Genomic DNA, 57671 nt, shown 5'->3' on the forward strand with positions numbered 1-57671 from the left:
GGACGCCTGTGACGGGCGTGAGGTGTTCGCCGGCGTCCTGCTCGCCGAGGTGCACTTCGCCCCCGGCTCGCGGCGTGCGGCAGGCGCACTGCACTGGCACGGCGTCGTCGCTGCGGCCCAGCTCCCGTGCGGTCTCGACCCGGCGACCATCACCCGCTCCACCGCACAGATCCACTTCGTCTAGGCAGGGAAACGACACACCCATGCTGGACACCCTGCTACGCGACATCGACGCGACGGACATCAACGCCTTCGCGCGCACCATCACCACACCGGACGACTTCGAGCTAACCCGGACGGTGATGCCCGAACGACGCCTGAACTCCGTCAAGTTCAGAATCAAGAGCAGCAAGCGGCGCGTGAACGCGGCCAAGTTCAGGTCCTACGACGCGCAGACCGCCGTGGCCCGCCGCCAGGCCGAGCGCATCATCACCGAGGGCATGCTGCCGCCGTTGGGCCAGAAGCTGATCGTCGGCGAGCTGGAACAGATCCTCCTGGACACAGCGCGCGGTGCGGACGCGTCGGAGTTCGTGGAGCTGCTCTACGACGACGTCGAGCGGCACGTCGAGTCGATCCACAACCGTATGGAACTGGCCGCCGGCGACCTCCTCGTCGACGGCGTCTTCACCCTCAACGGGGAGAACGGCCTGAACCTGGAGGCGGACTTCGGCGTGCCGTCCGCCAACAAGCCGACGGCGGCCAAGCCCTGGTCTGATCCGACCAGCGATCCGATTGCGGACGAGCTGCGCTGGATCGAGTACCTGAGAGCGATCGGCGCCCCGCTCCCGGCTCGCGTCATCACGTCGTACAAGGCCCGCGCGGTACTGGCGGCGAACGACGCCTACCGGGCGGCGTACTACGGCAGCGTCAATGGCTCTACGACGCCCACGGCGGTCCTCGCGCCGAACGAGGTCGAGGTCGTCCGCGCCCGCTACAACCTGCCTCCGATCACGGTGTACGACGTCCAGATCTCGGTGGACGACACGTACCAGCGCGTCATCCCGGAGGACCGGTGGATCCTGATCCCGCCGAACCCCGAATCCTGGGCCGAGACGCAGTATGGCGTTACGGCCGAGTCCCTTGTCCTCACCAGCGGCTCCAACCCCGCGCTGCTCCGCGAGGACGCCCCGGGCATCGTCATCACGAGCGGCCACCAGGACGACCCGGTCCAGGTGTGGACGAAGGGTGCCGCGGTCGCGATGCCGGTGTTGTACGTACCGGACATCCACGTCACGGCGAAGGTGCTCTGACGTGGCCCAGAGAGAAGGGACATCGCCCGGCGCCGCCAGCCGCCGTCTCGCCGAGACAGTCTTCGTGACCGACCCGACCACCCATGACACCGTCGTCCTCAAGGCTGGGTCGGAGGTCCAAGACCCGGCCTTGGCTGCGCAGATCACCCACCCCGACGCTTGGGAGCCGGTTCCTTCGGCACCGCGGAGCGCTCGTCGGGCCCGTTCGACTGACTGACGTAGGCGGGCGGGGTGTACGGGCACTCCACTCGCCGGCCTCACACCGAAAGGCGCTCCCGTGCGACTGACCGACAACGACTACGCGTATCTACGATCAGAGTTGGGGCCGACGGACCGCGACAACCTGGATGCGCGCTACCAGCGGCTCGGCTCTCTCCAGGCCGTCGCCGCAGAGGTGTTGCGTGAGCGGAAAGCCGCCCTCGTCTCCGACCCTCTGTCCGTCACGGTCCAAGGGGTCGCCACAGTCAACAACGCCGAGAATGTCCGAGCACTTGAACGTCAGATCATGGCGCTTGAGGAACTCACAGTGGACGACAGCGCAAGCGCATACGCAGTCCTAGTGCCTCTACGGCGGAGCGGGAACCGCTGAACGCCCTCCTGAGCTCCCTGATCAAGGTCCTACGGTGCGGCGAGTTCGGCTGTGATGAACTTAGGTTCGTTAGCCGAGAGTTGCAGGGGGAGAAATGGCAGCCGAGGAGTCAGGTCAGGCAACGTTCGTTCCGAGGAGCGTCAGCGAGGACGCACGCAGGATGTGGAGGGCGTCGTCCATCTGGATATTTCTTGCCGCGGCCGTATGGGTCTGGTTCGCCTACCTGATGCTCGGCGGCTATGGCCCCGAGGACACGTCGACATCCGGAAGCGATTTCGTTTGCCAAGGCCCCTTGATCGACCCGTTGCCCGGCAACAACGTATGCCACAGTGAGCTGCGCCAATGGCCGGTGCTGCTTGGCATCCTGGCGCTGGCAGTCATCACTTCGGTCGCCGCCGCGGCGTCGTCGGTGTACGCCATGGTCCTCTCCCGCCTGGGGCGCAGCGGTGCGCCCAGCACGCCCTCACAGAGCTGAGCCTAGGCGTCACTCATCGGTGAAACGCCGCAGCCGGGCCAGGAATCCGTCGATGTCGGCCAGCTCGGGTGCACTGGGGCCACGCAACGACATCGTCGCCTGCCGCAGTTCCTCGGCCGCCTTCACGGCTTCGGGGAAGCGCTCGCCTGCTGCAAACAGGCGCGTGAGGGCGGAGAGGGAGTCGAGGTAGCGGGCGACAGCCTCGACATTCGTGGTGTCGGGCTTCTTCGCGACGTACGCGCGGAACTCGTCGATGGCTGCGGTCGTTTCGCCAAGCGACATGCGGCATTGGGCTGTGTAGTAGCGGCACAGCAGGGCCTGGTCGTCCTCGGTTCCATACCTCGACGCGTAGCCTGTGCCAGCTTCCTCGAAATGGCCGGCGGCTTCGCTGTAGGCGCCGGCCAGGAACCTCACCTGGGCCAGGGAGAAGATGAGGTCGTCGCGCAGGAGTTCCTCGGCGCGGCCGATCGCGGTCGAGAGAAGGTCAGCCGCCTGTGTGAGCTTGCCGTCCTGGGCCAACTGCGCGGCAACGTCGGCGACTTCGTCCGCCTCCTGTTCCGTCAACTCGTCCGCAGACGGCTGGGCCGCTACCCCTGCCTCGACCGGCACGACCATGGTGGGCGTGTAGCCGACCGGCGAGACCCGCTTGGGCGGGCCGCTGAAGGGGCGGCGGAACGGCTGTCGGGGGTCGAACTCCGCACGGATGCTGTGGTCGGCGTCCTGCTGGTAGACCCAGGGCAGCAGTGCGTCATAGACCTGTGAAGCGTCCAGGCGGCGTTCCGGCTCCTTGTCCAGCATCCCGAGGAGCAGCGTCTCCAGTTCTGTGGGGACGTCGGGGCGCATGGTGCGGATGGGGGGCGGCATGCTGCGCACGTGATGCCAGGCATGGGAGTGCTCGGTGTCAGCACTGAACGGAGGGCGGCCGGTGAGGAGTTCGTACATAACGCAGGCCAGGGCGTAGATGTCGGACGCCGGACCGACCTGGTTCGCCAGGCTCTGCTCGGGAGACATGTACGGCGGTGTGCCGATGGTCATGCCTTCTTGTGTCAGGCGGGGATGCCCGCCCGCGCCGCGCAGTGCCGCGACACCGAAATCGAGAACCTTGACGACGCCGTCGGTGCTGATCATGACGTTGGCGGGCTTGATATCCCGATGGACAACGTCGTTGCGGTGCACCTCATCCAGTACCGAGGCAATCTGCACCCCCGCCGCGGCTGCCCAGGAGATGCCGAGGGGTGCGTAGTCGTAATCGGTTTGATCGATGAACGTCTGCACCTCGCGACCGCGCAGCAGCTGCATCACCACGAACAGCTGGTGCGTCGTCTCGTCTATGCCGGTGTCGTAGATGGCCGGGATGCCGAGGTGTTCCAGGGCGGCGGTGGTGCGGACTTCGCGGAGGAACCGGTCGCGGCGGTTGGCCATCATCTCGACTGCGACGAGGCCGGGGATGCCGGGCAGGCCGCGGGTGTCGGTGAGCATCATTTTGACCGCGACGCGGCGGTCCAGGCGCTCGTCGTAGGCGTGCCAGACCTCGCCCATGCCGCCGGCGCCGATCGGGTGGCCCAGCCGGTACCGCCCCGCGATCACTCGGGACGGTCGACCGGCTTCCTCGGTCGACGCATTGTGCACCACTGCAGCAATCCCCCTCTGTCACGGTGCTTTGCCTGCACCGGAGTTCGAGTTGAAGCGTCTTCTCGTTGCAGATTACGTATCAGTCTTCGGCACGGTTCCCGCTTCGCCGGATTTGATCTCTGCCGCCCGTTCGGCCGTGGCGCGGCGTTCCGCTTCCCGTCGGGCGGGACGGCGGATGAGTCCGTATGCCTGCTGGGTGGCGACCTGCTTGAAGATCTTGTTGATCAGCGGGTCGTCGTAGTACCGCACGAGCAGGGCATCGTTGGACTGAGCCTGGTCGATGACGATGCGGTCCATGTCCCGGTCGACCTCCCGGCGGAAGGTCTCTTCGTCGTTGTGGAGGCCGATGCGCTGCAGTTCCGGATCCTCGGAGACCGCGACCACAAGTTGGCCGAGAAGGATCTGGTCGGTCGTGGACAGTCCGATGCCGTACTCGTCGTTGACCGACTCGATGACCTCGGCGAGGGACTTCTCATCGGCCTCCGGCCCGGCGCCGGCGGGCTGGGGAACCAGGCCGGGCAGTAGCTGGGCGCCCTCTGCCTTGAGCCTGAGTTCGGGGGTGCCGGTCTTGCGGACGTTCATGTGGCTGGGGGTGATCTCCCCTATGTCCGCACTCGCCGAGCCGGCCGGGAGCTTGAGGCGGCGCACGAGGAAGCGTCCGTACTGGTAGAGGCGCTCCAGGTCCTCGTTCTCGAAACCGATAACGTGGGAGATCCAGCCGTACGCCTTGACGTACGAATCGAGAGCCCGTCGGAACTCCTGCGCGGCGTCGGGCTCGGTTTCGACGAGCTTGTTGAACTCGTCCACGGCAGGCTGGGTGTAGCGGTGCAGCTTGGAGTGTGCCTTGCGGATGGCCACATCGGTGGCGGTGCCATCCTTGAAGGCTGCGAAGTACGCAGTGATGAAGGCATCCATATCCGCGGGGGTCAACAACCGGTAGGCCATCACCTCGTCGTGCCGGGTGAACAGGAAGTCCGGGTCCAGTTCCTTGGCGAGTGACGCCTCGTAGTAGTCCTGGAATGCCTTCCTGATGACTTCCGGCTCCTTGTTGGCGAAGTCCAGCACGAACAAGTCCTCGGCGGACTTGAGAGGGTGCGTGCGGTTGAGCCGCGACAGCGTCTGTACCGCGGCAAGCCCGGACAACAGCTTGTCGACGTACATCGTCGTCAGCAGCGGCTGGTCGAAACCGGTTTGATACTTCTCCGCCACGACGAGGATGCGGTACTCGGGTCGGGGCACGGACGGCGGCTTGGGGTCGTCCAGGCGGGTGTAGGCGAAGGCCTCGGGGAGCTTGCCCTCCGGGAAGCCATTCAGCTTCGACTCGGTGTACTCGATGTCGTCCAGGGTGAGCGTGCCGGAGAAGGCCACCAGGGTTCCGCAGTCGGTGTATCCGTGCTGCTCTACGTAGGCACGGATCGCTTGGTAGAGGCGGACCGCGTGCTCACGACTGGGGGTGACGACCATGGCACGGGCCCGTCCGCCGAGCCGCCTGGCACTGTGGGACCGGAAGTGCTCCACGATGATCTTCGCTCGTGACTCCAGCGACGCTTCGGACATCAGCGCTGCACGCACCAGCTTGGCCTTGGCCTTACGCCGGTCTACCTGCCGCTCGGCCTCGTCGGCGGCGGCCTTCTGAAGCTTGAAGTAAGTGCCGTACGTGATGTAGGTGCCGAGTACGTCGAGGATGAAGCCCTCGGCGATAGCCTGCCGCATCGAGTAGACGTGGAACGGCTCCATGTCCTCGCTGTCACGCGACTTGGTGCCGAACAACTTGATCGTCTTGTCTTTCGGAGTCGCGGTGAACGCGAAGAAGGAGAGGTTCGGCTGCTTACCGCGGGCGAGCGCGGTAGCGGTCAGCGGGTCACCGTCCTCATCGACTGTGCCCTCGCCGAGTTTGCCCAGCATCCTTTTGAGCGCGTCGGTTCCCTTGCCGCCTTGCGAGGAGTGAGCTTCGTCGATGACGATCGCGTAGCGACGCTCGCGGCCGAGCCCGGAGGTCTTGTCCAGGATGAACGGGAACTTCTGCAGCGTGGTGATCACGACACGTGCCGTCGTTCCTGTCAGCGCCTCGGCCAGCTGCTTGGAGTCGTCGTCTACGCGCAGCACGACTCCCGGCGTATGGTCGAACTGGTAGATGGTGTCCTGGAGCTGCTTGTCCAGTACCCGCCGGTCGGTGATGACCACGACCTTGTCGAAGACCGGCTCATTGGGCCCGAGATTCTTGGCCTGGGCCGCGGTCGGATCGAGCTTGGCGGGGTCCTCGGGGGTGTGCAGCGAGGCCAGGCGGTGGGCGAGCCAGGCGATGGTGTTCGACTTACCCGAGCCGGCGGAGTGCTGGATCAGGTAGTTCTCGCCTGCGCCGTGCTTGGCCGCGTGCGTTGTCATCTTCCGTACGGCGTGCCACTGGTGGAAGCGGGGGAAGATGAGGGGCTGGTTGTGGGCGGCGCCGGGGCGGTAGCGCGGGGCCTTGCCGGCCTTTGCCGCCTCGTCCTCCACGTGCAGGTAGCGGTGCAGGAGGTCGAGCCAGTTGTCTCGCTGCATCACCTGCTCGAAGAGGTACGAGACCTTGTACTCCTCATCGGCGCGAGGAGGCGGATTGCCTGCGCCACCCAGGTAGCCTGCGTCGCCGGTGCCCTTGTTGAAGGGCAGGAAGCGGGTTTTGGGGCCGGCGAGGCGTGTGGTCAGGAAGACGAGATCCGGATCCACAGCGAAGTGCACGAGGCTGCGGCGGGCGAAGAACAGGTCGTTCGGGTCGCGGTCGGTCCGGTACTGCCTCTTGGCATCTTCGACCGTCTGCTTGGTGAGCGGGTTCTTCAACTCGGCTGAGGCAATAGGCAGTCCGTTCACGAAGAACGCGAGGTCCAAGGACTTGGCTGGTTCGGCGGCGGAGTAGCGGAACTGCCTCACTACGGTCAGCCGGTTGGCGTTGTACTCGTCGAGTGCACCGGCGGCGAGGGTGTGAGCGGGCCGGAAGTACGCCAGACGGAGTTTGACGTTGCGCTGGATCACTCCATGACGCAACACGTCGAGGAGCCCGCGCTCGTCTATCTGCTTGGCCACGTGCTTGGCGAAGCGCTGGATCGCGGACGCTTCTTCCTCGCCGTACGCGTCCATCAGCTGTTTCCAGGTGCCGAGCTGACAGCCCCTGAGGAATTGCTTCAACTCAGAGACTTCGATTCCGAGTTCGTGGTCGTAGTCACGCGCAGAGCCCTGCGCCCACTCACTGCGGACCAAGGCCGCCTCGACGGAGGTTTCGAAAGCGCCCTCGGAGTGGGCCTCGTGCGCGCGGGGCGGGTTGGTGGGCATGCAGGCTCCGTACGTGGTCGGCGGCGGCTGGGAGTTATGCCGGGGTGCTTTGGCAGGCTGTGGTCACGTCGAGTTGCCCTGTTATGGCTGCGGTGATTAGCGCCTGGCGGCGCTCGGCGAGGAGGGAGAGCTGTCGGTCAACAGCCGCGCGGAGTCTGGCCGTACGCTCGACACCTCGCTCGACCTCAACAAGGAGGGCCCGCTGCTGAGAACTGGTAGACACAGGGATCGGCCACTCCCTGATGTCTTCGCCGCGGATTTTGACCATGGACTGCGATGATCCACGTGCCGCTGATTCGATAAGCAGCCGCACCCGACTACTAAGTGCCACTTGGGCGACGAAGGACGCGTCCATTTCCGGAACGAGCCCAACTCGGTAGATGAGATCAGGCAGCAACAGCCTCTGCGATCTGTCGGTGACGACAGCCACATCGCCCACCAGGTTCGGTGTATTCGCACGCGTCACGAGAAGGTCACCAGGGCGCACTTCATAGGCCCGGGTGGGCACGACATCCTGGGGGAGTCGCTTGTTCTCTCGATGATCGAATCGCCCCTGCCTAACGGCACTCAGCTTGAGAACAGCCCACTTATCCGCCCCCTCTCGCGGCACAGCCTCGCACTGAGGGCTCGCTCCCTGCTCAATCTTGGTTACGAAGCGTCGTAGTGGAAGCTCCCCGCATGACTCTGCAAGGTCGTGAACCAGGCCGTCGCGGAGGGCACGCTCTCGTTCGTCGAGCTTATTGCGCACGGAAAGCTGCAGAGTGACCAGTTTGTCGATGCGGGCCGTCTCGCAGTCGAGGTAATCGGCGACTCGGGCCTGCTCCTCGTGCGTGAGATCAGGGACTCGCAAGTGCCCAACCTGGTCGAAATTCAACCCTTCCCGGTTCCCCCCCACTTGCATCAACGAGATTTGATACTGAACAGGACTTGCAGAAAGAGCGTAGGCAAGGAATCGGGAGTTGACTCCGCCTGCGGGGCGGATGATGCAGACGTGCTGATTCACGTTCGCTTCGCTAATTTCAGCCGGCACATGGGTTGCGCGCCCGATAGATGCCCCAGTGATATTGAGGAGGACATCATGCGCGCGGACTCTGGTACCAAGCATTTCAAGATGCGTTGCCCGGTCAATGAACGCAACATCATCGAGGCGTAGACCGTCGAAGTGGATGTTCTGGCTACGCAGGAACGTGACACCGCTGTCCACATATGACGTAGCGCCACCTGACGGCGTCTTCCCGCTCCCGATCTTGGAGGCTAGACGCCACAAAGGAACGGTCTGAGTGCTTTCGTTCATCGTCCCGCTACCTCACCCAACAGCGCTTGGATCTCCGCTTCCAAAGCCTTGAGTTCTGCGTCGATCTCAGAAAGCGACCTCGGGGGCTTGTATACGTAGAAGTGGCGAGTGAATGGGATCTCGTACCCTACGCGATGGCGCACAGTCTCCTTAGTGGCGGGGTCTTTGAAATCTGCAATCCACGCATCCTTGACGTGTTCCTTCACCTCCCGCGCGAAGTAAGCGTCGATATCCTCGCGCAATGGCACGTTCTCGGCGTCCCGCAAGTCCGGGTCGTGTTCGACCTGCCCCTTCTTGACGTACTGAATCTCGCTCTGCGGGTCCGGCACGCCGACCGCATCGCGCATCGCCTTGTCGAAAGGCTTGCTCTTCGGCCAAGTGATACCCGCGTGGTCCATCGCCCTCCCCAGAGCGATCCAAGCCTCAGACTTGGTCCCCCACGAGCTACCCAACAGCGGCTTGAGCGCCTTCGCCAGCTTCTCCGGCCCGCCCTCGCCGAGCTCCTTCTCTACCGCCTTGGCCACGCGCAGTACGTCCAAGGCATCCTCGGTGACCTCAAAGCGTAGCTTCAGGGGTCGGTCCACAGTGATGCGCTGGTAGCCGAAGGCGTCCGCGTCGAAGATCTTGACCTTGTCCGGCACAGAGTGCTGCGATCCGTCACCGGAACGCGCGAGGCGGTACGCCTCCCCGTACCAGGCGCAGATCTCCATGCGACGGTCCTCGGCGATCTCCTTGCGCTTGTTGCTCAGCGACTTGCGCATCTTGGACCACTGGTCCCGTGCATCGATGAGCATGATCCGGTTCTTGAGGTTCTTCGGCTTTCGGTTGGTGACAATCCAGAAGTACGTCGAGATACCGGTGTTGTAGAAGAGCTGATCCGGGAGCGCGACGACCGCTTCGAGGTAGTCGTTCTCGATGATCCAGCGCCGAATCTCAGACTCCCCGGAGCCCGCGCCACCGGTGAAGAGCGGGGAGCCGTTAAAGACAATGGCGATGCGGCTGCCGCCGATCTCCTTGCCGTCAGCGTCCTTCTTGAGTCGCCGCATCTTGTCGATCATGTGCTGCAGGAAGAGGAACGAGCCGTCGTTGATCCGGGGCAGGCCGGCGCCGAAGCGGCCGTCGAAGCCGCGGTCGTCGTGCTCCTGCTTGACCTGCTTCTCGACCTTCTTCCACTCCACGCCGAAGGGCGGGTTGGCGAGCATGTACTCGAACTGCTCGTCCTCGTGGCCGTCCTGGGTGAAGGAGTTGCCGAAGTGGATGTTGGAGGCGGTCTGGCCCTTGAGGAGCATGTCGGAGCGGCAGATCGCGTATGACTCAGCGTTGAGCTCCTGTCCGAAGACGTTGACGCGCGCGGCAGGGTTCAGGGCCTTGATGTGCTCCTCGGCGGCCGAGAGCATGCCGCCGGTGCCGCAGGCCGGGTCGAGGATGTCGATCACGGGGGACGCACCGTTTAGGCGGTCGCCGTCCGGTGCCAGGAGCAGCTCGACCATCAGCTCGATGACCTCGCGCGGAGTGAAGTGCTCACCGGCGGTCTCGTTCGAGGCGTCCGCGAATTTGCGGATCAGCTCCTCGAAGACGTAGCCCATGTTGTGGTTGTCCACGGCTTCAAGGCTCAGGTCGATCTCAGCGAACTTCTGGACAACGAGGTAGAGCAGTCCGGCCTTGGCCAGGCGATCGATCTGCAGGTGGAAGGCGTAGTGGTCGAGGATCTCGGTGGCTTCTGAGGAGAAGCCACCGATGAAGTCCTTCAGGTTCTTCTCGACCTTCTCTGTGTCCTGGTCGGCACCGATGGTGGCGAAGGTCTGCTTCGAGAGGTTGTAGAAGCCGCGGCCTGCCGTGGCGCGGAGGACTGCGTCCTTGTTCTGCCCGGCAAAGGAGTCGTCGCGCGCCCACACAGCCTCGCGGGTGTCCTTCATCACGCAGTCCATGCGGCGCAGCAGTGTCATCGGCAGGATGACCTTGCCGTACTCGGAACGCTTGTAGTCACCGCGCAGGAGATCTGCCACCGACCAGATGAAGTCGGCCAACTCCTGATGCTTGTCGCTCACTCGTCACCCTCTACTGCTCGCCCATCGGCATGGACACTGTGCCGCCCGTCACATCGGCGCGACGGGCATGCCTAGCCAGCTTACGAAAGGAGGCCGCAGGCCCGTGGCCATGCAGCGAACTCTCGTCTGAGTACTCAGCCGCGTCAGGCGTGCCGACGGGACCGGAGCACGGCCATGGTGGCTGCTCCCCCGACGAGCGCTGCCCCGAGCCCCACGGCTATCCACACCCTGCCGTTTCCGTCCAGCGGACCAGAGCCCGTGGCAGGAGCCGCCTTCTTTCGATTCCGTTCGCCAGGAGTCGCCGTGGCAGAGGCGGGAGAGGATGGCTCGGCTATGGCCTTGGGAAAATCAGGGAGCGGGTACTTGTCCGCAGGACCTGGGTCACCGGGGTTCTTCAGCGCGACACGAGGGCGGACCGCGCCGTAGCCGACGTAGTCCGTTCGCTCCTTGCCGCTCTTGGCCCCGCCCGCCCGCCGTGTCGACCAGGACGCGGAGCACCTGGTTGTTTGTCCAGTCCGGGTGCTTGGACCAGATGAGTGCAGCAGACGCTGAAGCGATAGCTGCCGCACCGCTCGTGCCGTGCGACTCGCACAGGCCCGAATTGCCTGCGCACGCGTTGACCATTTCGTCCCCAGGCCCGGACAGGTCGACGTGACGCCCATGGGAAGACTCTTCCGTTGTGGAGATGTCCCGCCCGAGTGCCGCTACCCCGACGACGCCAGGTGTCGCACAGGCTATTCCACCGGACTCCCGTGTTCGCCCTCGTTCCCAGCAGAGGCGAAGATCAACTTACCCTTCGGCAGGGCGTACTCAACCACCGCGTCCGCCCCCGCAATGTCTGCGGGCCCGCCGATGGAGATGTTGATGACCTTGGCGTCGGAGTCGGCCGCGTAGCGGATCGCCTCCACCAGTGGCTTGTCGAACTTCGACCCCAGGCTGTCGAACGGGATACGCAAAGGCAGGATCTTGCTGCCCGGAGCGAGCCCGAAGGCACCGTCGCCACCCTGCCCAGCTCCGGTGCCGGCGATCAAACCGGCAATGCCGGTGCCGTGGCCCTCGTAGTCCGTGTGCTCGTCGCCTGGTTTGTGTGGTGCGAAGTCCTTGCGATCGAGGACCTGCCCCTGCAGCTCCATCGGGGTCTTCTCCACGCCGGTGTCGATCACGGCAACAGTGACGCCCTCACCTGTGCTCCCATACCACGTCACCGCAGATCCGGCGTCCACCCCAACTGCACCAGCGGCGCCCCCCGCTTCCGCGATACGAAGTGCCCCCGCCCCTGCGGCATCGGCTTCGCCCTCACGTTGCCGAGGATGTCGCCCTCGTTCGGGTCGCCTGACAACACCACTCCCTGAGCCCCGAGTTCCTTGATGCGTTGCATGAAGGACTCGTACATCGAGCGGGAGGCGCCTGCCGTGCTGCGGGCGATGATGAAGCGGATGCCGGTGTCGCGGGCGAAGGGGAGATGGTCGACAAGGGCGGAGAGCGGGTTGCCGGCCTGGGTGGAGACGAGTTCGTAGTCGTCGACCACGACGAAGAGCTGGGCGCCGGTCCACCAGCTGCGGTCGCGGAGCTGCTGTGGGGTGACGTCGTCCGGGGGCTGGCGTCGTTCCATCAGCTGGGCCAGAGCGTTCATGTGGGTCTGGAGTGAGCTTGCCGTCGGGGCGTACTCCAAGAGGTGGGTGGGCGGGACGACTTCGAGGAGGGAGCGGCGGTAGTCGCCGACCACGATCTTCGCCTCGTCCGGTGTGTAGCGCTCAGAGATCTTGTGGACGAGGTGGCGAAGCAGAGCTGTCTTGCCTGATTCGCTTTCGCCGAAGACGAGGAAGAACGGGTCGGTGTCGAAGTTGACGTAGACCGGGGCAAGGTTCGTCTCGTCCAGGCCGATCGCCAGGCCCTGGTCCGTCGACTCGGAGCCCTTGGGGAGATGGTCGGCCGGGACCTTGCGGGGCAGGAGGCGGACTGTGGGGGCGGCAGGCCCGGTCCAGGCTCCGCGGACGGTCTGGACGAAGCGGGCCGTGACCTCGGCGAGGTCCTCGCCCGTCTCCACCTGGTCAATGGTGGGTAGTGCCGTCATGAAGTGGAGGTGCTCCGGGGTCTGGCCGCGGCCGGGCATGCCGACGGGGACGTTGGCCGCGATTTTCCGGTTGAACTCGGAGTCCATGGTGTCGCCGAGGCGGAGTTCGAGGCGGCCGAGGAGCTGGTCCTTGATCGAGGCTCGGATCTCCATGTGGCGGGAGGCGGTGGCCACGATGTGGATGCCGTAGCCGAGGCCCCGGCCCGCGAGGTCGCCGACGACCTCTTCGAGGAGCTCGTAGTCGTTCTTGAAGGCTCCCCAGCCGTCGATGAGGAGGAAGACGTCGCCCCAGGGTTCACCGGGGAGTTCGCCTGCCGCGCGCTTGCGGCGGTACGTGGCGATCGAGTCGATGTTGTGGGCGCGGAAGAACTCCTCTCGGCGGTTGAGGATGCCGACGACCTCGGCGACGGTGCGGCGTACGCGTTCAGGGTCGAGGCGTGATGCGATGCCGCCGACGTGCGGGAGGTCGGCGAGGGCCGCCATGCCTCCGCCGCCGAAGTCGAGCCCGTAGAACTGGACTTCGTGCGGGCTGTGGGTGAGCGCGAAGGACGAGATGAGGGTGCGCAGCAGCGTGGACTTGCCGGACTGCGGGCCGCCGACGATCAGCATGTGGCCGGCTGCGCCGGAGAAGTTCTGCCAGAGGACTTCGCGTCGCTGCTCGAAGGGCTTGTCGATCAGGCCGAGGGGAACCGCGAGCTGGCCGGTGACCAGGGGGTCCGTGGTGGTGTGGCCGCGCGCCGGGTTCGTAGTGAGGGGTGGCAGCAGCTGGGCCAGTGTTGCGGACCGGCTCAGGGGCGGGAGCCAGACCTCGTGGGCCGGCGGGCCCTGGCCCTCGAGACGGCGCACGATGACGTCGAGGACTGTCTCGGTGAGGGCTCCCCCCTGTGCGGGGGCCGGGCGGGCATCAGCCGTACGGGGGTCGTGCGGGGCGTACGTCGCGGGCACCGGGGCTGCGGTGAAGATCGCGGAGCGGCGCTCGAGGAGTGCCTGCCCTTCGGCGACCGCCGGACCGCCGCTGCGGTAGGAGCCGGAGACGTACGCGGCCTTAAAGCGGACCATTTCCTCGGTGCCGAACTTCAGATAGCCGGAGCCGGGGACGGACGGCAGGTGGTACGCGTCGGGGACGCCGATGGCTGCGCGGGACTCGGCGGCGGAAAAGGTGCGCAGGCCGATGCGGTACGAGAGGTACGTGTCCAAGCCGCGGAGCTTGCCCTCTTCCAGGCGCTGCGAGGCGAGCAGCAGGTGCACGCCGAGGGACCGGCCGATGCGGCCGATCTGGATGAACATCTCGATGAAATCGGGCTTGGCGGTGAGGAGTTCGGAGAACTCGTCGATGACCAGGACCAGAGAGGCGAGCGGTTCCAGGGCCTGGCCTGCCGCGCGGGCCTTCTCGTAGTCGTGGAGGCTGGCGAAGTTACCGGCGGAGCGCAGGAGTTCCTGGCGGCGCTGGAGTTCGCCGCGAATTGCGTCGCCCATGCGGTCGACGAGGGTGAGGTCGTCGGCGAGGTTGGTGATCACGGCTGAGACGTGCGGGAGGTCCGTCATGCCCGCGAAGGTGGCGCCGCCCTTGAAGTCGGCGAGAACGAAGTTCAGGGTCTCGGAGGTATGCGTGACCGCCAGGCCCAGGACCAGGGTGCGGAGCAGCTCGGACTTGCCGGAACCGGTGGCGCCGACGCACAGGCCGTGCGGGCCCATGCCGTCCTGGGCGGCCTCCTTGAGGTCGAGCATGATCGGCTCGCCGTCCTCGCCGACACCGATGGGTACGCGGAGGCGTTCGGCGATGGAGCGGGGGCGCCAGGTGCGGGTGACGTCGACGGTGGCTGCGTCGCCGAGGTCGAGCATGTCGGTGAAGTCAAGGTTGGCAAGGAGGGGTTCGTCGTCGTCCCCGCCGATGCGGAGGGGCGCGAGTCGGCGGGCGAGTACGTCGGCCTCGACGAGGGACAGGCTGTCCGGCTCGCCCTCGTATACGACGTCTCCCTGTGTCTCCAGGCGCAGCTTTCCAGGGTGGACTACCGCGTTGAGGCCGCCGGGGGGCTCTTCGAGGTGGCCGTCGATCACTTCGATGACGGTGACGCCCTGCAGTCCTTCGGGGGCAGCGAGCAGGGAGGTGGTCGGCATCCTCGCGCCGTCGAGGACGAGGACGATGTGTGGCCGGTCGAGGATCGGCGGGGCTTCGCGGCTGAACCGCGGACGGCCTTCGAGCTGGTCGTAGAGGAGTTGCTCGACCTCTTCGACGTCATCGCCGAAGAGACGCTTGGTGCCCGCCCCGTCGAGCGATCCCTGCACCTGGGTGTGCGGAAGCCACTTCACCCACTCCCAGTCGGAGGCGGCCCCGGGCTCGGTCACCGCGGCGACAATCAGGTCTTCGGGCGAGTGCAGGGTGGCCAGTTGGGCGACGAGCGCTCTGGCAGTCGACTGGGCGCTCGCGCCGTCGCCGGAGATGGTCAGGTGGTAGAAGGCGCGCATGGACAGCGCCACCGGCAGGCGCTCGACAGCGCCGTGCACGGCGAGGAACTGCTGCATTGCGCCCGCGCTGAGCGGCTCCAGCTCGTCGACGGGGGCGGTCTCGGGGGCGATCAGCGGGGTGGCCAGCTGCTGCGGGCCGACTCCGATGCGGGCCTGTCCGAAGTCGCTGTCGCCTACGCGGCGTTCCCAGGTCCGGGTGCCCTCGGCGACGACCGACCAGAGCTGGTCGGGGTCGGGGTGGACATAGAGCTGGACGTTGCGCTGGGCCCGCTCCGTCCTGCGCACCGCGCGCCGCAACTGGGCCAGGTACTTGAGATAGTCGCGGCGGCCGTCAGCCATCTCCCCCTGGTTGCCCCGGCGATACCGGACGAACTGCGCGATCACCATGGCCACGGTCGAGAGCAGCATCAGCACACCCATGATGCGCATGAACGGGTGCGCACCCGGCATGAAGAAGAACACCACCGACGAGCCCATGCCCAGCATCGGCAGGAGCTGCAGCAGGACGCCTTCCTGTTGCCCACGCGGCAGTTCGGGCGGGCTCTGCAGCACGACCTCGTGCGTCGGCACTTCCGGCAGCGCCGCGCGCGGCGGCCGCTTGACGACGATCTGGCTCACCGGAAGATCAATCCCCCCATGCGGATGGTCCGAACGGAAGGTCACCTCGTGTGCCGGCGCCCCCGTGACGACAGCCCCCTCCGCACGAGAGCGATCGTACGGGTAACCGCCACAGCCGTGCCGGGTAGGGTTGCGCGCACCGCGCGTAACCAAGCACCGCACGCGCCACGGTTGTTAGGGGGATGAGCGAGTTGAGTACGACCACGGGGACGGGATTTCGAAGGGTCACGGTCGCGGCGACGGACAACCGCATCGACCTAGCGCTCGCCGAGGACATGCCGGTCGCCGAGATCTATCCGGAGCTGCTACGGCTGACCGGCCAGACCCAGGCGGCGGGCACACCGACCGGCTACCACCTGGTCCGGGCGGACGGCACACTGCTGGACCCCACCCTCACCCTGGCCGCGCAGCGCGTGGTCGACGGCGAGCGGCTCACGTTGCGTCCGATGGACCGCTCTCTGCCGCCAGCGGTCTTCGACTCCGTCTCCGATGCGGTGGCCTCGGCTGTCGGACGTGATCGGCGGCTGTGGAGCGACGGGCTGCTGCGGGGTGCATCGCTGCTCGGGTCTGTGCTGCTGCTGGTCCTGATGAGCTACCTGCTCTGGTCGGCGGACCCGGCCCGGCACGACATGAACGGGTTGCCGGGTGTGGTGGCGGGTGCGGCAGGTGTCCTGTTGACCGCTTTCGCAGGTGCTCGTGCACGTGCCTACGGGGACCGTGCAGGGTCGGTCGCCTTCGGGCTTGCCGCCTTGCCGATGCTGCTTCTTGCGGGCTCCGGGATTGTGGGGCCGGACGGGGGGGACGGGCCGGGGCGGTTGCAGTTCCTGCTCGGCTGCGTGTGCATGTTGGTGGCGTCCTCGGTGCTGCTGGCTCTGAGCCCTGGAGGCTCCGCACCCTTTGTCGGGGCTGTGTTCGTGACGGCGGCGGGCACGCTCGCGTCGTTCGTCGCGATCCTGACCGAGGCTTCGGCTACGGAGACGGCTTCGGTCTGCGTACCGATCGCTGTCGGCCTGATCGCCTTCCTGCCCGGTCTCTCGTCCCGCTTCGCACGGCTGCCGATCGGGTACATCGCACCGCGCAGCGCCGTCGACATGTTCGGGGCGGATCCGGACCCGGCGGATGCGCGCCAGGCTCAGCTGACCGCCGAGGTCCACCCCGTCGGTACTCCGGTAGACGCCGAGCAGGTCGCCCTGCGGGCCCGTCGCAGCCATGAGCTGCTGCTCGGCCTGGTCGGCGGCTGTGCGGTCGTGGTCGCTGTCGCGGCCGGTGTGCTCGGATTCTCCGACAGCGTGTGGGCACAGTTCCTGGCGCTCGCCGCCGGCCTGTCGATGCTGCTGCGGGCCCGGTTGTTCCGGTACACCGCACAGGTTGCCTCGGCCCTGCTCGCCGGGATCGCGTCGATCGGCCTGCTGCTGGCGGGGCTGGCGACGAACCCTCCGGCCGACCTGATGAACGAACTGCTGCGCTACGGCGACCGGACCGGCCTGGATATTCGGGCTATGTGGCTGTTCGCCTTGGGTGCAGCTGGAGTTGCCCTGTTCACGGCGATCGGGCTCATCGTGCCGAAGAAGGGCCTGACGCCGTTCTGGGGACGGTTCCTCGACCTTGCGGAGAGCGCGGTGCTGCTGTCGCTGCTTCCGCTGTGCCTGGCGACGTTGGAGCTGTTTGAGGCTGCTCGGTCGGTTACCAGCTGAGCGACCGCAGTACTGGCAACAGCAGCGCCTCACGCCGAGGCACCCTCTCACCTGCCCTGTGCACCATCACATGCAATCGGCAAGGTGCTCTCGCCGATTTTGGCCGCCTGCCGACCAATCAGAGCTTGCCGAAGACCACTCCGCGCCATGTCCAACCAGCCTTGAGGACCGCGCCTCGCAGGGGCTCCTTGAGCTCGGAGCTGTCGTAGCGAAACGTCTCTGTCCTCTCCACGTGACCATCGGATCCGCGTCCGATCGTCCAGTGTCGGGAAACCGTCTTGGTCGGTCCCCGGCCGTATTCGCGCGACATCGCGATTCTGGGGCTGCCCCCGACCCAGGTGACTTCCCTCTGCTCTTCGACGACACGGACTTCGTGGCCCCCCGAGACCAGGCGCATCCGGATCTGAACTGCGCGGCTCAGCTGGGTTCTGGCGAAGAAGGTGTGCCAGGCCGGCTCCGTCATGCGCCATTCCGCCACCAGGTCGACACCCTCTGGAGCGCCATCTCGCACGACGTACGGGACTTCCGGCCCGTTGAGGGCGAGCAGGGCAGCGTGAACTTCCTCAGCGGAACACGGAGTAACTCCACTAGTGGGGCGCTCCGTTCCGGTCAGCTTGTCGAAAAGGCCCATGCCTTCACCACCTCATGTCTCAGGTCTCCGGGCGAACGGTGCGTACGAACTCCTGGAAATCCCCCAGGACATTCTCGTACTGGGCAGCGGCGGCGGTCAGAGCAAGCCGGACCACCGCACGCTTTCCCGGATCATCGGCGTCCAGCATGGACAGATACACCTGAGCCTGGACTAGAGGACGGCGTGTGCCACCTGCGACGGTCGTGAAGGTCAGCGTCTGTGTCAGGCCAGGTGCATCAGCGGAATCGACCTCACTGCGGCCGTTCACCGTTACCTCCTCGGCGAGCTCGCGCATGCGCTGCACCGACTCGTCAGCGATCTCATGCAGCGCCATGGCATCCGATCGGTACTCGCCGTCAATGGTGATGTTGGCGGTGAATCCGTCGTCCGGCTCTGAGTACAGGGCAACGAACGCCACATCCGAGGCACCTACCTGGTCCGGGGACGCTGCCCACCAGCCCTCCGGCAGCCGAAACTCGATCGGCACTGGCAGTTCCGTGGACATGTCTCACTCTCCTTCCTGTGGCGGTCGGTCCATCAGAACAGACCGGTGACGCCGTCCCTGACAGCACCTGCTGCATCCCCTACGGCACCGGCCAAAGCACCTGCGGTGTCGGAAACCTTCTCTGGATCCACGGTGAACTCGAAGCCCGCGGCACCGCCGAGAACTGGAGAGAGGCCCACCTTGGCGCCCACATGAAACTTGCCGTCGTCCTCTTTCGCGACCTTCAACCCTGCCTCCGCACCGGGGCCGGCCCAGCCCTCGGCTGTCAGACCGGCGCCGATCCCGCCAGCCTCCACACCTCCAGCGACACTGGCTTTCGCCCCTGCGATTGCCTCCGCACCGACCTTGACCCCCTCCGGTCCAACCCCGGCGTTGACACCGGCCTCGGCGCCGGCGAACCCGGTCGCCCGACCGTAAGCACCAACATGCCCGGATTCGGCCCTGGCTTCAGCCAAAGCCCTCCCTCCGGCGGACACTTCGGCAGTTCCAGAGAGTCCGCCCTCGGTGATCCCAGCGCTTGCCGTGGCTCTCCCGCCCGCATAGGCATCGCCGATCCCTGAGAGTTTCACGTCTCCGCTGGACAGCGATCCTTCCGCGGTCGCGTGGCCTAGATCGGCGTACGCCTTGAGCATGCCCTGCTTGCCGTACTCAACGCCGGTGGCCGATGCTCCGGCATCGGGACCAGTCGCCGTAGCTTTGCCTTTGGAGTCCCAGCCGTCAGTCTGCGTCGTGGCCTCAGACTTATCCCGCTCTCGCGCATGGGCCTTTTCCTCAGCTTGGTATCGCCGGAAGTTCCCATGCGCTTCCGAGTTGAAGCCCATCACGGTGCCATCGGACAGGTTTCGGTCGGCGACGACAGTCTTCAGCCCCCTCGCGAGCGCTGCATCGGCCTCGCCCACTGCCTTAACGGCTTGTTTGATGGCCTTGTCCCACTCGCCGACCGCGTTCCGGATGCTCTCCGCGTAGCTGGGATCGTGCGCCACGGCCACCCTCGCGCTCTTGTCGAGGCGGTCATAGTCGTACGAGACGTTGCCCTGGTCAGTGACGCGCATGCCGTTCTGCACCGCCTCTTCACGCAGCGTCTTGACCCGATTTCGGAGGTCGGCAAGTTGCGTGTGTGCGTTGCGCAGCAACGACGCGAGGGCTTTCGCTTCCTTCTGGGCGGCGCGGTATTCGTTGAGCGTGGTGTCGAAGCGGAGCTTCGCTGCCTCTGCGCTCAAGCCGGACCAGACGGCTCCCTTCGCGACGCCGTAGACGTCTCGCTCGTACTGGTCCTCAAGCTTCTTGAACTTCCCAGCCAGCTCTTCCCACCGGTCAGCAGCCGCTGTGAGCTTGGCCGGTTCCGTCGACATGACTTCGTGGAACGATGGCATGTTTCCCCCGGGTGCAAACAGATCTCGTAAACGGTCAGAGGCCGTCGATTCCGGACTTCATCCTGGACAGCTGCTCAGCTGTGCCACCTTCGGTGGAATCGAAACGCGATGCCACCTCCCGTAGTTGGCTCTTCTCGTTGGTGAGCCGATGGACCAGCCCCTTGACCTGGCTCTCCCAGGATTCGAGGGCCTTCTTCAGGGCCTTGGACGTCTGCCACCCTTCGCCGTCCTTGGCTCCGAACTCCTTGGCCGCCGCGTTCATGGAGCTTTCGGCGTGCCGTCCGTCGCGGGCGGTCTCGGGTTCCAGGCGGGTCTCGATAGCCTTCGCAGCGGCCCTCTTGCGTGTAGGGCTCGCGGTCAAGTCCGATGTGCCGCCTGCCCCACCGGACGGATGTACCTGGTTCAGACGCGTATCTGCGGTTGCATCGGCTTTGCTCTGGTCCCAGTCCTCCATGGCGACCGTCCCCCTACATCCCGGTTGAAAAGCCTTTGCCTTGCGGCACTTTACGTGTGATGGCTACGTCGCCGCCGAGCGTCCCTAGCGGTAATGGCCGCTCCGGCAACCACCGTGATGAGTACAACGGCGGCGCCAATGCCGTACGTGGCGTAGCGCTTATCGCGTTCTTGAGGTGTTTCGCCTATGGCCAGGTCAGTGACCTCAGGTGCCTCGGCGGGCGGGGGGCCTGGGTCCGCGCTCGGGGAGTTGATCGGGGCCTCGTCCTCGGTAAGCGCCCGGACCGGGTCGACTACGCCCCAACCTACGTAGTCATCACGGCCGTTGATGCTGCGCTCGGCGGTCTGCTGGATCTGCGCGATGACCTGTTCCGCTGTCCAGGTCGGATGCTCGGCCCGTAGGAGCGCGGCGACGCCGGAGACGTACGGGGCCGAGAAGCTCGTGCCGTTGTCTGAGCACTGGCCTCCACGGGGGACGGTGGAGACGATGTCGACGCCTGGTGCGGCGACGCCGACGAAGTCACCGGGCTGGGAGAAGGCGGCGCGCTCGTTGTTGCGGTCGGAGGCTGCGACTGCCAGGACGCCGTCGAAGGCCGCGGGGTAGGTCTTCTTCGCTCGGCCGTCGAGGCCGTCGTTGCCCGCGGAGGCGACGATCACGATGTCCTGGTCGAGTGCCTTGCGTACTGCCCGGGCCAGCGCCGAGTCAGGGCCAAGGGGCTTCTCGGTGTCCTGGGAGATGTTGATGACCTTGGCCTTCTCGGCGATGGCGTGGTCGATCGCCTTGGCCATGGTGTCTTCGTCGCCGCTGTTCTTCTCGTCGTTCTGGCGGATCGGGATGATGGTGGCTTCGGGGGCCAGGCCGACGAACCCGGTCCCCTTGCGGGGACGTGCGGCGATGATGCCGGCCACCTTGGTGCCGTGACCGACCTCGTCGAGGGTCCCGTCGGTCGCCTTTCCTCCCTTGAGGAAGTTCCTGCCCGCACCGGCGTCGACAGCCGACTTGAGCTGGACGTTGGAGTTGTCGACGCCGGTGTCGATCACCGCGACCCGGACTCCCTTGCCCTTGGTGGTGCGCCAGAGCTCGTCGAGCAGTACGCGCTGAAGGGCCCAAGGGACTCCCTCGTACTGCTTCTTCATCGGGAAGGTGCATTGGCCTGTGCCGCTGATGCCAGTGCGGATGTCGGTAGCGGTAGCGGTGGCGGTGGCGGTGGCGGTGGCGGTTTCGGCCGAGGCTGGTGGTGTGGGTGCCACCGTCGGCATGAGCACCCCTGTCAGCAGACACGTGAGCGCCGCCCGCCGTGCCAGTCGTGTACGTCGCGTCATCGCAGCGGCCCTCATGAACCCTGCGGCTGTCGCGCGCTGTTGGAGTCGAGGCGGGGCCCCTTGGCGAGGAATTCGGACCAGGCGTAGGGAATCAGGGCGGGGGTTACGGACTCGTAGCCGAGTCGGCGTTGAGCGTCGCTCGGTTCCGGGCGGCCGTCGTTCGGCTTCTGCTGGTCGCCCGTGCCGATGTCGGACCGGTCGGCGTCGCTGTCGCCGTTGGCCTGTACCGCGTACCGCAGTCCGGTGTCGGTGACCAGGAACAGTGAGCCGTTGGGCTTCGTCTGCCGTCCCCGGATCTGGGTGTAGAGAAGCCCCGAGCCCGGTGTCACGTACGAACTCGTCCCGCCCGCGGAGAGCTCGGCCGGATAGTCCGCGCCCGCCCAGGTCGACAGCGTCGTATCGCCGTCGTCGTCGACCTTGCGCAGGACGTTGCACACCGTGTCCCGGCCGCTGCCCGATCCGCCGGAGGCGGAGTTGACCTGGGCCGGCTTGTTCTTGGGCCAGTCGTACTGCGAAGCGAAGCTTCCGGGGTCGGGTGTGAAGGATTGGGCGTCGACGGTGGCGGCGCTGCCGCGCATGTTGAGCTTGTCGGTCTGCGGCGAGTTGATGAGCAGCCAGGCGGTGAAGTCGGACACCGGTTGCACCGTGCCCTGCAGTACGACGTAGTGCTGCGGGCCGTCGCCGGTCTGTGCCCTGAGCACCCTGCCGACCTGGTTCTCCTGGCCCGACAGCCCGCCGTCGATGTCGGCCGGGGCGCCAATGGTGCCGGGGATGCGCGGGAAGTCGACCGGGCTGCCCTCGTGAAGTGTCGCGAGCCATGCGTCGGTGACTGGCTGCGGCTTCTTGTTCAGGCCGACCAGGGCGCGTTCCAGCAAGTCGCCGGCCCGCCCGGCTACGAGATACTTCGTGCCGCTGGCGTCGACCAGGTAGCGCTTGCCGCGCTTGTCGTTGACGTACAGGATCTGGCCGCCACTGAGGCGGCTCTTGCCCTCGGTCTTCTTGAGGTCGCGGTCGGCGAAGACGAAGGCCGCCTGCTGGACCGGGTCGCCCTTGCCGCCGCCGGGCTGCTGGCACACGGCCCACCGCTTGGCCTTGCCGGCCTCATCTTCCGGGGGCAGCCGATCCGGTGCGTACGGGATGCCGAGGATGGGACCGAGGGGCGGCTTGCCCGCGTCCAGGATCTCGTCGTCGACCTGGACCACGCCGTACTCCTCGGGCTTGAGCAGCAGGCGCGCGGAGGCCAGGTTCGTGACCGGGTGCAGGAGTGTCTTCTTGTCCTTGCCTTTGCCGGTGGTCAGTACGACGTAGCGGGTCGTGGACTCCTTGCCGACGATGACCTTGGCGCCGGGCTCGTCCCACCCCTTGGGGACCCTCGGCTTGAACATCCCCCAGGCACCGAATCCAGCGAGGATCAGCGCACCGATGACCAGGCCCGGTACGACAGCGCGAAGGGGGCGTGGCGCGTTCTCCTCGGTGCCGTTCCCCGCTGGCTCCAGGAGCGACGACACGACCACCTTCTTCGCGAAGGTGTACGCACTGAGCTCGTCCCGCCGCGATGCCATGAATCCCGCTCCTCCCCCGCGGGGCCGCATCGGTCACGTCGGCCCCGGTACTGGGCACTTGCCCGCGCCTACTATGCCTTCCGGCCCGCCGGGTCGGTCAACGAGCCCCGTTCTCGGACAGGTCGTGTGGGCACCGGTTAGATATCGGCCAACTGGCCTGGCTGGTACGGATCTGAGTACGCCTACTCACGTGCGCGCGGGGATGCCCCGAGTACCCTCCGGACAGCCACCGTGGAGCGGTCGAGCAAGGGGGAGTTCAGTGTCGTTCGAAGCCGAGTGGGCTGCGGCGAAGCAGGATGCAGCCGGCATGAGCCTCGCAAGTGCCGGGGACGGCGGCGGATGGGCCGGCGGCGGCTCGGGAACCATCCGATCCGACAAGGCCGCCTGGAACCAGGCCGGGCAGTCGCTCATCACGCTGCGCGGGCACATCAAGAAGTCACTCACCCAGCTCGAAGAAGGCCAAGCCGGCACTGGCACGGGCGGTGGCGAAGTCCTCAGCGGCAAGGCACTGAAGGAAGTCCACACCTCCTGGCAGAAGTATCTGCAGGACGTGAGCCGTCGATGCGGAGAACTGCAGGGATTCTTCGAGAAGTTCGGCAACGACCAGGACAAGAACGACCAGGCCATCAAGAGTGCCCTGTCGAAGATGGCCGTCAAGGACGGCGACGAAGACACCGCCGGCGTCGGTGGCCAGAGCAAGGACCGGTGACCGGGAGCCATGCACTTCGCAACCCTCAAATCCCTGAAGCCGTCCGAGTTCTCGGAAGCCGCTGACGGCTATCGCAGCACCAGCGACATGGCGGGCAAGGCCCAGGAGAGCGTCGACAACGAGATCATCGTCAAGATGCGGGACTCCCTGAAAGGCGACACCACCGACGCCTCGATCCGCCAACTCCAGCGCCTGTCTCGCAACTTCCATTACACAGAGGTCGAATGCGGCCTCATCAGCACAGCCCTGAACGGACTCGCCCACGATCTGCAAGCCGCCCAGAAGAAGCTGCGCGAGGCTATCGCCGACGCGGAGGGGTCGAAGTTCACCGTGGGCGCCGACGGCTCGGTCAGCTACCCCGCGGCTGAAGCCAAGACCGACGGCAAGGCACCAGGGAGTTCGGCTTCCGGCGGCGCGAACATCGAGGGCTCCAACCTCGCCGAGGCCTTGCAACGCCAGGCCAACAGCGTCAACCCGAACCCGAACCACGCCATCGCGCAGGGCTACGCCAACCGCATTTCCCAGGCCGTACAGGAAGCCACGGAGGCCGACGCGAAGTGGGCACCGAAGCTCCGGTCCCTCAAAGCGGACGACGACCTGGCGGTGTCCCACGGCGACTGGGCCGACGCCCAGAAGGACATGCAGGGCGTCCTCAAGGGCGCTGACGACTACTTGGACAGCATCACCGAGCCTCCCAAGGGCGGGAGCCCCAAGGAGAACGCGGAGTGGTGGCAGGGGCTGTCCGCCGAGGAGCGCGAGAGCTACGCGGCCCTGCACCCGGCCAGTATCGGAGCGATGGACGGACTACCGGCTGAAGTTCGGGACTCGGCGAACCGTACTGTTCTCGCGGAGACCAGGGGTAGATACGAACTCGAACTGAGCGGAATCCCGCAACCGCCCAAGCAATACGCCCCCAATCCCGACGGCAATTATCCCGCTGTCGTTCAAACCGAGGCCTGGAAACAGTGGAACGAGCAGTATGGCGATAGGTACAGGTCCCTGAATAGCACCATAGGAGGCATGGACGCCATCCAAGCTCGCCTCAAGGACACCGGGAAAGAAGGGTTGCCTCCAGCCTATCTATTGGGCTTCGACGATAAAGGCACTGGTCGAGCCATCGTCGCCAACGGAAACCCCGACGAGGCCGACCATACGGCAGTCTACGTCCCAGGAACATTTTCGAGCCTCCCTGAAGCGGGAGGCGATATCAAACGCATGACAGACCTTTGGCTCGAGGGGAATTCGCAGGCCCCGAATGCGTCACTCTCAACCGTCACCTGGATAGGTTACGATGCGCCGCAAAGCCTTGTGCCCGAGGCGATGGGGAAGGAGTGGGCGCTCGATGGCGCCCCCGAGCTGAATCAGTTCCTGGACGGCCTACAGGCCGTTCAGGGGGGTGCCGATAACAGCCACACTACGGTAATTGGCCACAGCTACGGATCCACAACCGTCGGCGCAGCCGCCCTCACTGGAGATCTCTCTGCGGATGATGTCGTAGCGGCCGGAAGCCCTGGAATGCTTGTGGCCGATGCGAGCGAGCTCGATGTGGGCAAAGACCACGTGTGGTCCGAGACTGCGGGCGATGACCGTGTAGTGATCGGCGGGAAGGTAGCAGGCCTAGGTGGCTACAAATGGGACGTCCACACATGGAACGGAATCCCCTACAACGCTGGATTCATGCAGATGGCCCCCTCCGATGAAGCATTCGGGGCCCATCGCATGACCGTGGACACGGAAGGGCACAGCGGCTACTGGGACGAGGGTTCACAGAGCCTCAAGAATCAAGCTTCCGTCGTCGTCGGTAAATACGACGACGTAAAGGAGGACTAGTGGCCACGCGCGCCGCCAAGGCAAGACGACCCCTCAAGCACCGAGTCATCTGCACGTTCGTCCCAGCACTAATAGCCGCGACAGGATGCAGCACTTCGATGAATGACCTGGACTACACGCCCGAAACTCTGAAAACCGAAGAGGCGCGAGATAAGACCAAAGCCATCTCGAGCAACGTCCTGGATATGATCGGCATCCGCGACGGAAAGGTGACGAAGCCGGGGCCCGGGATCTCAGAATGCAGTGAAGACCCTGAACACCTTTACAAGACGCGCCACCCATGGTCGATCTATGACACTTCAGAAGACGACTTGAAGGCTGGATTTGAGCGCCTCAGGGAGCAACTCCCTAAGAACGGCTGGAAGATCGTCAAGTACGGCCCTAATGAAAGCGCCGCCGAATCACTCGAACTGACTGCAGATTCCGAGAAAGATCGATTCTCGATCAATGCAGAGCTGCTGATTTCAAAGGGATCGAAAAGAAGGGAGGAGCCTATGATTCTTGTGCACGTAGTATCTGGCTGCTTCCGCGCCCCTGAGGGCACCAACCTGGACACCGAGTACTGAGGAACCTCGGAAATCGGGAGGTCCTGATCCGGTCCCCCTTGAAGCGGCATCAGGCCGGACCGCCCGGCCTCGGATGGCCATAGCGCTCCCCTGGGGGGGGGCGGGCCTCGTATGGCTGAGATCGACCTGAGTAGGGGTACTCAGAGCCGAAGCTCCAGGGCTGGCTACCGTGCTGGTCAGACAGCAGTCGCCATCCTCGGTGGCGCAGGCTCGGTAGCGTCCGGCCGGTTACGATCTTTGCGCGAAATGACTGTTGTGACCGCCTGGCGCGATGGATAGGGTGGACAGGACTTAACTGGCCTGATAACGGGGGTTGTTGTGGCCGAAGGACGGCCCGGAAACGGCAAGGACCTTGCCGTCAGCAGAGTGGACCTGCAGACCTTCAAGAAGCGCATCGACGACCTCTTGGACCGTCTGAACGGTTCCCCTGCCCAGCACGGCAAGATCGGCGAACAGACCATCACCGCCGCCTCATACGGGACAGGCTTCGCGGCTGCGGAAGACCTGGGCAAGTCGTACGAAACGGTTCGCTCGCGCCTCGAGCGACTCAGCCGCGCCTTCGGTGAACAGATCGAGGGCCTGGGCATCGCCGTGCAGATCACGGACAAGGGTTACGAAGGCGTCGAAGCAGAGCAGGCAGAGCGCTATCAGACGATTCGCCGCCGCGCCGAGGAGCACTACCGTGAGCCTGCGCAGGACGCAGGCAGTGGTGCGGGCACCACGCCGCCGGCGGCCAACGGCGGTGCCGATGGCGCCACTTCCGGCACGTTCAGTTAACGGGGGATCGGTATGGCAGGGGACAACTTCGAAGGACGCTCACTGGCCGAGCTGCACGCCATGGTGGCCTCTGCGAAGCCGGAACACCTGAGCAGCGCTGCTGAGGCTCTGGGAGCGGCGGCTCCGGAGATCGATGCCATCGCCCGCGACCTCCGCACGTATATCGGTCGGGTCGAGTGGGACGGCGTGGCCGCCGAGACCTTCCGGGAGTGGGGTCGAGGCATGGTCTCCGAGACACTCGCCCTTTCCGACTACACGGCCACCGTCAGCCAGGAAATGCAGAACTCCAGCCAGGCGCTGCGCTCTGCCCAGGCCGCGGTTCCGAAACCGGATGCGAAGACCTACGCGGACCCTGAGAAAGAAGAGCAGCGGAAGGCGGAGGAGGAGCCCAAGCGGCAGGAGGCCATCAACCAGCTGAACCGGCTCTCCTCGTACTACAACACTTCGGGCGAACGGATGCTGGCGCAGCCGGAGCCTAACTTTGCGCCGCCGCCGGGTGATTCTGGTCGCAGCACGGAGCGTGAGTACGGGACAGAAAGCGCCTCTGCCAGCGGGGCGGTCTCCAACGGCACAACGGGGATGCCCAGTGGGACCTCTGGCGCTCCCGCACCTCTGCCAGGGCACACAGGCCGTGAAGCAAGCTCTGACCGCCCGACGCCGCCCATCGGCGACGGACCGGTGAACACGGGCATCGACTCCGTGACTGTGGCACCTCCTGAGGCAGGGACTACCCCGCCCAGCACACCGACTGGTCCGCACACAAACAGCCCTGCTCCCTCACCAGCTGGGCCTGGGCTCCCACCGCCACCTGGTCCGATTACAGGAAAGCCGGGCACCGCGCCTTCGCAAGGCACCACTGGGACCACTCGTCCGGGCGTCTCTTCTCCCGGTTCGCCATCGGGCGGGAGTGCTGCAGGCCGCTCCGTACCCGGGGGTGGCAGGGTCACAGGACCACGGACACCCCTGGGCACGGTGATCGGCGAAGGAACACACACAGGGCGTGGAGCGGTTGGTGGTCCCAGCACCGTTCCAAGCACACCGGCTCAGAGTGGTACCAGTGCCGGTCGCAGGTTGGCGACCCAGCCAGGAGGCCCTGTCGGGCCCCGGCTTCCCGGCACAGTCATCGGTGAAGGATCCTCCGCTGGTCGTCGTGTCGCGACAGGGCCAGGACAGGTTCCGGGTTCGCCCACCCAACGCACTACACCGGTCGACAGACGGTTGGCTTCGGCACCTGGGGGGCCTGTAGGGCCCAACTCACCCCGTGGGGGCGCGATTGGCGAGGGTGCCATGGCCGGGCGGACCGCTTCCGGCGCCTCCCCCATTCCTGGCACGCCGGCAGCAGGTAGTGCACCTTCCGGTAGACGACTCGCATCCGAGCCCGGCGGTCCTGTAGGTGCAACCCGGACGTCCGCACGCACACACGGGGAGTTCAACCCTGCAGGTACAGGGGCAATCCACTCGGGCGCACCCACGCCCGCTCAAGACCGACGTCGGGGTGCGGGGAGTCGTCCCGACTACCTGGCAGAAGACGAAGAGACCTGGTCGACCGGTCGACACAGAACCGTCCCACCCGTCATCGACTAGGAGTTCCGCTTCCTTATGTTCCGCTCCGTGCACCGCAGAGTCTGGCGTCGCGCTGTGCCCCTGGTGGGCGCCCTAACGCTGACTCACAGCGGCGCGCTCCTCCCCACAGCCCAAGCAGAGGACATCCAGTCCCGGCAGTGGTACCTCGACGCTATGCGCGCGGACGACCTGTGGAAGGTCAGCACAGGCAAAGGCGTGACCGTAGCGGTGCTCGACACAGGGGTCGACCCCGAAGCCGCTGAGATCCGGGGACGCGTTCTGCAAGGCAAGGACTTTTACAACACGGCCCCAGACGCATGGCGTGACACGAATGGGCACGGCACCAACATGGCCGTATCCATCGCCGGAAGTGGAGCGCAAGGCGGGCTTAAAGGGCTGGCTCCCGATGCGAAGATCCTTCCTGTAACAGTAATCAAGGACAAGGTCTCCATCGGCGGCGGAAAAGCCGCCGCAAAGGGAATTCGATACGCCGCCGACTCTGACGCCCGGATCATCAACCTTTCGATGGGTGGGCGGGCACTGGGTACGGATCGCGCAGAGCAGGAAGCTGCGGTGAAGTACGCACTCAGTAAAGGCAAGTTGATTTTCGCGAGCACCGGCAACGAGGGTGCTGAGCGCGTCGAATTCCCGGCGGCCATCCCCGGTGTTGTCGCAGTGGGCGCCGTCGGTACCACGGGGAAGGTGTCCAAGTTCTCCAACACAGGCCCCCAAGTTGCCCTCGCAGCGCCAGGGGAGGAAGCCCCCATCCACTGCACGGAAAGCAGCGGGAAGTACTGCGAGGGCGAAGGCACAAGCGTTGCCACCGCCCTAGCCTCAGCCTCCGCAGCCCTCATCTGGTCCAAGCACCCCGACTGGACTGCCAACCAGGTCCTTCGGGTCATGATGGATACCGCAGGACATAACGGCCCGGTCCCCAGTAAGTACATCGGCTACGGGACGGTCCGGCCCGCGCAGGTCCTCCTCGAGGGCAAGGGCGACCCCGGAGACCCGGACGTCAATCCGTTGCTCGCTGCACGTCAGAAGGAGTCGCCGAAGCCATCGGCATCCCCCGACACTGCGAAGAAGCAGGACAGTAAGGACTCTCAGAGTCACCCCCAGAAGGAGAAGGCCGCGAATGAGGCCGACGGGAATGGGACTCTCTGGATCGTTGCTGGCGTAGGTGGCGCGATCGTGGTTGTTGTCGGCGGTGCACTGGCCCTGCGTGCACGTAACAGGCAGGCAGGGTGAGCAAGTTCCGTGCGGCAAAGCCAATGACACACGGGTTACAGGACAAGGGGCAACAGGCCGTCGGCCGGGACTTCAGGACGTCCGTCCCTGACGCCGTAGGAAGCTCTTGAGAATCAGCTGGCGCTCGTCCTCCGGTACGGCTTCTTGCTCATCGCCCAGCGGAGCGCGGCCGTGGCTGGTCAGGTGCTGGTTGACGATGAGCAGGTCTCCGCTGTTGAGGGAGAGCTCTCGCTGCCCGACGATCAGTTCGCGTGTTAGGGCATGGGCCGACTTAACGTATGGGTCCTCGGGGTCGGCATCGGCGAGCATGTCTGGCGCGACCCTGACGTAGCCGCCGCGCGTTGCCATGCCGTCAATCACCGGGAAGCGGCGCCATTCGACGCCGACGCCTTTCAGGCCGTCAAGCGGGCCGCACTCATAGCGCTGATGCGTGAGAAGCTCGGCGTCGCTGTCGTCGAGCCTCGCTACGGCGCGACGTGCCTGCGATACGAGGCTACGCCCCCCTCCCCAACGGTCGGGACGTACGCACAGCAGAGCCACGTAGTCCGGCGGCCACGTCGAGTTCGGAAGGTCCAGGTGGAGTGGCACGTAGCCGCCTGTGCCGTCCAGCGGGAACCACAACTCCCGATCGTCGATGGCCCGCAGTGGCGTCGCGATCAAGGTGAGCAGTGCGGTGACCGCCTTCAGAAAGTCGTCGCTCGTTCGGCATGCCTCCCGGAAGCCGGCCATCCGAAGCACAACGAATCCTTCGCCGTCCTCATCATCGAGGAACTCTCGACACTGACAGGCGAGTTCAAGGGCATCCGGGAGTTCGCGCAGCCCTCGCTCGTAGGCTTCTGCTTCCGCCGGTGCCAACAGGCCGTCGGTGAAGGCCGGAGCCGGAAGGGCCTCCGCGCGTCCAGCGAGGGCCTTCGTGAGGTCAGCCGGTACGAGGATGGTTAGCCGGTCCGCAGGAGGAGCTTTCACCGCGGCGTTGAACAGCTGGGATACAGCCAGCTCGTACCCGCTGTGCCGGGTCAGACCAGCGTGTTTGAGGCACCAGAGCTGCGCAGCGTCCGCATCGGGCTGGTCCTTTGAGCGTTCTCCGCAGATGAGGCAACTGGCGAAGTAGCAGACGGGCCAGGACCGTACAGCCTTCAGGGTCCAGTCCGCGAAGCCGTACCGGCGGCAGACACCCGCCTCGTTGATCGCGCTCATCCGTGAACCTCAGCCTGGAGCTGTGGCCCGTCGGCCTCGTCGTCCCCTTCGATTGCCTCGGTCTCGTCCTCCAGTATGGGCAATCGAGCGCCCCGGCTGTCCGCAACGCGCAGTACATCGCCGAGAGCCTGCGTCGTCGCCCGCAGCGCGAGCCGGAGGGCGTACTCGCCGGCCTTGCGGTCTCCCAGTACTGCTCGCGCTCCCTTGAGTACGTCGGCGCCGTCGCTCAGTTGGTCCGACTCGATGTCGTCTGCGAGGCGGGACAAGGAACCGTCGGGGTCGTTTGTCGACAGGTAGCACGGCTTGCCTGTGTCGTTCTCCCAAGGCAGCAGGCGCAGGCCGCGCGGGAGGCTCGGCAGGGCGTTCCGGTCGTAGCCCATTAGGCGATCACCTGCACTGCGTGCTCAGCAGACCGAGACCTCCGACCGCACCTCGGACGTGCACTGCCCGGTGCCTTACTCGTCGTCGTACGCATGCGCCAAGGATTCAGGCAGAGGTGGCATCAGCCCCATATCCGGGCGGTAATCTCACGGTGGGATGACTCTTCATCCCACGACGGTGCCCGGGGGAGGAACATGGCGACTGCGCTCGTACCGATCGAACTGCCGGAGTGGGCGTGGCAGCGAGCCGAGATCCGCGAAGCCTTGCGGAAGCGCGACATGGGCTCCGTGTTTCGGCACGTCCAGCAATACAGCGGCGCCAGCCAGGGCCGGATCGCCATGGCCGTGGGCATGACCCAGGCTCGAGTGAATGAGGTCGTCAACGGACGACGGGAGATCACCCGACTGGATGTCTTCGAGCGGGTCGCAGATGGACTCAACATGCCCGCTGATGCAAGGCACTTACTCGGCTTGGCGTCTGGACGGGATGCGACGAGCGGTGGGCGCGCATTCGACTTGGCCGCGTTCCCGGAAGTCGTTCGCGTGTACCCGACTCAGGCGGCAGCTTCCGAAGACATCCAGCAGCTTGCCGTGTCCGCATCTGAATTGGACGTCCTCGCGGTGCGAGGGCTCGGGCTGATCGGGTTGAAGGACTCGCTTCTTCGCTCATCCCTCAGCCGGCCCGAAGGGGAGAACGTCCCGCGGGTCCGCGTGCTGCTGCTCGATCCCGATTCGCCCGCTCTGGCTGTGCGCGCTGCCGAGATCGGGGAGTCGGCCGAGTCACTCGCCGGAGGGGTCAAGCTAGCCGAGGCACGGCTGCGCGAACTATCAGACGCATGTGACCTGAACGTCTACCGGTACTCGATGCACCCGACGTGGCGCATCATCCGGCTGGACGGCACCATGTTCGTCTCAGCCTTCGACGCTGGCTGGGAAGGGCACGAATCGGCCGCCTACAAGGTCATGGAGACGCCAAGTGGCCCTCTTTATCGAGGGTTTCAACGGATGTTCGCGTCGATGATCGATACCGGACGCCGTACCGTCTGAGCGGAGGATCGCGAGTTGATTGAGGCGGAACTGAAGGCGCGGGTCCGCGACCCCGAGTACGTGATGAAGCGCCTCGACCGGATGACGCATGGTCGGGCCGAGGTGTACCAGGACACCTATTACGACTCCCCTTCTCGCAGCCTGGAGGCGAAGGACCAGGAGCTGAGGGTCCGCACGATCCACGGGCCTGACTCGACCCGGTCCGTGCTCACTTACAAGGGTGCGCGAGTCGACTCGGCGTCCGGGTCGAAGCCCGAGCACGAGACCGTCGTGGACGATCCAGAAGCCGTCCACGCCATGCTGCGTGGGCTGGGGTACGTGCCCGCCATCGCCTTCCAGAAGCGCTGTCGGAACTACGAGTTCAGGGCGAGCGCCCGCGATCTGCTGGCCACCTTGGTCCAAGTCCCGGAAATTGACGGCACGTTCCTGGAAGTCGAGACCATGGTTCGGGATCCGAAGGAACTTGCAGCGGCGCTTGATGACATTCGGTCCGTAATGCGCGAACTACGCATCGAAGCAGACGACTTCACCACCGAGCTCTACACGGATGCTGTTGCCGCCCGACGTACTCCAGGGTGAGGAGTCAGCGCCTCCGCAGTCGGATGCCGCAAGGCCGGTGCTGCGCGGCGGCGCTCCCGGCACCGCGACAGGGGCGGCGCATGATCTACGCCGCCCCTGCATCTATGCCAGCCTCACGCCCGTGCGTTTTGAGACCTTTTCGGCGTCCTTCGTGTGCCACCACTCAAAAAGATGCGCTCGAGCGAGCAGGGAAGATAATCGACCGTCTCGTCGGCGAGGTCACCACTGGCGAAGCTAGTCGACCGGGTTTTTCGGTCTGGCTCAGCCACCTATAGTCGACCGTATGGCCCAGAAAGTAATTACGACATTTGTGGACGACCTGACCGGCGAGGAATCGACGGAAATCGCCACGCACAGCATCCTTATCAATGGAGCCGGGGTCGAGATCGACCTCACCGATGACAACTACGAGAAGCTCCTCGACATATTGAAGCCGTATCTGCACGCCAACGGCGCCCGCAGGGTGCGTGGCGAGGTGAAGCAGAAGGGTAAGACCGCCAAGACGACTGGGGGTGGCCGCTCCAAGGTGGACTCGTCGGCGATCCGCGCCTGGGCGAAGGCGAACGGGTACGAGGTCAGCGAGCGCGGCCGGGTGCCGGCCGCTGTTCGTGAGGCGTACGAGAAGGCCAGCTAGGGCAAGCGTCGTGGCTGCTTCTGCTGCGGGCGGGAGAGCTCAGCGCTCCTCGCCCGCAGTCCGGCAGTCCGGCAGACCGGCGGACCGCAGTCGCTTCCCAGTGGCGAGAAAGGTGCGGCGCCAAGTGCGGACAGTAGGCTCCGCCGATGAAAAGCCTCCACAGTTTCCGGCTGGTCGCCGATCAAGGCACGTACAACGTGGCGGTCGATGGTCAGAACGTGACCGACTTCGTCTCCTCCGCCGACATTCAAGCCCTCGCGCATGAACCCCCACGCGTCGTGCTTCATCTCCATCCGGGCCGCACCAGACCCGTCGTCCTGAACCTGCTCGCGCGGGTCGAAGTGGCTGTGCCCGTCGATCCCTGCGCCGTCGTCGCCGACTTCCTGGAGGCATGCGATCCCCTGGAAGTGGAACGTGCCGCACTCTCCCGGATCGACCTGGAGAACGTCCCTGGAGGCAGCACTGCCGCCGTGTTGAGGCAGTTGGCGGAGTGGGCACGTGGGGCTTGACCTGTCGGGGGTGAGACGTGTCGTGGAAGGCGTACTCGAAGACCGCTTGGAGTTGTGGCGGGACGTTCAAGGGGAGTCCGATGACGTACTGGACGAGGACAGCGGCCAGTTGATGCCCGTCGAAGGCACCCCGTTTCTGGTCTGGGACGGACTGGGTGCCGTCACCCTCGCCGGTCAACTCAGCGGTGCCAAAGCCGCGTTGGATGGCGTGGCCGCTGGGGAGGTCTCGCAGTCTCCGTATCAGGCCATGGTGCCTGTGGATGCTCCGCCCACCCGCCCCGGCGATGTTCTGGTCGTAGCCGGATCTACTCGCGACCCTCAGCTCATGGGTCGGCGCTTTCGTGTCGTGGACTACGGCTTGGGCAGCTACGCCGTGGTGCGGCTGATCCGGCTTCAGCTGCTGTAGCGCCGCCCCGCGCCTGGCCGCAGGCGCGGGGTGGCGCTGCACTACATCTCGCTGATCCGCCAGGCCACCATGCCGGAGGCGCCCGGCTCTCCCTCGACGTCGATGCCGAGGCGGGTCGATGCCTCCGTGATGCGCTCGTACGTCGCGGTGCCGTCGCAGTCGATGCGCCGCACCACCGGCTTGCCCTCGACGTGGACGGACAGTTCGGCTGTGCCACTTCCGGCGCAGGACACGCCGAGTTGGTAGGACTTGCCGCGGTTCAGCAGTGACTCTGCGTGGACTCCGTCGCTGAGGGTCTCCAGGCCCGACTCGACGAACTCCGGATCATCAATGGTGACGGTGTCCAGAGCGGCTTCCGCCTGCTTTCCGAGCTTCTCGTCAGGCTTGCTCGACGGCTTGGAGGACGACGACGTCGGGGTCGGCTTCTCTGTCGGCGAGCCCGAATCCTCAGAGCCTTCGGTGCAGCCTGCGAGCACGACGGCACACAGGGCGCCGATGCTCAGTGCGATGCCCGTCCTTGCGGGCCTGCTCCTCAGCGTCATGACTTGGTTTCCCAGTAGCGCCAGCCCGTCTCCGAAGTAGGCAGTGTGGCACGGCCCTTCTTCACCAGCTTCTTCCCGCAACCATCCGCGCTGGTCTCGTACTTGGACCAGGTCGTCTTGTATCCCCAGGACCCGTACTGGAGGTGCCCGTACTTACCGCTGGCGATCTTCCTGCGGTACTCGTGGCCCGCTGTCACCCCGATCTCAACGCCGATCTTCGCATCGACCTTCACCTTGGCCTTCGCGACGATGAGCCTGGCATCGCCCTCGGCACCCGCCGATATCTCGGCGGAGATCTTCCCCGCCTTCTCGACCTTCACGACCATCGTGCCGCCCGGCCCGTCCTTGAACTTGGTCCCGTTCCACCAGGACGGCACGTGGTACGCCTTCTTACCGGTGATCTCGATCCACTTCTTGTACGGGTTGTCGCACCGCCGCGGCTCTCTGGCCTGCCCCTCGCCCACCTCTGGAAGCGCGGCCAAGGCATCTTCCTGGGCGATCTGCTCCACCGTCGGCATGGGCACAGGATTGAGGTCGGTGCCGGTGTCCGCGATCGCTTGTGTGGTTAGGGCGGCGGCAAGTGTGAGTGTCGCGGCAGGAATCAGAGTGCGTCTCGCCAGTGTGCTGCGCATAGGAGTTCCCCCTCCGTTGTTGTGCCTGCTGGTCAGGCAGGCTTCGGCTCAACCTATGGGCGGGGATACTGCGCAGGGGCCTTCACGATGGATCTCTGAGCAAGATCTGAGCTAGTGCCGCATCAGCCATCGTTCGCCCTCGTGCGTACCTCTCCCCACCCGTCGGTCGGTAGCCTTCAACTGCCACAGTTAGGGGATGAACGGTGACTTCTTGGTCCGACACCATGACCAGTTGACTGCGTGGCTGAGGGATGGAGACGTGGAAAGCCTCGACGCGTTCCTGGGCGCACACCACGACGCCTTCGTGCTCGTGACGACAGACGGAGCGATCCTCGACCTTGAGACGCTGCGAGAATCCCTGCGCAGTGCGGGCGGCAGCCAGCCTGGGTTGTCGATCGAGGTCAAGGAGATCTCCAGCGTCACCGCCGAGGTGTACCGGTTCCTGGAGCGCCACACCGTGGACGGCTCTGTCGTGGGCGTGCGGGTGGTGACTGCCGTGGTGGAGGACGGGTTGCTGCTCAGTGTGCAGGAGACTGCCCGTCGGTAGTGGAACCAGGGGGCATCACGCTTCAGCGTCACGGATTTCTTCCCAGCCACCCGCCGGTCCTCGAGACCGGAGGCAGGCCCGCCCCCGGACAAGACGCCCCACCCGATTTCGCTCACAACTCGTTAGGCTCCGCCGGTGACGACGCCGGTCAACCCGCACCCCAACGCCCATCCCTCCGCCGCCGCCTTCCGCGACCCCGCCGCCCTGGCCACCTCCCTCGCCCGCATGGGGCCGGCCGTGCGGTCTCGTACGCGGGCCATCACGCGGCACCACGCGATGCTGCTGCGGGCGCGGATCCAGCGGAATGCCTCCGGGCGCCCCGGACCGAACGTCCTCACCGGGCAGTACCGGGCGTCCTGGGACGTGAAGGTCACCGTCAGCGGTGGGCGGGTGAGTGCCGTCGTGTTCACGGAGGCGCCGCAGTCGCGTCGGCTTGAGTACGGGTTCGTCGGTGCCGACCGGCTCGGGCGGTACTTCCAGCAGCCGCCGTACCCACACATCGAGCCCGCCTTCCGGCAGACCGAGCCGGGGTACCTGGACGCCCTCCGGACGGGGGTTCTGGGGTGAGCCTGCCTCGGCTGCCGCTCACCAAAGCGCTGGCCCTTCTCGTCCAGCTCGGGACGGAACGTCCTTGCGGGATCGGCGAGTTCCCGAAGGCAGCCGACGGTCAGGCCGCCACGTTCCCCTACTCCGTCCTCTACAGCCTGCCCGGGGACTTCTCCGGTCCCGCGCTCTTCGACTGGCATGCCGATGCGTCGTGGACGTACCAAGTGACGAGTGTGGGCGCGCGGGACGATCAGGTGCAGTGGCTTGCCGATCGGGTTCGTTCGGTGCTCGTGGAGCGTTCTGACGGGGAGTGGCGGCACCCGCTCGAAGTCCCCAACATGGTCGTCGCAGACCGTGAGTTGACTGCCGACGTCGGCACGGCTCCCGTTGACGGCTCGCAGGGCGATATCGTTTCCTACGTGCAGCGGTTCACGATCACCGTGAGTCCTGCTCGATCTTCTTCTTGAGCAAGCTCCTTGCTCGTTTCCTCACCGCGGAGGTCCACGCGGACACCGGATCGGACGAATGGTCCGGCGGTCCCCTGTTGTGGATCTCATGGGTAGCCCCTCGGTACATCACGGTGGCTGCCCGGAAGCGGGAGCAGAACACCATGTCCCAGCAGCGCTTCATGCGGCGTGGCATCACCAAGATCTTCTGGCTGAAGGAGATCCACGCCAAAGCGCAGACGCCCACCCGTGCCGAGCTGTCCCGGCCGAACGCCACCGAGCTCACCGAGGCCATCTCCGATGTGGAGGGGTGGGCGCTGACCAACGAGGCGATCGAGACACCTGACCTGTCATCGACGTTCACCAGTTCCATCCCCGGTGAGGACAAGGCCGAGGACTCCTCGTTCACGTTCTACGAGGACAAGGTCAGCGACGACGTCGAGCAGTTGCTGCCGAAGGGGGCGAAGGGCTGGGTCGTCTTCCTGCGGAAGGGCGACGTACCGGGGTCGAAGTCCATGGATGTGTTTCCGGCGCAGGTGGCGTCGCGTTCAGCGCAGTACAACACGGGCAACGAGGCCGCGAAGTTCCAGGTGTCGTACACGATCACCGACCCGCCCGCGCTGGATGTCGCGGTGCCGGCCGCCTCACCGCCGAAGCCCCTTCCAGTACCCCCGGACCATCCGGACGATGAGTCCGTCGATGTGACGGTCGTAGCCGCAGCCACCGTCAGCGCGCACGATGACGACTGAGCGGGCACGGTCAGTCGTGTCGGAGGTGACGACGGCGACAGCGGCGGATGGGCGCGACGCGCCCTGGGCCGCGAAGATGCGGCGCCTGCGCGAGCGGCCCTTGCCCGAGCACACCCTGCGGCTCTGCGACGACGAGCAGGTGCGTCAGGAGGCGGTACTCGCCGAGCAGGCCGTCGAGCGCGCCCGGTACCTCGCCGACGCACAGCCCGACGACGAGGAGCTGAGCCGACGCCTCGCCGACCTGCTTCGTGCGCACGAGGCCGCGCAGAAGCGGCTTGCTGAGGTCTCCGTGAGCCTGGCCTTCCGTGCGCTGCCCCGCCCGGTCCTTGAGGAACTGCTCACCGCACATCCCCCGACCGAAGCACAGGCCACCGAAGGCGCCGCCTTCAACCCAGACACCTTCCCGGCCGCACTGGTCGCCGCCTCCTCGGTCGACGGAATGAACGAGACCGAGGCTTCCGAGCTGCTCACCTCCTGGTCGGCGTCCGACGCGAACGCCCTGTGGGAGGCGGCCTGGCAGGTCCAGCAGATCGCCCGGACGGAGATGAGCACGGCCAGCGTGGGAAAAGGCTGAGGTCGGATCCCCAGCTGCGCGCCGAGCTCGAGCTGTGCGACCGGTGGGGTATCGCGCACAGCCGGTTCCTCGGCGGGGACGGCCAGTGGAGCGAGCTTGACCGGGTCAAGGCCCTGGCGTGGCGGTCCTGGCAGCACGGGATGTGCCCGGAGTGCCGGACCCGGCTCGCCGAGTGGGACCCCGAGCACGGCGGCGACCCGCACGCGTACGTGCCGGACACCATGCGCTGTCCCGGCTGCGAAGTGATCGAGCAGGAGCGGGACCAGGTCCCCGAGGGCCGCCCCGGGTACGGCGTGAAGATCCAGCTCCTGCCCCGCTCCGACTACGTACGCCGACACAACGCCCCGTCCTGACCAGGGCGAAACGCTGACGGGAGGAGGACGAGTACAGCAGTGGCCGGTTACACGATGACGGTCCAGATGCGGGCTGAGGCGACCAACCTCATTCGCGGACTGCGGGCTGCCTCGCGAGAAGCGCGCACCCTCGCGGAGCGGACCGCAGCCGCCAACCGCGCCCTGGCGCAGCTCGCCTCGACCGGCACTCGCGCCTCCCGACAGTTCACCGCGGTGGGCGCTGACGCACGACGGGCTGCAGCAGGCCTGAACGCCATGGCCACCAGGGCGACTTCGGTGCGTGGCCAGCTGCGTGCCGCAAGCCGTGACGGCGTCTCCTCGATCGGGCAGCTCAACCGTGCCATGACCACCCTGGGCCGCGGCTCCTCCGGCCTGACCGGCACCGCAGCCGTGACCGGCCTGGCCCTCGGCGTCGGGCAGGCGGCGGAGGACGGCAACCGCTACCAGCGCCAGCTAAACGTCTTCCGAGCGGTGACCAGCGCCACCGCCGCGCAGATGCAGCGCGCGTCGTGGACAGCACAGCAGCTCGGCAACGACCTGTCCCTGCCCGGCTCGACGGCGGCGGACGCGGCCGAGGGCATGGTGGAGCTGGCCAAGGCGGGCTTCCGTACGGACCAGTCGATCGACGCGGTACGGGCCTCGCTGGCGTTGTCGTCGGCGGCCAACGTGAGCGCCGCCGACTCCGCCAAGTATCTCGGCGACATCATGGACCAGTTCGGGCTCGGCGCCGACCAGGCGTCCCGTGCCTCGGACATCCTCGCCGCCACCGCGAACAACGCCTCCGGCGGCATCATCGACATCTACTACGCGATGCGTTACGCCGGTCCGGTGGCCGCCGGCCTCGGCGTCTCCATGGAGGACGCGGCGAGCGCGGTCGGCATGCTCGGCAAGGCGGGCATCCTCGGCCAGACCGCCGGTACCTCGTTGCGCGGCATGATGGCCAACCTGGCCGCACCGACCCCGCAGATGATCGCCGCCCTCAAGCGCCTCGGCATCGAGGCGTGGGACGCACAGGGCAACTTCCGCGGCCTGCGGGTCGTCATCGACGGCCTCTCCAAGGCCCAACACGACATGTCCCAGCAGGACTTCACCGGCGCCGTGAAGCAGGCCTTCGGCAAGCCCGCGATGTCCGGCGCCATCGCCCTCGCTCACCAGGGCACCGAGTCGTTCGACGCCCTCTCCCTCGCCGTACGGCAGACCGGCGCGGCGGCCAGCATCACGTCCGCACGCGGCGAGGGCCTGTCCGGCGCCATGGTCCAGCTGAACACCCAGGCCCGGCAGACCGGTATCGCGCTGTACGAGGGGATGGCGCCGGGTCTGGAGTACGTCGTACGCCTCCTCACGCGCGGGCTCGCAGGCGCCACCCCGAATCTCACCGCCGCCCTCGAATACGGCAATGACCTCGCCACCCTCTTCGGACCGGATCTGAAGAAGAGCGCCGCGGACGGGATCGGTGGCTTGGTCGACGAGGCGCGCCGGCTCATCGGCCCGCTGAAGGACATCGGTGAGGACGCTCTGGCCACCGGCCTGAACTTGCTGGTCAACGCGGCGCAAGCGCTGGGCGATGTGCTGGGGAACGCCGCCGACGGCGCCGCGCCGCTTCTGTCTGCGCTGGGCGGTCTCGGTGAGGGCGGCGGTGCGGCAGCCGGGACGCTCGACATTCTCGCCACCGCTGCCAACCTCGTCATCGACGCCGTATCGGGCCTGTCGATCGTCCTCGTGCCCATCGGGCACCTGGTCGGCGGGCTCGTGAACGCCTTCGGATCGCTGCCCGGCCCGATTCAGTCGGCGGCGCTGGCGATGCTGCTGTTCGCGCGGGCCCGGCCGCAGCTCGCGGGCCTTGCGAACACCGTCAGCGGGCCCGTACGCGGCGCCTTCAACGGTTTCGCCCAACAGATGCAGATGCAGCGGCAGTTGGCTCTGGCATCCGGGCAGTCGCTGACCCGCTACGGCGCGGCGTGGGCGGCGGTGCAGGCCCGGGTCGGCTTCCTCGGCCAGATGACATCCGCCTTCCGCAGCGCGAACGGTGCAGGCACCACCTTCATCGGCACGCTCAACGGCGTCGCTCGCGCGGCCGGCTCGGGGCTGCGCTCCGCGGGCGCCGGCCTGGTCGGCGCGCTGGGCGGGCCGTGGGGCGCGGCTCTGGCCGGGGTGACAATCGGCCTCGGGTTCCTTGCCTCCCAGCAGCAGAAGGCCGCCCAGGCGGCGGCCGCGCACCAGCAGCGGGTCTCGTCGCTCACCTCGGCGCTGCGGGAGTCCGGCGGTGTCATCGACTCCAACGTCCGTGCCCAGGCCGCGAAGCTCCTGATGGACGCGAAGGTCCAGGACGGCGAACAGCGGCTCGTCGACGTCATGAACCGCGCCGGAGTTCCCATGCGCCGCCTGACGGACGCCTACCTCGGCCAGGGCACCTCACTCGGCGCGCTGCAGCGCGAGCTCGACGCGACCGCAGAGTCCAACGTCCGCTGGCTCGCGACCAGCAAGGGCGCCGCCACGAAGGCGTACAACGAGACGGGTCTGCGGGCGAAGCAGGCCGCCGAGGCACTGGGCACGGTCAAGGGTGAGATGGCCCAGTCCATGAAGAGCGCCAAGCAGCTCGCCGAGGCGCAGCGCGGCGCGGGAGACGGCACTTCGGCATACGACCGTCTCAAGACGGCCGTCGGCGCCCTGGCGGACGAGACCGCCGACGCCGACCAGCGGACCCGCGCCCTCAAGGACGCCCTCGACCTCCTCTCCGGCGGCCAGATCTCCCTGCAGGCGGCGAAGGCCCGGGTCAACTCCGCGGTCCTCGACCTGAACGAGTCCGCGGACACCGTGGACCGCGACCAGGGCTACGGCGGCAAGCAGCTGGTCAACAAGGACGACACCCTCAACACCACCACCCGCAACGGTCAGCAGCTCTACACGCAGCTCACCTCGCTGTCGGACGCGGCGGCCGACGCAGCCGTGTCCGCGTACTCCCTCGCTCAGCAGAACGGCGAGGCGCTGCCGAAGGCCCTGGCGAAGTCCCGTACCGAGATGCAGAACGCCCGCGAAGCCGCCATCAAGGCCGCCCGCGGCTACGGCCTGACCCGCGAGCAGGCGGAACGCGTCGCCGACAGCCTCGGACTCCTTCCGTCGCAGGTGTCACTGCTGCTGCAGACGCGCGGCATGGACTCCACGCTCGCCAACCTGCTCGCGGTGCAGGCCGAGTTCGACCGTTTCCCGACGAGGAAGACGATCCGTATCGACTCCCTCAGCGAGGGCGCGCAGAAGAAGCTGCGGGCGCTGGGCTTCACCGTGAAGACCGTGCCCGGCACCCGCCAGATCAAGGTGACGGCACCGACGGCCGGAGCACGCAAGAACCTGGACACGCTGATCGCCAAGCTCGGCAGCACACCCGGCTCGAAGCGGGTCCAGGTGTCCGCCGCCACCGCAGCCGCGATCCGCAGCCTCGAAGCCGTACGGGACAAGATCCGGTCGACGCCCGGCGCGAAGAGCGTGGTCGTACGGGCGCCCACCGCCGCCGCCCGCAAGCAGCTGGAGGCACTCGGCTTCCGCATCGAGAAGGTCCCCGGCAGCAAGCGGGTCCGCATCACCATCCCCACCGGCGGCCCGACCAACGCCGTGAACACCATCCAGAGCCGCATCAACGCCCTGCGCGGCAGAACGGTCGGCGTCGGCGTCTACACCACCGAGTACTACAAGAAGGTCCAGTCCGGCGCGACGATCCCGAAGGCACTGCGCCGCCCGAACGCCGAGGGATCGGTCCTCGACTTCTATGCGGCTGGAGGTGTGCGAGACGGGCGCGAGGGGCGTACGGGACGAGGCCGCCGCGAGGACCACGTGGCCCAGATCGCACCGGCCGGTTCCTGGCGCATCTGGGGCGAGCCGGAGACCGGCGGAGAGGCGTACGTCCCGCTCGCCTCAGGCAAGCGGCAGCGCAGCAAGCAGATCGTGGAAGAGGTCGTACGCCGCTTCGACGGCAAGGTCGAATGGCTGGCCGACGGAGGTATCACTCGCCGCGCGGCAACAGCTGGTGCCGGGCTGCCTGCCACCAGACCTCGGAACGCCGCAGCAACCCGCGCCCTCGCCGACGTCGTCCGCCGCTTCGAAATCCGCCCGGCGGCCCCGGACGCCCGAGGACCAGCAACCCGTGTCGACGCCCGCAGCGGCCGATCCGTACAAGTCGTCGTCGTACGGGAACAGCAGCCGCTGATCGGCACGATGCCGGTCACCGTCCACGACAGCACCGCCAGCCCTCAGCAGATCGGCACGGAGATGATGCGCCGTCTGCGCAACGCCCAGCGCGGCGGGAGAATCCGATGACCCCCAAGTCCCTTACAAATCAGCCGACTTCACTCACGACCGAACTCCGCGAATGGCAGATAGAGATCGGATCCACAGTCCTCCTCGGCCCCGGCACACCGATCCCCATCGCCGAGATCGAAGGACTCGGCGCGCCGGAAGTCCGTCCACAGGATGTGGACAACCCCATCGGAGACGGAACTCTCCCCGGAGCCGACCACTACGGCCCCCGCACCGTGCGCATCGAGGCCGGTATCAAGACACCCGGCGACCCGACGGCAGCGACCAAGATCCTCTCGCGCCTCCAGCAGGCGGCCCGCGCGGAAGGCATACGTACGAGCACCGGCAAGATGAGCGTGCTGCGGGCGCGCTGGCCGGGCCACGAGACGCGTCGCCTGTACGGACGTATCCGCCGCATGGAGGCAACCAGCATCGCCAGCTCGGTGCACGGGTGGATCCCCCTCGACATCGAGTTCGTCGCGATGGACCCGCTCATCCACGCCGACACTCCCAGCCACCTGACCCTGGGCCTGGACCAGGCGGCCCGCCCCGGCCGCATCACCAACACCGGGGACTCCCCGGCCTGGCCGACGCTACGGATCAAGGGGCCCGTCGCGCAGCCGAGGGTCTGGAACACGGTCACCGGCCAGAGACTCGAAGTCGCCGTGTCCCTGCGCGCGGGCGAATACGTCGACCTCGCAACCCGCCCCGGTACACGCTGGGCGCTGCGCAACGGCGCGACCAACATCGCCGGTTCCCTGTCCCCGCGCTCCCGCCTCGACCACTTCGCCCTCCCGCCCGGCGCATCGGAGATCGCCTGGAGCGGCGACGACCTCACCGCCACCAGCAGCCTCACCCTGTCGTGGCGCTCGGCCCACACCACCTTGTGACACGCATGAACTCCCCAGAAGAGAGACGTAGTTGACCCTCGTCCGGCCTACCTTCATCACCCACGGCACGCGCCCCCAGGCCCGCGCAACCCGCCTCCTGCTCGGCGGCCTCGTCCACGGCGGACAGGGCATCGCCGGAGCCGCCGACCTGAAGGTCTCGCCGTTGCAGCGCCCGGCCTGCGGGGTCCGCGTGGCCGACGGCTCGGCCATCGTGCGCGGCGCCCGCCCTTGGCAGGGCGCGTACGGGCAGGTCAACATCGGCGACGCCCTCATCGACATCGAGCCGACCGGCCCGTTCGCGCGCACCGACCTGCTGGTGCTGCGCGTCGAGGATCCCGAGTACGAGGGCGACCTCGACCCCGCGCGCGACGACATCGGCTACTTCCACGTCATCCAGGACGTGCCACTGGAGAGGGCCGAGGTCCCCGAGGGTATGTCGGCGATCCCGCTGGCCCATATCTCCCTGCCCCGCGACACCAGCACCATCACCGCCGACATGATCAAGGACCTACGGCAGCTCGCGAACCCCCGCCACCACCACCGCGCCTACACCGCCTGGCCGACCACCAGACAACGCCTGCCCGGCGAGCCCGGCACCTGGACCGAGTGGCCCGACGAGGCCGCCTGGGACGTGGAGGTCCCGGCCTGGGCGAGCCGAGCCACCGTCACATTGACGATCTCCGGACTGAGCGCCGAGGACGGCGGCATACTCGCTCGGCTGCGTACGACGCTGGGCGAGGCGAAGGGCAAGACCACGGTCATCGACGTCGAACAGGGCCCTGCTCCGCACCTGTTCGCGGCACTCGCCCACGCCTACGCCCTGCCGCCGGACCAACGCGGCAGGACCCAACGCCTCGCAGTACAGACGCAGCAGGACACGGACAGCGACCGGGGCAGCAGCCTGTACATCAGCCGGTACGCAGCAATCACCGCCACCATCGACTGCACGGAAACCCCGGAATGACGCCGCCGACGCCCGACTACCGCTACCTCGCCGCACACGCCCTGACCGGCGACATCCTGCACGGCTACCTCCCCCTGACCGGCGTCGAGTGCGGCGCCGAACTCAACGGCCCTGGCAGCCTTTCTGCGACCCTTGAGCCCGGCCTCACCCGCCCCGTCACCGAGTTCCTGGACCCCGGCAACACGCTGCTGTACGTCGAACGGAACGGAAAGCTCGTCTGGGGCGGAGTCCTCTGGCGGGCCGAGCCTCAGGGCGCCGCGTACCCGATCGAGGCCGCCGGCTTCGGCTCGTACCCCCACCGTCGCTACGACCTCCACGGCAACCTGGACGGCCGCGGACCCTACATCGAGGCCGACCCCTGCCAGATCATCCGCGACGTATGGGCGTACGCGCAGGACCAGCCGGACGGCGACCTCCGCGTCACGGTGGACGACACCCGCTCGCGCACGAAGACGGGCACCTCCAAGTCCCCGTACGTCCTGGCGAAGTCCGAGGCACGCAACCTCGGCGAGGTCATCGACGAACTTGCCGATCTGGACGACGGCCCGGAGTGGACCGAATCGGTCCACTGGGGCGACGAACGCCCCGAGCACCGCATCCACCTCGGCGGCCCCCGCCTGGGCCAGCGCCCCGAGGACACCGTCTTCACCTCCGGCATCAACATCGCCACCACCCCACAGGTGGTCCTCGACGCCGACGAGTACGCGCAGACCGTCATCGCCCTCGGCGCCGGGGAGGGCCGCAAACGTCCGCACGTGATCGACACCGTCCGCGATGGCCGCCTACGCCTGGAAAGTCGCCTCGAAACCTCGGAGAAGGACGCCGCTCAGCTGCGCCGACGAGCGCACGAACAACGCCTTCTCCGGCAGGAGTTGACCACACTCACCGAGCTCGACGTACGCGACCATCCCTCCGCCCCCTTCGGGTCCTGGGCGATCGGCGACGACGTGCTGATCCGGCTCCACGAGCCACACATCACGTACGAGGGCAGGCACCGCATCACCGCCTGGACCCTGCGGCCACCGAACGGTGAGGAACCCGAGCGGATCACGCTCACCCTGGAGCGCATGGAGAAGCCCGAAGACCCCGCCAGCCCGAACGACGAGGGGTAGGGCGCATGCCGGACACCATCTCCACACTGGCCAAGCGCCTGGCCCTTCTTGAACGCCGCGTCTCCCGCCTGGAACGCACACGACAACAGCCGGCCCCCACCTGGCGTCCTCTCCCTCTGACGGGCCCGACGTCTGTGCCCGACCCCTCCCGATCACCGCAGATCCGACTGACGCCTTCCGACGTACTCGAACTCTCGGGAGTCATCGGCCTCACCGACAACCGCACCGACGACGGAACCGTGCTGGCCCTCCTGCCCGAGGACTACCGCCCAGAGACCACGCGCACGCTCATCGCCCCGTCCGACTCCCGCCGCCCTGTCCACATCGAGGCGACGCCGGAGGGCCACTTCGTCCTTCGTACGCCTGGTCGCAGTGGCGCAGCAGTGACCGCTGTCGGGTTGGATGGGCTGACGTGTCGGCTGGACGGTTCAAAGTCACTTTGAGACGGCGGCCATCGACAGGCAGAACCAGATGATCACGCCCACCACCGTCACGACGGCCACCGTGCCGAGGCACACCCCTGCCCGCGCCCGGGCACGACTGGCTTCCTCGTCATCGCGCATGCGACGCAGGGCGATGGCTCCCGATCCGACCGCCCAGAGCCCAAGGGGCAGGATGAAGTAGACCGGGAAGTACCGCACTACGTTCGGCACATACTCGGGGAGCATCGGACACACGATGGACACGACAGCAATCGCGCCCAGGACGAGTGACCACGTGCCCGTCACTCGCTGGCGGGCCTCTTCTTCCCGTGCATCGACTTGCTGCGTGGAATCCATGCCCCGAACGCTAGAAGGAGCCGGTGCGCTCCGCCTGAGTGCTGCTACCTAAGCCCCTGTGAGTAGGCCCCACACAGCGAGGAAGACGGTCACGCGAGCGCCCACACTCAGCCCTGCGCTCAACGCCTGAAGCCTCGGTGGCCAAACAACGTTCGCCGAGTAACTACCCCTCAGAACAAGGGACTTTGAAGCATTCCGTCGGTGAACCTGCTCAAAAGGTCCGCCGTCAGCTGTGGAACGCACCAGCGCCCCAGCCCCTCTTCCCGAACGCCGACACCAGCCGATGCGGGCTGACTGATGGCACACAACTTCCCTTCCCCCACAGGCAAGGCATAAGTGAAGAACAAGATCGTTGCGGCGATAGCCCTGGCGGCACTCACCCCCTCGGTGCCGCTCCAGCGGCCCACGCGGTGGATCCGTCCAGGAGCACAACATCGCAAACTGCTACTTTGACAAGAGCAAGACAGGTAAGCAAAGGGCCAAGTACTGCAAGGCACTCGCCGGCCGCCCGATGACCAAGGTGGCCAAGAACTGCCTGCTGAGGGCGGGAGTCGGGAGCGCGGCCGCCCTGATCGTCGGCAGGGTCAACAAGAAGGCCGCGCGCGAGATCGCAGTCAACACCGTCGGGGCCGGTGCCGCAGCCTGCCTCTCCTCTCTGGTCAATTGAGTACGAGGTCAGTCATGCTCTACAAGTTTCTCGTGTTCGCCGCGTGGTTCGTCATCCTCACGGCGGTCAACAAGTTCCTCATAGACCCGCTCTGGGGCGAGCTCATTTTCACGGCCGTCTCGGCAGGGGCGATGGTCTACATCCTGGGCAAGCTCGACCGCAGTCCGCGATCCGAGGACGCATAGAGACCGCGCTGTCCGGCGTGCGTGAGGCATTTGACCGTCGGACCGGAAACCGAGTGGGAAGTCCAACTCGCCTATGAACACGGAGCCTTGGCGAACTGCTCTGTCCGGGCAGCTTCGCCGAGGCTTCGTGTTCGGTCGTGGCGCGGCCCGACGGGGGTCATCGCTGTGGCAGAGCTATTCGAAGGAAGCGCTGGCCACTACCGCGTCGACATCTGCCTCCTCGGGCGTCCCCGGCTCGGCGAAGAGCCCCAGCAAGAAGACCGCACGGCTGTCATTCACGGACACCACCGTCATCCGCATGTACAAGTTTCCGCCGTCGCCGTCCTCCATCCGCACGGTTGCGGTGTGCGCGGCGCGACCGTCCACCGCCGTCGGCTCGGATTTCAGGAGCTTCGACGTTCCGTTCGGAGAGAAGAACTCCGCGTTGGACCACGCGTAACGCTCTGTCCTCTCCTTCAGCTCGGGCTCGGGGACGGCGTTGCCGCGTCCGGCGATGACCGTGCCCCACTCCTTGCCGTTGACGGGCTTCTTGTCGATGGTCGACGTGAAGGCGGAGAGGAGCTCGCCCTTCTTCTGCTTCCAGCCTTCAGGAATCCCGTACGAGACCCCCGCAGCCTTGTCGGTCACCCGCGGCCGCCCGGCCAGCGGGGACTGGTCACGCAGCAGCCACCACGCCACGCCCGCCGCGGCGAGCAATGCCAAGACAACCGCAGCGATGACGCCGATCAGCACCGCACGTCGCTTCCTCGCCGGCACTGGTGCCGGTGTCGTCGACGCCACCGGACAGCCGGTGTTGGGCGGATGCGGCGGAAGCCCAGGAGGAGGCGGAGGAGGAGGCGGAGGAGTTGTCATGCGCCCATCGTCCTGCCTCGCTCTCCGGACCGCATGAGCTGCCGTACTCAGACCGCCACTCAACGCATTCGAGCCGCCATTGGCCAGATACCTCTCATGCCGGAATCTGCCCCAGCACCATGATCACGCAGAGCAGCGCTCCGATAGTGAGAGCGCCGATGCGGCCCACCCGAGGGCCACCGCGGGGCACCATGAGACCAATGACGGTCATCACCGTGACTGCCGGAACCACGAACAGCGCGACCACCGAGATCACTTCGTCAAACCGCGCCGAACGAAGCCCGTCCTGACAGCCGCTGGGCGCTCCGGACCCGCATGCGAGCGCCAGGATCGGCCCGAGCGCCGCCACTACGGTCCCGAGGAAAATGATCAGGCCGGCCAAGAACGCGCGCCAGAGACACTCAGCAAGCACCGCGCGGATTCGGCCTCGCGCTCCGCCCTGGCCACTGAGATCCACCAAGTCATCTGTGCCCGATGCGCTGTCGAGATTCATCATGTTTTGGAGGCTACGAAGCCGCTCCTCCAGCCACATCCGTTCCCGTACTCAGGGCCCCTTGTAGCTCCAGTCCATTTCCGGACCCGTACTGCCTCCAGGTCGAACCGAGCCGGACAGCGCCGCAGTCGCGACTCGCTCGCGCCGTGCCTCTCCGGCGATGAGGGTAAAGAGGGCCGCACCGGCGAAGAGAGTTCCAGGGACGGCCAGCACGTCCCGCTGGCTCTCCACGCGCAGCTTCTCGTACTCGCTCGGCGAGACCTCGACCCGAGCGCGCTCACTGAAAGTCGAAACAAGTACGTAGTACCGACCGTCCACGACTTCAGGGGAGCCCCGGCCAGGCGAGGCGATGAAGGTGAGGACTCCCAACCCGAAGCCCACGGCCAGCAGCGCACCCAGCGCCCACTGCACCTTGTTCGGAAGCTGCCGGAACAGCCGCCGAGTCTCACTCTTGTCGAGTCCTCCAGCGAGGAGGCCACGGAACATGGCGGCACCGAACAGCAGGAACAGCACTGCCGCGATCCCCGCCACAAACCACTTTGACTCCGGCAGCACGAGCGGAATCGGCAAGAACGTCAGGAGAGCAAGCGCCAACAGCACCACACTGCACCCGGCCGCAATCCCGGCATGCCACTTGAAACTGCGCCCCATAACTCCCACCCTCTACGTTTCGCCCTGTCCGCCCTGTCCGCCCTGTCCGCCCTGTCCGCCCTACGCGGCATGCCCGAGAGCCACCATCACGAAGAACAGCGCCCCCAGGATCGCCAACCCGATCACTCCCGCCTTGACCCCGTCGTCAGGCGCCAGGAACGCAACGGCCGTCACCAGGGTGACCACCGGCACCACGTAATCGGACAGGATCTCGATCGCGCCGCCGAAACGAAGGGTGCGGACACCGTCCTGACAGCTGTCGCACGCGATGGCCAGGAGCGGCCCGAAGAGCTTCACGGCGAAGCCGAAGCCCAGAGTGAACAAGACCAGCATGACTCGGACGACCGTGTCCCCCGGCCCCCCGGTCGGCCACTCGGCCTCACCGGTTCCGAAACGGTCAGCGCCTTCCGTCTTCGGAGAGTTCTCTTCGCTCGTCATGGCACCGACGCTAGGCATCCGTCGGACAGTCGACATCCGCTGTCGTACTCAGAACCCACGTAGTGCAGGCCCCGTGAGGCAGGCCAACCTCCTTCCGCGGCAGCTCACTTACGAGATCTCGGCTCTTGATACCCGGTCGTGCCGACCCGGGCTCAGTCCCGTCGTCTGCCGGGCGTCGCATCCGATCAGGTGGCGGCGCCTCTCCGGACGGTGTGCCCTCACTCTGCCAGCTGGCTTCGGACTACGTTCACAGCCAGCGAAAGGAGGAAGGGATGACGGATCACCCGCACATCGGTGTGTTCCAGCGAGCGATGGCGGCCTTCTCAGCCGACGACATGGACGCGCTGGCGGAGGTCTTCGACCCCGATGTCGCATGGCACTTGGGAGGCCAGGGGCCGCTGTCGGGGGACTACCAGGGTCGCGAAGCCACGTTCGAGATGTTCGCCCGGGACTTCGAGCTGTCAGGTGGCACGTACCGCCCGCAGCTCCACGATGTTCTCGCAAACGATGCGCATACGGTCGCGCTGCTCCATGCCACGGCGTCGCGGGCGGGTAAGGAGCTCGATATGGACTATGCCATCGTCTTCCACATCAGCGACGGCAAGATCGTCGAAGGTTGGGAGCTTTGGGCGGATCAAGCGGCATACGACGAGTTCTGGTCGTAGTGGCCGTCAGGAGCCGGAGACAACGTGCCGAACCGGTCCCCAACCCTCAAGCCGGGACGGCCGAACATCGATAGCTGACATCGTCGTTAGACTCCACCACCAGCGAGTGACCCTCCACCCGCCCTGCGAAGAGCGCTAGCCCACCGAGGGACCGCACCCGGACCACCCCGGCCGCGGCCAACTGCCCACCGGGCACCGGTTGAAGGCATGAGCAGGTGGCTACTCCCCTCTCCGCGGACAAGTTCCTGTCCGCCCTCAAGAACGCGCGCCTCGGCGTCGTAGAGCACGGCAATTGGCGCACCCACAACCGCAACACCCACGGCAACTGGGGCCCCATGAACGGGGTGATGATCCACCACACCGGTGGCTACTCCTCCGAGGACGACATGGTCGAGCTGTGCCGCAACGGCTACAACGACCTGCCCGGGCCCCTCTGCCACGGAGTCATCGACCGCTCTGGCACCGTCCACCTCGTCGGGTACGGACGGGCCAACCACGCCGGCATGGGCGACACCGACGTCCTCCTCGCCGTCATGGCGGAGAAGGAGAACCTCCCGACCGACAACGAGCCCGACGCAGACGGCAATCGGCACTTCTACGGCTTCGAGTGCATCAACTCCGGCCGCGGCCAGAACTGGCCTGCAGCTCAAGTCGACGCGATGGCACGCGCGGCTGCCGCGATCTGTAAGGCACACGGCTGGAACGAACACAGTGTGATCGGCCACAAGGAGTGGAAGCCCGGCAAGTCCGACCCGTACGGAATCGACATGGACGACTTTCGGGCCCGGGTCGCCAAGGAGCTCAAGTCGAGAGCAGGCGGGCCACGCGATCCGGGCATGCCAGACCAGAAACCGAGGTCGAAACCGAGGTCGAAGCCGAGGCCGAGGCCGAACGAGCCGAGCTCGGAACCCGAGAAGCCGAAGGAACCCGCAGACGCCTCGGAGTCAAAGTACGCAGCCTTCCCCGGAGCCGGCCACTTCCGCAACGGCCACTCCTCCGACCTCATCGCGGCCCTGGGCGAGCGCCTGGTCGTCAAAGGCTGCGACACCTTCCCCCACGGTCCGGGCTCGACATGGAGTGACGATCACCGCCGCTCGTACGCCGCCTGGCAACTCAAGTGCGGTCACAGCGGATCAGGTGCTGGCGGCCTTCCTGATCAGTCCAGTTGGACCAAACTCCGCGTCCCCAACCCCAAGCGCCGCGCCGCCTCGGACCCCGGCTCCAGCACACGGAAGGGCCAGCCCGACACCATGCCCCAGACCCTCGCGGACGTCGCCGAACGAACCCTCGCCACGTACGTCGAGACATTCATCGGCCTGATCGCCGCCTCGCACACCACCGACCTCGTGGACCTGTCCACCTGGCAGTCGGCCGCAGTCGCCGCCATGCCGGCCGCGCTCGCCGCCTTCAAGGCGTCACTCGGGACCGTGCTCGGCCGCTGGGGCACTGGCTCATGGCTGTCCAGGAAGGCCGACCCGGCGAGCGCCGCCGAATAGCGGCCCGCGAGCAGAAGGCAGAAGGAGGAGGCAGCGTGCCGGATGGAGAAGTCGCCCTAGCTCTGGCTGAGTTGCGACGTTCCCTGGAGCTCGGGCTCACCCGGATCGACGGCCAACTCGCGCTGCTCGTGCAGCGCTCCGACCAAACCGACAAGGAACTCGCGGACCTTCAGGACCGAGTGGCGTCCCTGGAGCGGACTCGCTGGCCGCTCCCCACCATCGCCGCGCTGGCCGCTGTCGCCTCGGTCGTCGTCGTGCTGGTGCGAGGCCTGGGGGAGTAGGGGAGTGGACGGGCCCACCCCCGGGTCACTACCGGCGCCGGACATGACGGCGCCCCGGACCAGAGTGCGAGTCAGAATCCCGGGGCGCCACTTCCACAAAGGAAAGAGGACGCCAGGGTAGGTGAGCACTCTGGAGTTCATCAACTGCCGGACATGCGAACGGTCTGGAACTACGTTGATCGCTCATGTCGACCGAAGAGCGCTTCGCTGCCGTGTGCCGGGCGGCTCAGCAGAACGTCAAGGCGTCTCTGGATCTGATCTCCGCAACGGCGTCGCACACTTGGCGCTGCCGCAGAACGGAGCCAAGGCCGACGAAGGGCGGCTACGGCTGGTACAACGACGCGAAGAAACAGAAGACCGTCCAGAACGGTCACGCCCGCGGAGTGACCGCACTCTTCCTGCAGCTCATCGACAGCAGCATCGCCGCCATCGCGCGAGACAAGGGCTGGGACCAGCCGCACCGCCTTCCCGCCGGCTGGTTCCGGGCGACCGCACCTGCGGGCGACAGCCGGTATCCCAACATCGCATTCTGGGGCGGGCAGGACCTGCACCGCGTCAGCTGATGCCCCTGAAGGACTCTGCAGCCCCTCACCCAACTAAGCTTGACGCGTCAAGCTTTCTGTATATGTGAGATGCGCCGTCTGGAGAGGTCGTGAGGCCGTTATGGCAGCAGGAGCGTTCCCCTACCTGCTGGGGCACTCGGAGATCGCGTTCCTCTACGGCGTGGAACGGCAGACGTCCCAGCTGTGGCGGACGCGCGGGGTTCTGCCCGAACCTGACTTCGTCGTCTCCGGCAATCCGTACTGGTTTCTCCCCACCGTGCTCGGCCTCGCCGAGCCGCACGTCCGCGAGGCCGACAAGGAGCGTCTCAAGGCGTTCAAGGCCGAGCGGCGCGGCTGGTGCGTCGTGGACAAGGTCGAAGCGATGCCGCCGGTCATCGGTCTGAAGGAGATTCCCTGGCTGTTCGGGAAGAAGTACGGCGACATCTACCAGTGGCGGACGCGCAACAGCTTCGCCGAGGAGGATGCCGTCGTCTCCGGTTCGCCGCTGTGGCTGCTCGACACGGTCCTGTCGGATGCCGAGGAGCGCAGTCGGACCGTACTGCCGGAGGCCGTTGAGCGCGTTCGTGCCGGAGAGCGGGAAGGTCTCAAGCCGCGGGGCCGCAAGAAAAGCACCGAGTCCAAGCCGGAGCCTCCTGCCCTGCCGCCCACCCGGAGCTACAAGCCGGACGAGGCGGACCTCGACGAGGTCACCGCCTTCATCAAGGAGATCTGGGCGGCCGGCCTGACCGTCTCGGTGCGCGCCAAGCGCTGACGCCGACAGCTCCGCGCTGGCCGCCCTGGGGATGTGTGCCGCTACATCCCCAGGGCGGTGCTCTATCTCCTTCGTACGGGGAGCACTTGAGCGAAGGCCCGTAAGACCGCTGGGCGTTCTTCGGGCGCGGTGCCCCGTACGACGATGGCGAGGGCGATCAGGAACGTGGCGGCGAGCACGATGACGACCGCCAGCAGAGTCTGGGGTAGGGCGGTGGCGAACCGCACGAGGGTGATGGTCATGGGAATCCTCCGATGGCGAGCGGCAGTTGACAGGACAACGTCCGGTGGCCGGAAGGCCGGGATGCCAGCGGAGACAGACGGCCGTCGAGCGGCACGCGCGTCTGAGCAAATGAGATGCGGCCCTGACCCCTGCTGCTGCCGCTGCTGCGGCGCGTGCAGGGGCGAATCCGTGGCTGTTCCCGGCTGGCCTCGCGCTACTTATCGGGGGCGGCAGAGCAGTTCATGAGCTGGCGATACGCGGTCATGTCCACCCTCCCTCAAGCCGGGTTCCCACGACGGACCAGGTGGCGCCGGGCGGCGCCTTCTGCGTCCACCGTGCCCCATGGCTACGCGAATGCGCCAGCAGTAACTGCGCCTGGGAACAGCGAAGTTGAGCCATTCAGGCCTGCCTCTACCAGACTTGCCCCACTCAGCCAGTGCGTCGATCCGACCCTGGCCGCGTCCGAGATCGCGGCTTACAGTGTGACCTCTGCATCCGTGTAGACGGTGCTTGATCTGGTGGGGGATGGATGGTCGTGGATCGCCAAGAAGGGTCCGCCTCGAAAGGGGTGGGCGGCGGCGCCAGCGGTGGTGATCTGCCGCACCCGGGGCGGCCGTCGACAGGCGAGGGGCTGGCTGTAGTCCACGCTTCACCGTGCGAGACGTCTGCGCGGCAAGCATCCCGAGGTGGCGGGTGCCTATGTGCTGCAGCTGCGCCGCAGCGCCACAAGCCGCCGCGCTAGAGACTCCTTGACGCTCGAAATGCTAGGCAAATAAAATAATGTCAATGCCATTTGCTCTCTGCTTACGTGGAGACAGATGGCTGACCGATTGGTGTGAATCTCTTGACCGGAGGGGACATGGCGGAACCACCCGTCACCTGGCTCGCGATCCGCGATGACCAGAAGGCATTCGAGGAACAGCAACTGCGCGCCCTACGCGCCGCGTTCCCGGACTTGGCCGAGGCTGCCCCGGCGCAACTGGGCATCTTCTTCCACTACTGCAAGGCGTCCGGGCTCGACCCGTTCGGGCGCCAGATCTACATGATCAAGCGGCGCTCACGCGGGGAGGTGCGGTGGACGATCCAGACAGGCATCGACGGCTACCGGCTCATCGCCCGCCGCGCCGCCGACCGGGCCGGACAGCCGCTCGCCTACGAGGACTTCGTCTGGTACGACGCCGAAGGCGGCGAGCACACCGTGTGGCTGCGGGACGAATCGCCGGCCGCCTGCAGGGTGGTCCTCTGGCGCGGAGACTCACGGTTTCCGGCGGTCGCGCACTGGCGCGAGTACGCACCCAAGGTGTGGGACTACGAGTCCCAGGACTACAAAATCGGCGGCCTGTGGCCGCAGATGCCGGCGAGCCAGCTGAGCAAGGTCGCCGAAGCCCTGGCACTGCGGCGCGCCTGCCCGGCGGACCTGTCCGGGCTCCACGTGGACGAGGAGATGCACGCGGCGGACGCTGCCGAGACCCGCGAACGCGTCGAGGCGGCGGCTTCCCGGCTGCGTCGTTCCAACACTCCGGCGCCTGCCGATTCCTCGCGACACTTCACCAAGGAGCCCCAGACCGGGCAGCAGGATGCGCAAGAGGCCGATGTGGTCGACGCGGTAGTGGTCGATCAACCAGCCGCGCAATCGACTCAGCACGAAGCGCCCGAAGGTCGACCCGACGCAACTGTCGAGACCGCCGCCGCAGACGCGGCCGACAGGCCCGCGATGGACCCGTACCCGCTGCCACTCGCCCGCCAAGAGGTCGAGCACACCGCCGACATCCTGGGGATCACGTTTGGCGAGGTCAACGACATCTGTTTCGAGCTCAACGACATGTCCTACCAGGACGCCGGTGCAGAGCAGCTGAACGACCTCGCCCGCCTGTTGGCAGGCTCCGATGAACACCCCGGCTCGCCCCAAATGGCCGCCCGCATCGCGGCGTTCCGCGAACAGCGCGACCAGGAGTCGAAGGAGAGCGAGCCGGGCCAACGGGCCACCAGGCGGGCAGCGGCGAAGAAGGCGTCGGCGACCAAGCGCCCCGCCACAAAGGCCTCATCCCGACCCGCAGCCACGGCAGCCGCCTCCAAGTCAGACGGCCGCCGGACCACGGCGCCGAAGGCCCCCGCGCGCAAGAAGTCGTAGCCGCCCGGCGCCAGCTGCCAGCCACCACCTGTCCCGCCGCAGACGGGACGCCCCACCAACAAGCAGAGTGCGAGGACCCTGCATGCCCAGCGACACCCTCACCAGCACCATTCCCATCCCCGACCTGTGGAAGGCCGCGCACCGAGACGACCGCGCTCGCCCCCGCGCCCGCCAACAGCTCCTCGGCCCCTCCTCCATCGGCCTGTGCAGGCGCCGGGCCGCCTACGAGGCGCACGGCACCTGGCCCACCGATCTCGCCGACACCATGCACGCCGCGATCCTCGGCACCTGGCTCCACGAAGGCATCCTGCGCGTACTGGAGCAGCAGTACGGAGCATTCACAGAACTCGAACTCACCAACGGCACCCTCCTCGGACACGCGGACGCCTACTGGGCACCCGCCGCGCTCGCCGGACGAACGAACCCGTACAACGGTGGGGTCGGCGTGGTGGAGGACCTCAAGACGAAGTCCACCCGCGCCCTGGACATGGTCGTGCGCCAGGGGCCGAGCCGCAACGAGTGGTTTCAGGTCCACCTCTATGCGTACCTGCTGCGGACAGGCGGCCTGACCGCACATCCGGATCTCCCCGTCGGCGAGCCGCTCCCCGTCGATGTCGTACGGCTCCGCTACGTAGGCCGCGAGTACGGGCAGGTCGTCGTCCACCAGCGCCCGTACGACCAGGACGTGGCCGATCAGGCGCTCTCCTGGGCGGAGGACGTGCTCGCCAGCCCGGAGCCAGAGGCGATGCCCCGCGATCTCGACGGCCCCGGCCTGTCGGTCATCTGCGACAACTGCCCTTTCAAAAGCGCCTGCTGGAACCTGGACGCTCTGACCGTCGACCGGGCCCCGCAGACCATCCTGGTCGAGGGCAGTGAGGACATCACCTCGGCGCTCAGCGCCTACGCGGAGAGCGCCGAGATCGAGAGCGCGGCGAAGAAGCGCAAGGCGAAGGCCCGCAAGGTGCTCGACGCGGCGGAGCCCGGCGCCTACGGCACCTTCAGGCTCTCCTGGTCAGGCGGCAACCCGCGGCCGCCGGTACCGGACCCCGAGGCGATGATCCGGATCCTCCAGGACCTCGACCTCGAAGTGCCGCTGAAGTCGGGCGGCCGCTCCTCG

54 protein-coding genes and 2 pseudogenes (2 of these 56 only partly in view) are annotated in these 57671 nt (G+C 66.7%); 34 read left to right on the plus strand and 22 right to left on the minus strand.

Annotation, left to right across the window (positions count from 1 at the left end; genetic code table 11):
• The 4 genes from QIT00_RS05095 to QIT00_RS05110 form a co-directional block, all read left to right on the plus strand.
• Positions 1–184, plus strand: partial view of a head decoration protein gene (locus tag QIT00_RS05095; protein ID WP_282533866.1) — the 3' portion only. It extends 227 nt beyond the left edge of the window; 184 of the gene's 411 nt are visible here — the last part of the coding sequence; its start codon lies beyond the left edge, outside the window; the stop codon is at positions 182–184.
• Positions 185–203: 19 nt separating this feature from the next.
• Complete coding sequence (locus tag QIT00_RS05100; protein ID WP_282533867.1) at positions 204–1250, plus strand: major capsid protein; 1047 nt, start codon at positions 204–206, stop codon at positions 1248–1250.
• Positions 1251–1527: 277 nt separating this feature from the next.
• On the plus strand, positions 1528–1839 hold the full coding sequence (locus tag QIT00_RS05105) for a hypothetical protein (RefSeq protein ID WP_282533868.1): 312 nt from the start codon (positions 1528–1530) through the stop codon (positions 1837–1839).
• Between the two features lie 94 nt (positions 1840–1933).
• On the plus strand, positions 1934–2314 hold the full coding sequence (locus QIT00_RS05110) for a hypothetical protein (protein WP_282533869.1): 381 nt from the start codon (positions 1934–1936) through the stop codon (positions 2312–2314).
• A gap of 9 nt (positions 2315–2323) precedes the next feature.
• On the opposite strand, the gene QIT00_RS05115 is transcribed toward QIT00_RS05110, so the two are convergent.
• The 6 genes and pseudogenes from QIT00_RS05115 to eccCa form a co-directional block, all read right to left on the minus strand.
• Positions 2324–3946 (minus strand): serine/threonine-protein kinase, encoded by a 1623-nt coding sequence (locus QIT00_RS05115; RefSeq protein ID WP_282533870.1) that lies wholly within the window; start codon positions 3944–3946, stop codon positions 2324–2326.
• A 72-nt stretch (positions 3947–4018) separates the two neighbouring features.
• Positions 4019–7252 (minus strand): type I restriction endonuclease subunit R, encoded by a 3234-nt coding sequence (locus QIT00_RS05120; RefSeq protein WP_282533871.1) that lies wholly within the window; start codon positions 7250–7252, stop codon positions 4019–4021.
• 34 nt (positions 7253–7286) lie between these two features.
• Positions 7287–8456, minus strand: coding sequence for a restriction endonuclease subunit S domain-containing protein (locus QIT00_RS05125; RefSeq protein WP_282533872.1), 1170 nt, complete (start codon positions 8454–8456; stop codon positions 7287–7289).
• Positions 8457–8542: 86 nt separating this feature from the next.
• Positions 8543–10594 carry a type I restriction-modification system subunit M gene (locus QIT00_RS05130; RefSeq protein ID WP_282533873.1) on the minus strand — a complete coding sequence of 684 codons (2052 nt, stop codon included), beginning with the start codon at positions 10592–10594 and terminating at the stop codon, positions 8543–8545.
• Between the two features lie 381 nt (positions 10595–10975).
• A pseudogene (locus QIT00_RS38895) lies at positions 10976–11727 on the minus strand (S8 family serine peptidase).
• Positions 11728–11795: 68 nt separating this feature from the next.
• Positions 11796–15752 carry a type VII secretion protein EccCa gene (gene eccCa / locus QIT00_RS05145; RefSeq protein WP_282533874.1) on the minus strand — a complete coding sequence of 1319 codons (3957 nt, stop codon included), beginning with the start codon at positions 15750–15752 and terminating at the stop codon, positions 11796–11798.
• Between the two features lie 191 nt (positions 15753–15943).
• Here eccCa and eccD point away from each other — a divergent pair, with 191 nt between their 5' ends.
• Positions 15944–17446, plus strand: coding sequence for a type VII secretion integral membrane protein EccD (eccD, locus tag QIT00_RS05150; RefSeq protein ID WP_408909728.1), 1503 nt, complete (start codon positions 15944–15946; stop codon positions 17444–17446).
• Positions 17447–17564: 118 nt separating this feature from the next.
• On the opposite strand, the gene QIT00_RS05155 is transcribed toward eccD, so the two are convergent.
• From QIT00_RS05155 to eccB, 6 genes are all read right to left on the minus strand, one after another.
• The gene (locus QIT00_RS05155; RefSeq protein ID WP_282533876.1) at positions 17565–18077 is read right to left on the minus strand and encodes a hypothetical protein; all 513 of its coding nucleotides are present in this window, start codon (positions 18075–18077) and stop codon (positions 17565–17567) included.
• A 19-nt stretch (positions 18078–18096) separates the two neighbouring features.
• The gene (locus QIT00_RS05160; RefSeq protein ID WP_282533877.1) at positions 18097–18582 is read right to left on the minus strand and encodes a hypothetical protein; all 486 of its coding nucleotides are present in this window, start codon (positions 18580–18582) and stop codon (positions 18097–18099) included.
• Between the two features lie 32 nt (positions 18583–18614).
• On the minus strand, positions 18615–19934 hold the full coding sequence (locus QIT00_RS05165; RefSeq protein ID WP_282533878.1) for a hypothetical protein: 1320 nt from the start codon (positions 19932–19934) through the stop codon (positions 18615–18617).
• Positions 19935–19989: 55 nt separating this feature from the next.
• Positions 19990–20409: a hypothetical protein gene (locus QIT00_RS05170; RefSeq protein WP_282533879.1), complete on the minus strand. Its 420-nt coding sequence runs from the start codon at positions 20407–20409 to the stop codon at positions 19990–19992.
• Positions 20410–20459: 50 nt separating this feature from the next.
• Positions 20460–21668: a type VII secretion-associated serine protease mycosin gene (gene mycP / locus QIT00_RS05175; RefSeq protein WP_349017160.1), complete on the minus strand. Its 1209-nt coding sequence runs from the start codon at positions 21666–21668 to the stop codon at positions 20460–20462.
• 74 nt (positions 21669–21742) lie between these two features.
• Positions 21743–23293: a type VII secretion protein EccB gene (gene eccB, locus QIT00_RS05180; RefSeq protein WP_282533881.1), complete on the minus strand. Its 1551-nt coding sequence runs from the start codon at positions 23291–23293 to the stop codon at positions 21743–21745.
• Between the two features lie 259 nt (positions 23294–23552).
• On the opposite strand from eccB, the gene QIT00_RS05185 reads away from it, so the two are divergent.
• The 5 genes from QIT00_RS05185 to QIT00_RS05205 all read left to right on the plus strand — a co-directional run bounded on the left by QIT00_RS05185 (position 23553) and on the right by QIT00_RS05205 (position 29986).
• The gene (locus QIT00_RS05185) at positions 23553–24002 is read left to right on the plus strand and encodes a hypothetical protein (protein WP_282533882.1); all 450 of its coding nucleotides are present in this window, start codon (positions 23553–23555) and stop codon (positions 24000–24002) included.
• A 9-nt stretch (positions 24003–24011) separates the two neighbouring features.
• Complete coding sequence (locus tag QIT00_RS05190; RefSeq protein WP_282533883.1) at positions 24012–25832, plus strand: alpha/beta hydrolase; 1821 nt, start codon at positions 24012–24014, stop codon at positions 25830–25832.
• Positions 25833–25930: 98 nt separating this feature from the next.
• Complete coding sequence (locus tag QIT00_RS05195) at positions 25931–26398, plus strand: hypothetical protein (protein ID WP_282533884.1); 468 nt, start codon at positions 25931–25933, stop codon at positions 26396–26398.
• A gap of 366 nt (positions 26399–26764) precedes the next feature.
• Positions 26765–27175, plus strand: coding sequence for a hypothetical protein (locus QIT00_RS05200; RefSeq protein ID WP_282533885.1), 411 nt, complete (start codon positions 26765–26767; stop codon positions 27173–27175).
• 1611 nt (positions 27176–28786) lie between these two features.
• Positions 28787–29986 carry a S8 family serine peptidase gene (locus QIT00_RS05205; protein ID WP_282533886.1) on the plus strand — a complete coding sequence of 400 codons (1200 nt, stop codon included), beginning with the start codon at positions 28787–28789 and terminating at the stop codon, positions 29984–29986.
• 72 nt (positions 29987–30058) lie between these two features.
• Here the strand turns inward: QIT00_RS05205 and QIT00_RS05210 are convergent, their stop codons facing one another.
• Both QIT00_RS05210 and QIT00_RS05215 read right to left on the minus strand, forming a co-directional pair.
• Positions 30059–31183, minus strand: coding sequence for a DUF7848 domain-containing protein (locus QIT00_RS05210; RefSeq protein ID WP_282533887.1), 1125 nt, complete (start codon positions 31181–31183; stop codon positions 30059–30061).
• Entirely contained in the window at positions 31180–31563 is a 384-nt protein-coding gene (locus tag QIT00_RS05215) for a hypothetical protein (protein WP_282533888.1), read from the minus strand. The genes QIT00_RS05210 and QIT00_RS05215 overlap by 4 nt, the downstream gene beginning before the upstream one ends.
• A 195-nt stretch (positions 31564–31758) precedes the next feature.
• Between QIT00_RS05215 and QIT00_RS05220 the strand changes: the two genes are divergently transcribed.
• The 5 genes from QIT00_RS05220 (at position 31759) to QIT00_RS05240 (ending at position 34738) form a co-directional block, all read left to right on the plus strand.
• Positions 31759–32610 carry a helix-turn-helix domain-containing protein gene (locus QIT00_RS05220; RefSeq protein ID WP_282533889.1) on the plus strand — a complete coding sequence of 284 codons (852 nt, stop codon included), beginning with the start codon at positions 31759–31761 and terminating at the stop codon, positions 32608–32610.
• Between the two features lie 15 nt (positions 32611–32625).
• A complete protein-coding gene (cyaB, locus tag QIT00_RS05225; RefSeq protein WP_282533890.1) occupies positions 32626–33189 on the plus strand; it encodes a class IV adenylate cyclase in 564 nt (187 codons plus the stop codon).
• A gap of 283 nt (positions 33190–33472) precedes the next feature.
• A complete protein-coding gene (locus QIT00_RS05230; protein ID WP_282533891.1) occupies positions 33473–33823 on the plus strand; it encodes a histone-like nucleoid-structuring protein Lsr2 in 351 nt (116 codons plus the stop codon).
• Positions 33824–33969: 146 nt separating this feature from the next.
• Positions 33970–34332: a hypothetical protein gene (locus tag QIT00_RS05235; protein ID WP_282533892.1), complete on the plus strand. Its 363-nt coding sequence runs from the start codon at positions 33970–33972 to the stop codon at positions 34330–34332.
• Positions 34333–34354: 22 nt separating this feature from the next.
• Positions 34355–34738 (plus strand): DUF6093 family protein, encoded by a 384-nt coding sequence (locus QIT00_RS05240; protein WP_282533893.1) that lies wholly within the window; start codon positions 34355–34357, stop codon positions 34736–34738.
• 41 nt (positions 34739–34779) lie between these two features.
• Here the strand turns inward: QIT00_RS05240 and QIT00_RS05245 are convergent, their stop codons facing one another.
• Together QIT00_RS05245 and QIT00_RS05250 are read right to left on the minus strand one after the other, a co-directional pair.
• Positions 34780–35280, minus strand: a complete 501-nt coding sequence (locus tag QIT00_RS05245; protein ID WP_282533894.1) for a hypothetical protein — start codon at positions 35278–35280, stop codon at positions 34780–34782.
• Positions 35277–35798, minus strand: a complete 522-nt coding sequence (locus tag QIT00_RS05250) for a hypothetical protein (protein WP_282533895.1) — start codon at positions 35796–35798, stop codon at positions 35277–35279. Before QIT00_RS05250 ends, QIT00_RS05245 begins: the two co-directional genes overlap by 4 nt.
• A 373-nt stretch (positions 35799–36171) precedes the next feature.
• Here QIT00_RS05250 and QIT00_RS05255 point away from each other — a divergent pair, with 373 nt between their 5' ends.
• The 10 genes from QIT00_RS05255 (at position 36172) to QIT00_RS05300 (ending at position 46380) form a co-directional block, all read left to right on the plus strand.
• Positions 36172–36459 carry a hypothetical protein gene (locus QIT00_RS05255; RefSeq protein ID WP_282533896.1) on the plus strand — a complete coding sequence of 96 codons (288 nt, stop codon included), beginning with the start codon at positions 36172–36174 and terminating at the stop codon, positions 36457–36459.
• 135 nt (positions 36460–36594) lie between these two features.
• Positions 36595–37026, plus strand: a complete 432-nt coding sequence (locus QIT00_RS05260; protein ID WP_282533897.1) for an HK97 gp10 family phage protein — start codon at positions 36595–36597, stop codon at positions 37024–37026.
• Positions 37023–37472 (plus strand): hypothetical protein, encoded by a 450-nt coding sequence (locus QIT00_RS05265; RefSeq protein WP_282533898.1) that lies wholly within the window; start codon positions 37023–37025, stop codon positions 37470–37472. The genes QIT00_RS05260 and QIT00_RS05265 overlap by 4 nt, the downstream gene beginning before the upstream one ends.
• Positions 37473–37615: 143 nt before the next feature.
• The gene (locus QIT00_RS05270; RefSeq protein ID WP_282533899.1) at positions 37616–38200 is read left to right on the plus strand and encodes a phage tail tube protein; all 585 of its coding nucleotides are present in this window, start codon (positions 37616–37618) and stop codon (positions 38198–38200) included.
• Between the two features lie 25 nt (positions 38201–38225).
• On the plus strand, positions 38226–38774 hold the full coding sequence (locus QIT00_RS05275; protein WP_282533900.1) for a hypothetical protein: 549 nt from the start codon (positions 38226–38228) through the stop codon (positions 38772–38774).
• A 140-nt stretch (positions 38775–38914) separates the two neighbouring features.
• Positions 38915–39127 carry a hypothetical protein gene (locus tag QIT00_RS05280; protein WP_282533901.1) on the plus strand — a complete coding sequence of 71 codons (213 nt, stop codon included), beginning with the start codon at positions 38915–38917 and terminating at the stop codon, positions 39125–39127.
• Between the two features lie 39 nt (positions 39128–39166).
• Entirely contained in the window at positions 39167–43435 is a 4269-nt protein-coding gene (locus QIT00_RS05285; protein WP_282533902.1) for a phage tail tape measure protein, read from the plus strand.
• The gene (locus QIT00_RS05290) at positions 43432–44304 is read left to right on the plus strand and encodes a phage tail family protein (protein WP_282533903.1); all 873 of its coding nucleotides are present in this window, start codon (positions 43432–43434) and stop codon (positions 44302–44304) included. The genes QIT00_RS05285 and QIT00_RS05290 overlap by 4 nt, the downstream gene beginning before the upstream one ends.
• A gap of 31 nt (positions 44305–44335) precedes the next feature.
• On the plus strand, positions 44336–45268 hold the full coding sequence (locus tag QIT00_RS05295; protein WP_282533904.1) for a hypothetical protein: 933 nt from the start codon (positions 44336–44338) through the stop codon (positions 45266–45268).
• On the plus strand, positions 45265–46380 hold the full coding sequence (locus tag QIT00_RS05300; RefSeq protein ID WP_282533905.1) for a hypothetical protein: 1116 nt from the start codon (positions 45265–45267) through the stop codon (positions 46378–46380). Before QIT00_RS05295 ends, QIT00_RS05300 begins: the two co-directional genes overlap by 4 nt.
• A 434-nt stretch (positions 46381–46814) precedes the next feature.
• Here the strand turns inward: QIT00_RS05300 and QIT00_RS05305 are convergent, their stop codons facing one another.
• A complete protein-coding gene (locus tag QIT00_RS05305; RefSeq protein ID WP_282533906.1) occupies positions 46815–47159 on the minus strand; it encodes a hypothetical protein in 345 nt (114 codons plus the stop codon).
• 511 nt (positions 47160–47670) lie between these two features.
• On the opposite strand from QIT00_RS05305, the gene QIT00_RS05310 reads away from it, so the two are divergent.
• Together QIT00_RS05310 and QIT00_RS05315 are read left to right on the plus strand one after the other, a co-directional pair.
• Positions 47671–47826, plus strand: a complete 156-nt coding sequence (locus QIT00_RS05310; RefSeq protein ID WP_282533907.1) for a hypothetical protein — start codon at positions 47671–47673, stop codon at positions 47824–47826.
• Between the two features lie 14 nt (positions 47827–47840).
• Positions 47841–48011, plus strand: coding sequence for a hypothetical protein (locus QIT00_RS05315; protein ID WP_282533908.1), 171 nt, complete (start codon positions 47841–47843; stop codon positions 48009–48011).
• Between the two features lie 174 nt (positions 48012–48185).
• Here QIT00_RS05315 and QIT00_RS05320 read toward each other — a convergent pair whose 3' ends face one another.
• The 4 genes from QIT00_RS05320 to QIT00_RS05335 all read right to left on the minus strand — a co-directional run bounded on the left by QIT00_RS05320 (position 48186) and on the right by QIT00_RS05335 (position 50445).
• Positions 48186–48743 carry a hypothetical protein gene (locus QIT00_RS05320; protein ID WP_282533909.1) on the minus strand — a complete coding sequence of 186 codons (558 nt, stop codon included), beginning with the start codon at positions 48741–48743 and terminating at the stop codon, positions 48186–48188.
• Positions 48744–48957: 214 nt separating this feature from the next.
• On the minus strand, positions 48958–49359 hold the full coding sequence (locus QIT00_RS05325) for a hypothetical protein (protein ID WP_282533910.1): 402 nt from the start codon (positions 49357–49359) through the stop codon (positions 48958–48960).
• A 48-nt stretch (positions 49360–49407) separates the two neighbouring features.
• Positions 49408–50007, minus strand: coding sequence for a hypothetical protein (locus tag QIT00_RS05330; RefSeq protein WP_282533911.1), 600 nt, complete (start codon positions 50005–50007; stop codon positions 49408–49410).
• A gap of 60 nt (positions 50008–50067) precedes the next feature.
• Positions 50068–50445, minus strand: coding sequence for a hypothetical protein (locus QIT00_RS05335; RefSeq protein ID WP_282533912.1), 378 nt, complete (start codon positions 50443–50445; stop codon positions 50068–50070).
• 272 nt (positions 50446–50717) lie between these two features.
• On the opposite strand from QIT00_RS05335, the gene QIT00_RS05340 reads away from it, so the two are divergent.
• From QIT00_RS05340 to QIT00_RS05360, 5 genes and pseudogenes are all read left to right on the plus strand, one after another.
• Positions 50718–51110: a nuclear transport factor 2 family protein gene (locus QIT00_RS05340; protein ID WP_282533913.1), complete on the plus strand. Its 393-nt coding sequence runs from the start codon at positions 50718–50720 to the stop codon at positions 51108–51110.
• A 215-nt stretch (positions 51111–51325) separates the two neighbouring features.
• Positions 51326–52303, plus strand: a pseudogene (locus tag QIT00_RS05345) (N-acetylmuramoyl-L-alanine amidase); the annotation flags it as partial.
• A gap of 338 nt (positions 52304–52641) precedes the next feature.
• A complete protein-coding gene (locus tag QIT00_RS05350) occupies positions 52642–52887 on the plus strand; it encodes a hypothetical protein (protein ID WP_282533914.1) in 246 nt (81 codons plus the stop codon).
• A 185-nt stretch (positions 52888–53072) separates the two neighbouring features.
• Positions 53073–53450: a hypothetical protein gene (locus tag QIT00_RS05355; protein WP_282533915.1), complete on the plus strand. Its 378-nt coding sequence runs from the start codon at positions 53073–53075 to the stop codon at positions 53448–53450.
• A gap of 100 nt (positions 53451–53550) precedes the next feature.
• Complete coding sequence (locus tag QIT00_RS05360; RefSeq protein WP_282533916.1) at positions 53551–54201, plus strand: hypothetical protein; 651 nt, start codon at positions 53551–53553, stop codon at positions 54199–54201.
• Between the two features lie 62 nt (positions 54202–54263).
• Here QIT00_RS05360 and QIT00_RS05365 read toward each other — a convergent pair whose 3' ends face one another.
• A complete protein-coding gene (locus QIT00_RS05365; protein WP_282533917.1) occupies positions 54264–54443 on the minus strand; it encodes a hypothetical protein in 180 nt (59 codons plus the stop codon).
• 824 nt (positions 54444–55267) lie between these two features.
• On the opposite strand from QIT00_RS05365, the gene QIT00_RS05370 reads away from it, so the two are divergent.
• Together QIT00_RS05370 and QIT00_RS05375 are read left to right on the plus strand one after the other, a co-directional pair.
• Positions 55268–56554, plus strand: a complete 1287-nt coding sequence (locus tag QIT00_RS05370) for a recombinase RecT (RefSeq protein WP_282533918.1) — start codon at positions 55268–55270, stop codon at positions 56552–56554.
• Between the two features lie 82 nt (positions 56555–56636).
• On the plus strand, positions 56637–57671 hold the 5' portion of the coding sequence (locus tag QIT00_RS05375) for a PD-(D/E)XK nuclease family protein (protein WP_282533919.1). The gene runs 39 nt beyond the window's last position; only the first 1035 of its 1074 coding nucleotides appear in the window; the start codon lies at positions 56637–56639; the stop codon falls past the right edge of the window.

Source organism: Streptomyces luteolus (assembly GCF_029968015.1).
In the GTDB taxonomy this organism is placed as follows: domain Bacteria; phylum Actinomycetota; class Actinomycetes; order Streptomycetales; family Streptomycetaceae; genus Streptomyces; species Streptomyces luteolus.

Bases quoted from the DNA above. Each gene is read 5' to 3' on its own strand.
- QIT00_RS05100 (WP_282533867.1), top strand. From the start codon at position 204: ATGCTGGACACCCTGCTACGCGACATCGACGCGACGGACATCAACGCC.
- QIT00_RS05110 (WP_282533869.1), top strand. From the start codon at position 1,934: ATGGCAGCCGAGGAGTCAGGTCAGGCAACGTTCGTTCCGAGGAGCGTC.
- QIT00_RS05120 (WP_282533871.1), bottom strand. From the start codon at position 7,252: ATGCCCACCAACCCGCCCCGCGCGCACGAGGCCCACTCCGAGGGCGCT.
- QIT00_RS05155 (WP_282533876.1), bottom strand. From the start codon at position 18,077: ATGGGCCTTTTCGACAAGCTGACCGGAACGGAGCGCCCCACTAGTGGA.
- QIT00_RS05160 (WP_282533877.1), bottom strand. From the start codon at position 18,582: ATGTCCACGGAACTGCCAGTGCCGATCGAGTTTCGGCTGCCGGAGGGC.
- QIT00_RS05165 (WP_282533878.1), bottom strand. From the start codon at position 19,934: ATGTCGACGGAACCGGCCAAGCTCACAGCGGCTGCTGACCGGTGGGAA.
- QIT00_RS05170 (WP_282533879.1), bottom strand. From the start codon at position 20,409: ATGGAGGACTGGGACCAGAGCAAAGCCGATGCAACCGCAGATACGCGT.
- mycP (WP_349017160.1), bottom strand. From the start codon at position 21,668: ATGCCGACGGTGGCACCCACACCACCAGCCTCGGCCGAAACCGCCACC.
- eccB (WP_282533881.1), bottom strand. From the start codon at position 23,293: ATGGCATCGCGGCGGGACGAGCTCAGTGCGTACACCTTCGCGAAGAAG.
- QIT00_RS05190 (WP_282533883.1), top strand. From the start codon at position 24,012: ATGCACTTCGCAACCCTCAAATCCCTGAAGCCGTCCGAGTTCTCGGAA.
- QIT00_RS05195 (WP_282533884.1), top strand. From the start codon at position 25,931: ATGAATGACCTGGACTACACGCCCGAAACTCTGAAAACCGAAGAGGCG.
- QIT00_RS05210 (WP_282533887.1), bottom strand. From the start codon at position 31,183: ATGAGCGCGATCAACGAGGCGGGTGTCTGCCGCCGGTACGGCTTCGCG.
- QIT00_RS05215 (WP_282533888.1), bottom strand. From the start codon at position 31,563: ATGGGCTACGACCGGAACGCCCTGCCGAGCCTCCCGCGCGGCCTGCGC.
- QIT00_RS05220 (WP_282533889.1), top strand. From the start codon at position 31,759: ATGGCGACTGCGCTCGTACCGATCGAACTGCCGGAGTGGGCGTGGCAG.
- QIT00_RS05230 (WP_282533891.1), top strand. From the start codon at position 33,473: ATGGCCCAGAAAGTAATTACGACATTTGTGGACGACCTGACCGGCGAG.
- QIT00_RS05235 (WP_282533892.1), top strand. From the start codon at position 33,970: ATGAAAAGCCTCCACAGTTTCCGGCTGGTCGCCGATCAAGGCACGTAC.
- QIT00_RS05245 (WP_282533894.1), bottom strand. From the start codon at position 35,280: ATGACGCTGAGGAGCAGGCCCGCAAGGACGGGCATCGCACTGAGCATC.
- QIT00_RS05250 (WP_282533895.1), bottom strand. From the start codon at position 35,798: ATGCCGACGGTGGAGCAGATCGCCCAGGAAGATGCCTTGGCCGCGCTT.
- QIT00_RS05270 (WP_282533899.1), top strand. From the start codon at position 37,616: ATGTCCCAGCAGCGCTTCATGCGGCGTGGCATCACCAAGATCTTCTGG.
- QIT00_RS05280 (WP_282533901.1), top strand. From the start codon at position 38,915: ATGTGCCCGGAGTGCCGGACCCGGCTCGCCGAGTGGGACCCCGAGCAC.
- QIT00_RS05290 (WP_282533903.1), top strand. From the start codon at position 43,432: ATGACCCCCAAGTCCCTTACAAATCAGCCGACTTCACTCACGACCGAA.
- QIT00_RS05300 (WP_282533905.1), top strand. From the start codon at position 45,265: ATGACGCCGCCGACGCCCGACTACCGCTACCTCGCCGCACACGCCCTG.
- QIT00_RS05305 (WP_282533906.1), bottom strand. From the start codon at position 47,159: ATGGATTCCACGCAGCAAGTCGATGCACGGGAAGAAGAGGCCCGCCAG.
- QIT00_RS05310 (WP_282533907.1), top strand. From the start codon at position 47,671: ATGACCAAGGTGGCCAAGAACTGCCTGCTGAGGGCGGGAGTCGGGAGC.
- QIT00_RS05315 (WP_282533908.1), top strand. From the start codon at position 47,841: ATGCTCTACAAGTTTCTCGTGTTCGCCGCGTGGTTCGTCATCCTCACG.
- QIT00_RS05325 (WP_282533910.1), bottom strand. From the start codon at position 49,359: ATGATGAATCTCGACAGCGCATCGGGCACAGATGACTTGGTGGATCTC.
- QIT00_RS05330 (WP_282533911.1), bottom strand. From the start codon at position 50,007: ATGGGGCGCAGTTTCAAGTGGCATGCCGGGATTGCGGCCGGGTGCAGT.
- QIT00_RS05335 (WP_282533912.1), bottom strand. From the start codon at position 50,445: ATGACGAGCGAAGAGAACTCTCCGAAGACGGAAGGCGCTGACCGTTTC.
- QIT00_RS05340 (WP_282533913.1), top strand. From the start codon at position 50,718: ATGACGGATCACCCGCACATCGGTGTGTTCCAGCGAGCGATGGCGGCC.
- QIT00_RS05355 (WP_282533915.1), top strand. From the start codon at position 53,073: ATGTCGACCGAAGAGCGCTTCGCTGCCGTGTGCCGGGCGGCTCAGCAG.
- QIT00_RS05360 (WP_282533916.1), top strand. From the start codon at position 53,551: ATGGCAGCAGGAGCGTTCCCCTACCTGCTGGGGCACTCGGAGATCGCG.
- QIT00_RS05365 (WP_282533917.1), bottom strand. From the start codon at position 54,443: ATGACCATCACCCTCGTGCGGTTCGCCACCGCCCTACCCCAGACTCTG.